This is a genomic window from Pseudomonas sp. P5_152, from assembly GCF_033989915.1.
In the GTDB taxonomy this organism is placed as follows: Bacteria; Pseudomonadota; Gammaproteobacteria; order Pseudomonadales; family Pseudomonadaceae; genus Aquipseudomonas.
The window spans coordinates 4,082,394-4,139,565 of the sequence record NZ_JASFAH010000002.1 but is presented as its reverse complement, the minus strand read 5'-3'; the positions used below and the strand labels follow the sequence as shown (position 1 = coordinate 4,139,565).

Here is a 57,172-nt window from a genome sequence, read left to right as displayed (position 1 = left end):
CAATCCGAAGACGACCGCGACCTGGGCACCGCGCCTGGCGGCGACGTCAACGGCGTGGGCCTGGACCTGCGTCCGTGGGTCTATGGCGAAAGCGGCAACTGGAGCGCCTACGCCATGGGCCAGGCCGTGACCTCCACCGACATCATCGAGACCGACACCCTGCAGCAGTCCGATACCGAAGGCACCCAGGGCAGCAACGACGACGGTCGCAAGAGCAAGAAGAACTACCTGGCCATGCGCGAGTTCTGGGTCGCTTACGGCGGCCTCACCCCTTACCCCGGCGAGGTTCTCAAGTTCGGTCGCCAACGCCTGCGCAACGACGACGGACAATGGCGCGACACCAACATCGAAGCGTTGAACTGGACCTTCGACACCACCCTGTTGAAAGCCAACGTCGGGATCGCCGAACGCTTCAGCGAATACCGCACCGACCTCACCAAACTGGCCCCTCAGGACAAGGACCGCCTGCATGTGTTCGGCGATGTCGCAACGCAATGGACACCGGGGCAATGGGTCGGCCTGCGCGCCCATCACACCCATGACGACGGCAAGCTCGATTACCCGATACCGGGCGAGGCGAGCGACGCCAGCGACAAAAAACAGAATGGCGACCTGAGCTGGGTCGGCCTGGAAGCCAACAGCGACGCTTACAACTGGCGCAATACCAACACGGTCAATTACTGGGCCAGCGTCACCGGCATGTCCGGCGAGCGCGACACGGTCAACCCGCTCAACGCCGATGGCAGCCACCCGGCCGAGGCCAAGCGCAGCGGCGATGTCGATGGCTGGGCCACCGACCTGGGGGTGCGCCTGCGCCTCGATCCGAAGTGGCAGGTCGGTGCCGCCTACGCCCGTTCCAGCGCCGACTACGAGCAGAACGGCCTGCAGAGCAACCGTTCCAACTACACCGGCACCCGCGCCCGAGTCCACCGTTTTGGCGAGGCTTTCCGTGGCGAAATGAACAACATGCAGAGCGCCACCCTGTTCGGTTCCTGGATGCTCCAGGACGACTACGACGCCAGCCTGGTCTACCACAAGTTCTGGCGCGTCGACGGCAACAAGCCGGTCGGCAGCAACGGCATCAATGCCGTGGACAACAACTACGACGACGTCACCGGCGCGCTGCTGTCGAGCACCTCGCTGCCGCTGGAAGACGGTAACAAGGACCTCGGCCAGGAAGTCGACCTGGTGGTCACCAAGTACTTCAAGCAAGGCTTGCTGCCGGCCAGCCTGAGCAAGTCGATCGACGAACCGGCGGCGCTGGTGCGCTTTCGTGGCGGTGTGTTCAAGCCCGGCGATGCCTACGGCAACCAGGTCGACTCGTACATGCACCGCGCATTCGTCGACGTGATCTGGCGCTTCTGATGCGAGCCGCCAAGGGAGTGCCCCGGATGAACAACCCTGCGATCAACCTGTTGGCCGCCGCCCTGCTGCTGGCGGGCAACGCTGCGTTCGCCAGCGTCGAGCCTGGCGCGCCGGTGGGCAAAAGCCAGCCGGTGACCGTGGCCAAGGAGCTGCAACAGGCCAAGACCTACACCGTCAGCAGTGCGCCGACGGCGCCCCTGGAACTGGCGGCACCGACGCTGCCCGACCTGTCCGGCTACACCGCGCAAGCGGTGGAAGCCAAGATCGTGCGCAGCAAGGCCGGCAAGGTCAGCGTGCGGCGGATGATGCAGGAAAACGCATTGAAGGACTTCATCGGCGGCGACAACAAGATGGCCGAATGGGTGGTGCGCCAACACGGCATCCCCCAGGCGATCTTCATTGACGACGGTTACCTCAACCTCAAGGACCTGAGTAAAAAGCTACCCAAACAGTACTTCAGCGAAACCTCGCCCGGGGTGTTCCTGGCCCGCTTGCCGATCGTGGTCGGCGCCAAGGGCATCCTCGATATCGACAAGCAGACCCAAGAGTTGCGTTTGTCCGAGGAGGCCGGTTCGTTCCTGGTCAACGACGGCCAGCTGTTTGTGCGCGACAGCAAAATCACCGGCTGGCGCGAATCAACCAACGGCCCGGCGACCTTCCGCTCGCCCAAGGAATTCCGCCCGTTCCTGCTGGCCTGGGGCGGCACCCAGACCTACATCGTCAACAGCCAGATGGCCAGCTTCGGCTACGCCAACAGCAAGTCCTACGGGGTGAGTATTTCCCAGTACACGCCGAACATGGCCAAGGTGCTCAAGCGTTCGGAACCGAGCGGCTGGATCATCGACTCCGAATTCTCGGACATGTGGTACGGCTTCTACTGCTATGAAACCCGCGACTTCGTGGTCAAGGGCAACACCTACAAAGACAACATCGTCTACGGCATCGACCCCCATGACCGCTCCCACGGGCTGATCATTGCCGACAACACCGTGCATGGCACCAAGAAGAAGCACGGCATCATCATTTCCCGGGAAGTCAACGACAGCTTCATCTTCAACAACCGCAGCTACGACAACAAACTGTCGGGGCTGGTGATCGACCGTAACAGCGTCAACAACCTGGTGGCCTACAACGAGATCTACCGCAACCACACCGACGGCATCACCCTCTACGAGAGTGGCGACAACCTGCTGTGGGGCAACAAGGTGATCAGCAACCGGCGCCACGGCATTCGCATTCGTAACAGCGTGAACATCCGCCTCTACGAAAACATCGCCATGGCCAACGGCCTGACCGGGGTCTACGGCCACATCAAGGACCTTTCCGACACCGACCGCGACATCAAGCTCGACCCGTTCGACGCCCAGGTGTCGCTGATCGTGGTCGGCGGTGAGCTGGCCGCCAACGGCAGCGGACCGCTGTCCATCGACTCGCCGCTGAGCGTCGAGCTGTACCGGGTGTCGATGCTTGCCCCGACCAAATCCAGTGGCATCAGCTTCTCGGGGATCCTCGGCGAACGCCAGGACGAAATCCTCGACCTGCTGGTGCGCCAGCAAAAAGCCGTGCTGATCGACCCCGTCGAACGCCAGACCGAAATGCGCGACTGAGGATGACATTCATGAAACCCCACTTGATCAAACTGCTCAGCCTCACCGGCCTGGCCGCCGCCCTGTTCAGCGTCAGTGACGCGGCCAGCGCCGATGCGGCCAAGGCACCGAACTTCAGTGCCGAGCCGTGCTGCAACCTGTGCCCCGAAGCCCATGACGCGAAAAACTACACCACGCGTTACCAACAGAACTTCACCACCCTGGTGCAAGCCCAGGGCGATTGGCTGTTCCGTACCCAGGAAGACCTGCGCACCGAATTCACTACCACGCCGGCAGGCTTTCGTCGCCTCAAGCAATTGCGCGAAGCCTTCAAGAGCAAGGGCATTGAACTGGTGGTGGTCTACCAGCCGACCCGTGGCCTGGTGAACCGCAACAAGCTCAACCCACAAGAGAAGGCCGCGTTCGATTACGACAAGGCGCTGAAAAACTACCAGGGCATGCTCGCGCGTTTTGCCGAGATGGGCTACGTGGTGCCGGACCTTTCGCCGCTGACCAACGAAGCGCTGCCCGAGACCCTGCCCGCGCATGATTTCTACTTCCGCGGTGACCAGCACTGGACCCCTTATGGCGCCCAGCGCACGGCGAAAATCGTCGCCGAGAAGGTCAAGCACCTGCCCGAGTTCGCCGATATTCCCAAGCGTGAATTCGAGACCAAAAAGTCTGGGCGCATGGGCAAGACCGGCACCCTGCACAACATGGCCGGGCAACTGTGCGGCACCAGCTACGCCATCCAGTACATGGACCAGTTCACCACCGAGCCCAAGGGCGAGGCGGCGGACGGTGACCTGTTCAGCGATGCCGGCAACCCACAGATCACCCTGGTCGGCACCAGCCACAGCGGCAAGAACTACAACTTCGCCGGTTTCCTGGAAGAGGCCATCGGCGCCGACATCCTCAACGTTGCCTTCCCCGGCGGTGGCCTGGAAGGTTCGATGCTGCAGTACCTGGGCAGCGAGGAGTTCCAGAAAACCCCGCCGAAGATCCTCATCTGGGAGTTCTCGCCGCTGTATCGCCTGGACCAGGAAACCATCTACCGCCAGATGATGGCCCTGCTCGATAACGGCTGCGAAGGCAAGGACGCGCTCCTGAGCAGCAACTCGACCCTCAAGCCGGGCAAGAACGAGTTGATGGTCAACAGCAAGAACATGGACCTGCGCAACAGCAGCCATCAGATCGATATCCGCTTCGCCGACCCTTCGGTGAAAACCCTGCAAGCCACCCTCTGGTACATGAACGGTCGCCACGAGGACATCAAGATCGACAAACCGGAAACCTCCGACACCGACGGTCGTTTCGCCTTTGAACTGCGCACCGACGAAGACTGGGCCACGCAGAACCTGCTGGCCGTTGAAGTCCAGGGCCCGCAAGCGGGTGCTGCGCCACAGAAAGTCGAAGCGAAAATCTGCAAACGCAACGTATTCCCGAGCGCTGGGCAACGTACCGCCCAGGTCGGGCAATGAGGTCTGCCATGCACAACCGAAAACTGCACAGCCGTTTGGCGCCCGCCCTGCTCAGCCTGGCGCTGTTCGCCGGCGTCACGCAGGCCGCCGCGCCGCTGCGTCCGCCCCAGGGCTATCTGGCCCCGGTGGAGAAATTCAAGACTGGCGACAGCAAGAGCAATTGCGACGCCACGCCAACGCCCTACACCGGCGCGCTGCAATTTCGCAGCAAATACGAAGGCTCCGACAAGGCTCGCTCGACCCTCAACGTGCAATCGGAAAAAGCCTTTCGCGACGCCACCGCCGACATCACTCGCATCGAACGGGGCACCAGCAAACAGGTGATGCAGTTCATGCGCGACGGTCGTGCGCAACAGCTCGAATGCACGCTCAACCAGTTGAGCGCCTGGGCCAGCGCCGATGCCTTGATGTCCAAGGACTTCAACCATACCGGCAAGTCGATGCGCAAATGGGCGCTGGGCAGCATGGCCTCGGCCTACATCCGCCTGAAGTTCTCCAGCTCCCAGCCGCTGGCGACTCACCAACAGCAAGCGCAACAGATCGAGGCCTGGTTCAGCCGAATGGCCGACCAGGTCGTCAGCGACTGGGACAACCTGCCGCTGGAAAAAACCAACAACCACTCGTACTGGGCCGCCTGGTCGGTGATGGCCACTGCCGTCGCGACCAACCGCCGCGATCTGTTCGACTGGTCCGTCAAGGAATTCAAGGTCGCTGCCAACCAGGTCGACGCCGAAGGTTTCCTGCCCAACGAACTCAAGCGCCAACAGCGGGCACTGGCCTACCACAACTACGCCTTGCCGCCGCTGGCGATGATCGCCAGCTTCGCCCAGGTCAACGGTGTCGACCTGCGCCAGGAAAACCAGGGCGCGCTCAAGCGCCTGGGCGACCGGGTACTCGCCGGGGTCAAGGACCCGGACGAGTTCGAGGACAAGAACGGCCAGGAGCAGGACATGACCGACCTTAAAGTCGACTCGAAATTCGCCTGGCTCGAACCCTACTGCTCGCTCTACACCTGCACGCCGGATGTGCTGGAGAAGAAGCGCGAGATGCAACCGTTCAAGACCTTCCGCCTGGGGGGTGACCTGACCAGGGTCTACGACCCGAGCCATGAGAAGGGCAAAGGCTCTTAAGACCAACACGAAACCTTGTGGGAGCGGGCTTGCCCGCGATAGCGGTGTATCAGTCGACATCTTTGGTGAATGTCAGACCGAATCGCGGGCAAGCCCGCTCCCACAGTGAAGGTGTCGCCCTCCAGATTCTCATGGGGGGTTTGGGGGGGCCGTTGGCCCTTGAATGTGAGTTCAACTAGGAGAGATCGGGATGGTATTTTCATCCAACGTGTTCCTGTTTTTGTTCTTGCCGATCTTCCTCGGCTTGTACTACCTGAGCGGGCAACGCTATCGCAACCTGCTGCTGTTGATCGCCAGCTACGTGTTCTATGCCTGGTGGCGGGTGGACTTCCTCGCGCTGTTCGCCGCCGTCACGCTGTGGAACTACTGGATCGGCCTCAAGGTCGGTGCCGCCGGCGTGCGCACCAAGCCGGCCCAACGCTGGCTGCTGCTGGGCGTGGGCGTGGACCTGTGCATCCTCGGCTACTTCAAGTACGCCAACTTCGGCGTCGACAGCATCAACGCCATGATGACCTCGGTAGGGCTTGAGCCATTCATCCTGACCCACGTGCTGTTGCCGATCGGGATCTCGTTCTACATCTTCGAGTCCATCAGCTACATCATCGACGTCTACCGTGGCGACACTCCGGCGACCCGCAACCTGATCGACTTCGCCGCGTTCGTGGCGATCTTCCCGCACCTGATCGCCGGTCCCGTGCTGCGTTTTCGCGACCTCGCCGACCAGTTCAACCACCGCACCCACACCCTCGATAAGTTCTCCGAGGGCTGCACGCGGTTCATGCAGGGTTTCATCAAGAAAGTGTTCATCGCCGACACCCTGGCGGTGGTCGCCGACCATTGTTTCGCCCTGCAGAACCCAACCACCGGCGACGCCTGGCTCGGGGCCCTGGCGTACACCGCGCAGCTGTACTTCGACTTCTCCGGCTACAGCGACATGGCCATCGGCCTGGGCTTGATGATGGGTTTCCGCTTCATGGAAAACTTCAAGCAGCCGTACATCAGCCAGTCGATCACCGAGTTCTGGCGGCGCTGGCACATCAGCCTGTCGACCTGGCTGCGCGACTACCTGTACATCACCCTGGGCGGCAATCGCAAAGGCACCCTGACCACCTACCGCAACCTGTTCCTGACCATGTTGCTCGGTGGCCTGTGGCATGGCGCCAACATCACCTACATCGTCTGGGGGGCCTGGCACGGCATGTGGCTGGCGATCGAGAAAGCCATCGGTCTCAACACCTCGCCGCACAGCTTCAACCCGATCCGCTGGGCCCTGACTTTCCTGCTGGTGGTGATGGGCTGGGTGATCTTCCGCGCAGAAAACCTGCATGTCGCCGGGCGGATGTACGGCGCCATGTTCAGCTTCAGCGACTGGTCGCTGTCGGAGCTCAACCGCGCCAGCCTCACCGGCCTGCAAGTGGCAACCCTGGTGGTGGCCTACGCGACCCTGGCGTTCTTTGGCCTGCGGGATTTCTACCGCAACCGCCCGGCAGCCCCTCACGGCACAACGGCCAACATGGCACCCGGCGCCGATGCCCTGGTGCTGGCAGGTGGCACGGTGGCGGTATGGCCACGCTACGCCATGCGCGCCCTGGTGCTGCTGCTGTTCCTCGCCTCCATCCTGAAACTCTCGGCGCAAAGCTTTTCGCCGTTCCTTTACTTCCAGTTCTGAGGGATCTGACCATGACCCGCTCATTACGCGTGTTCTACATCGCCCTGTTCCTGGTGACCTTGATGGTCCTGGGCCTGTGGTCGGTACGCAGCTTCTTCGGCTTCAGCACCAACGCCGAGGCGACCGTGCTCAACGGTCGCTGGAGCAAGGCCGTGGAAACCCACTACGACGAGCAGTTCCCGATCAAGCGCCTGGGCACCAACCTGTGGGCCGCGCTGGACTTCAAGCTGTTCAACGAAGGCCGTCCGGGCGTGGTGCTCGGCCGCGATCAGTGGCTGTACAGCGATGAAGAGTTCAACCCGATCGTCAACGAAGAGCTGAACCTGCAAGGTAACTACGCGCTGGTCGAAGGCGTGCGCCAGACCCTCAAGGCGCGCGGCGTGCAACTGGTGATGGCGGTGGTGCCAGCCAAGGTGCGGCTGTACCCGGAACACCTGGGCGAGGTCAAGCCGGCGAGCATCCACGCCAACCTCTACCAGGACTTCCACCAGCGCCTGGCCGCCGACCGAATCCCGGCCCCGGACCTGCTCGGCCCGCTGCAAGCGGCCAAGCAGAAGGGCCAGCAAGTGTTCCTGCGCACCGACACCCACTGGACCCCGGAAGGCGCCGAGATCGCCGCCAACCGTCTGGCTAACACCATTGCCGACAAGTACCCGTTGAGTGGCGAGCCACAGCGCTTCGTCACTGAACCTGCGGAGAAAATCTCCCACAAGGGCGACCTGCGCCTGTTCCTGCCGCTGGACCCGCTGTTCGAAAACCTGATGCCGGCGCAAGAGTCGCTGCAAAAGCGCAACACCGTGGCAGCTGTCGACCAGCCTGCCGGTGACGACGCGCTGTTCGCCAACAACGAAGTGCCGGTGGCCCTGATCGGCACCAGCTACAGCGCCAACCCCAGCTGGAATTTTGTCGGTGCGCTCAAGCAAGCGCTGAACAGCGACGTGGTGAGTTACGCCGAGGACGGCCACGGGCCGATCCTGCCGATGCTCAGCTACCTGAAAAGTGACGACTTCAAGAACAGCCCGCCCCAGGTGCTGATCTGGGAGTTTCCTGAACGTTATCTGCCCGTGAATAACGAAATCGGCGACGCCGACCCGCAGTGGGTCGCAGAACTCAAACAAGCCGGTGCGCGCCAACAGAACGTAGCCGCAAACACTCAATCCGAGACGCCCGACCGGGCGCAAAACTGAAAGAGGTAACTCCCATGACTTGCACTTCCAATCCTCGTCGTCTCGCCAAGACCTTCGCCCTCGTTGCCGGCATGAGCATGCTGTCGATGTCGGCGTTCGCCGGCGATGCCGCCCTCTACGGTCCCGTCGCACCAAAGGGCTCGAGCTTCGTGCGCATCTACAACGCCAGCAACGCCGAAGTCAGCGCGACGGTCGGCAGCACCAACCTGAGCGAAGTCGCGCCGTTGGCCAGCAGTGACTTCAGCTTCATGCCCGGCGGCGACTACAGCGCCAAGGTCGGCAGCCAGACCCTGCCGGTGAAGCTGGCCGCCGATCACTATTACACCCTGGTCAACAACGCCAGTGGCCAGCCGCAACTGATCGAAGAACCGCCGTTCAAGAACAAGCAGAAGTCCCTGGTGCGGGTGCAGAACCTCACCGACAAGCCCCTGACCCTGAAGACTGCCGATGGCAAGACCGAAGTGGTCAAGACCGTCGCCGCCAAGGGTCGTGGCGAGCGCGAGATCAATCCGGTGAAAGTCAGCCTGGCGCTGTACGACGGCGAGAAAAAAGTCGGCGACCTCAAGCCCGTCGCCCTGGAACGCGGTGAAGCCGCGGTGCTGTACGTCACTGGCAACGGCAGCAGCCTGTCGCCCGTCTGGGTGAAACGCCCGGTGTCGACGCGCTGATGAATTCGTCCGATTGACCCATTTCCCTGTGGGAGCGGGCTTGCCCGCGATGCAGGCGACTCGGTGAAGCAGATGCACCGGGTTGATGCCATCGCTGGCAAGCCAGCTCCCACAGGGACCGAGGTGTCAGTTGGGACACGGAACAAGAACAAGAGTGAAACGACACAGCGTTCGTAGCTCTATCCAAACGATTTTCGAGGAGTAACACCATGATTCCAGTGATCTTGTCAGGTGGTAGCGGTTCACGTCTCTGGCCGCTTTCGCGTAAACAGTTCCCCAAGCAGTTCCTCGCCCTGACCGGTGAACACACGCTGTTCCAGCAGACCCTCGAGCGCCTGGTGTTCGATGGCATGGACACACCGATCGTGGTCTGCAACAAGGACCACCGTTTCATCGTCAACGAGCAACTGAGCAACCGCAAGCTGGAGGCCCAGCGCATCCTCATGGAGCCCTTCGGGCGCAACACCGCACCGGCCGTGGCGCTGACCGCGATGATGCTGCTCAACGAAGGTCGCGACGAGTTGATGCTGGTGCTGCCGGCCGACCACGTGCTCGAAGACCAGAAAGCCCTGCAACGCGCCCTGGCCCTGGCCACCGTGGCCGCCGAGCGCGGTGAGATGGTGCTGTTCGGCGTGCCGGCCACTAAACCTGAAACCGGCTATGGCTACATCAAGTCCTGCAACGATGCGCTGCTGCCTGAAGGCGTCAGCCGGGTTTCGCACTTCGTCGAAAAACCCGACGTCAAGCGCGCCACCGAGTTCGTCCAGGCCGGGGGCTACTTCTGGAACAGCGGCATGTTCCTGTTCCGCGCCAGTCGTTTCCTCGAAGAGCTGAAAAAGCACGACCCGGACATCTACGACACCTGCCTGCTGACCCTTGAACGCAGTGAGCAGGATGCCGACACCCTGACCCTCGACGAAGCCACCTTCGCCTGCTGCCCGGACAACTCCATCGACTACGCGGTGATGGAAAAAACCCAGCGCGCCTGCGTGGTGCCGCTGACCGCCGGCTGGAGCGATGTCGGGTGCTGGTCGTCGTTGTGGGACGTGCACGAGAAAGACAGCAACGGCAACGTCAGCAAGGGCGACGTGGTGATCCAGGACAGCCGCAACTGCATGATCCACGGCAACGGCAAACTGGTGTCGGTGATCGGCCTGGACAACATCGTCGTGGTCGAGACCAAGGACGCCATGATGATCGCCCACAAGGACAAGGTCCAAGGCGTCAAGCAGATGGTCAACACCCTCAACGAACAGGGCCGCAGCGAAACCCAGAACCACTGCGAGGTCTACCGCCCATGGGGTTCCTACGACTCGGTGGACATGGGCGGGCGCTTCCAGGTCAAGCACATCTCGGTCAAGCCGGGCGCCTGCCTGTCGCTGCAAATGCACCATCACCGCGCCGAACACTGGATCGTGGTCAGCGGCACCGCCGAGGTGACCTGTGATGAAAACGTGTTCCTGCTGACCGAGAACCAGTCGACCTACATTCCGATCGCCTCGGTGCATCGCCTGCGCAACCCGGGCAAGATCGCGCTGGAGATCATCGAGGTGCAATCGGGCAGCTACCTGGGCGAGGACGATATCGAGCGGTTCGAGGATATCTACGGACGCTCCACCCCGCTTGAGCGTGGGGTGTCGGTGAAAACTATCGCGCAGTAATCACGGGCAACAAACCAGCCTCCGTCCAGCCGACTGCGTCCCCTATCCGCAGTGGGTTGGGCGGGGGCTTTTTTGCATCCCCAGCCAGCCTGGTCGCCAACCTCCCCTACGCTTAGGTAGGATGCTGTTTCCCGCTTGCGAGGTTTGCTCCATGTTCATCGGCGTTTTGTTGGTCATAACCTGGTTGATTCTGTTGTTGCGTTATCCGGCCAAGGCCTTGCCGGTGTCATTGGCGGCGGCGCTTGGATTGGGCTTGGTGGCTATCTGGGTGGTATGGCTGGACAACCGCGAGGTCAAGCAACTGGCACGCCTGGAGTTGCGCATCAGCTACGCCCCCGAGCAGTGCCCGGCGGACCGGCCGTTGCTGCTGAAAATGAACAACGGCAACAACGTGCCGCTGACCGAATTGCGGTGGCGGATCGGCGCCTATGCACCGGGCGATACGGTCAACCTGGCGGACAATCAATACGCCGCACCGCGCTACCGTGGCCCAGGTGAATTGCAGGCCGGGGCCAACTGGCAAGACTGCCTGCCGATGCCGCCGCTGCGCCCTGGCTATCGTCCACAAACGCTGGAGTTTCGTGCCGAGCGTTTACAAGGTAGCTTCTCCGACTGAATCCCCTTCTCTGCTGATTGCACAAGGATCGCGCCATGCCCATCGCGTTAATCACCGGTTGTTCCAGTGGCATCGGCCGCGCCCTGGCCGATGTGTTCAAACAGGCCGGTTACCAAGTCTGGGCCACTGCGCGCAAGGCTGAGGATGTGACGGCACTGACCGCCGCCGGTTTCACCGCCGTGCAGTTGGACGTCAACGATGGCCCGGCACTCGAGCAACTGAGCGAACAGATCAACCAGCAGCATGGCGGCCTGGATGTATTGATCAACAATGCCGGCTATGGCGCCATGGGGCCGTTGCTCGATGGCGGGGTGCCGGCCATGCAGCGCCAGTTCGAAACCAACGTGTTCGCCCTGGTCGGCGTCACCCGTGCGCTGTTCCCGCTGTTGCGCCACAACAAGGGCCTGGTGGTGAATATCGGCAGCGTGTCCGGGGTGCTGGTCACCCCGTTTGCCGGCGCCTACTGCGCCTCCAAGGCCGCGGTACATGCCTTGAGCGACGCGCTGCGCATGGAGCTGGCACCGTTCGGCATTCGGGTGCTGGAAGTGCAGCCGGGGGCGATTGCTTCCAGCTTTGCGAAAAATGCCGGGGCTGAGGCCGAGCAGTTGCTCAACCAACAGTCACCTTGGTGGCCGCTGCGCGAAGGTATTCGGGCGCGGGCCAAGGCGTCCCAGGACAAGCCGACCGCCGCCAGCGAGTTCGCCGCCGACCTGCTCAAGGCCGTGCAGCAAGACCGACCACCGCGCCTGCTGCGCCTGGGCAACGGCAGCCGCGCCCTGCCACTGCTGGCGGGGTTGCTGCCCAAGGGCTTGCTGGAGTCGGTGTTGATGAAGCGGTTTGGCTTGCGCGGGCAGCTCTGAAGCTCGAAAAGCATCGCGGGCAAGCCCGCTCCCACAGGAGAGGTTTAGGGCTTGCCCGCGATGGCGTCCGAACAGGCCCCCGCCAACCTCAGCTCCAATCCTTCATGAAATCAATAAACGCCCGCACTTTCAGCGGCAGGTGCCGGGTGTCCGGGTACAAGGCATACACCCCCTGCAGGGCAAACCGGTGATCGGGCAACAAGCGTTGCAATCGACCCTGCTGCAGATCCTCGGCAACCAGCCATTCAGGCAAAATCGCCACCCCCTGCCCGGTCAGGGCAAATGCCCGCAGGGTGGCCGAGTTGTCGGCGATGATCGCGGTTTTCCCTGGCAGCGGTTGATAGACATGCTCAGTGCCCGCAGGGTCGGTGACCGTCAACTCGGGCACCCGGCCGTGCCCCAGGGTCGGCAGTGCCTCCAGCTCGGCCAGGCGGGTCACTGGCCCGTGGCGTTCGAGCAGCGTGCGCGTCGCCACCGGGTAAATCTCGAAGGTCGACAACTGCACGGCGCGCAGGTTGGAGTCGTGCATACGTCCCAGACGAATCGCCACGTCAAACCGTTCGGAAATCAGGTCGGCATGGGTCGAGGACGTCGACAAGTGAATGTTCAACTGTGGATGCTCCTGGCGAAACACCTCCAGCGCGCCCACCACCTGGGCCAGGGCAAATTCCAGGGTGGTGGTGATTCGCAGCGTGCCCTTGAGCTGGGTGTGCTCGGAGCGCGCCTCCTCGATCGCCAGGCGCGCTTCATCCAGGGTGCGCAGGCAGCGCAGATAAAAACGCTCACCGGCATCGGTCAGCGCCAGTTGCCGGGTGCTGCGGGTCAGTAGAGTTACCCCCAACTTGGCTTCCAGACGCTTGAGATTGAAGCTGACCACCGCCCGGGTCTGCCCCAGCAGATCGGCCGCTGCGGTCAATGAGCCGGCCTCGACGACGGCCTTGAAGGTATCAAAACGGTCCAGGCTGACCATAGTGAGGGCATTCCTTGTCAAAATAATTTTGACAAACTAGCAGGCAAACCAGTGTTTCTCTAGCACTTGCAGCGCACTACCCTGCCCGTCTCTTTGACCGGGAAGTCGTCATGGCCTATCGCTGGAAAGTCGCATTGGTGTATCTGCTGGGGTTTGCCCTCGACCTGATGAACATGTTCGTCGCCAGCATTGCCTACCCCGACATCGCGCAGCAATTGCACGCCTCGGTGACCCAACTGGCGTGGATCAGCAACGCCTACATGCTCGGCCTGACCTTGATCATTCCATTGAGTGTGTGGCTGGCGGCGCGGTTCGGCGAGCGGCGGTTGATCCTCGCTTCACTGCTGCTGTTCGGCGGCGCCTCACTGCTGGTGGCCGGTGCCGACTCGATTGAAGCGCTGATCGGCTGGCGACTGCTGCAAGGGCTCAGCGGAGGCCTGTTGATCCCCCTCGGCCAGGCCTTGGCGTTTCGCCAATTCCCGGCGCAACAACGGGCCCAACTGACCACCTGGGTAATGTCGGTCGCGTTGCTGGTCCCCGCGTTGTCGCCGGCCGCGGGTGGGCTGATCGTGCAAGCGCTGTCGTGGCGCTGGGTGTTCTACCTCAATCTGCCACTGACCCTGCTGGCCCTGGTACTCGCGACTTGCTGGTTGCAGGCCGATCCGCCGCGGGTCGTGCAGCGCGTCCAGGATGGCGCGGGCACACTCTCGGCCTTGCTTGACCTGCAGTTGTTGCACAGCCCGTCCTTGCGGCTGGCCATGTGGGTCTACCTGTTGATCCCCGGCGTGTTCATCGGCACCAGCCTGATTGCCGTGTTGTACCTGCACCAACAGGGTTGGGGTAACGCGCAGATCGGCGCCCTGATGCTGCCTTGGGCGCTGGGCTCGGCACTGGCGATTGCCGTCGGCAAACGGGGTTTCAACCGCTGGGGCCCCAAGCCGTTGCTGGTGGTCGGCGCCCTCCTGCAAAGCCTGGGCATTGGCCTGCTGGTGCTGATCGAGCAACCGCAAGGCTGGCTGCCGGTGCTGGCTTATGCCTTGATGGGCCTGGGTGGCAGCCTGTGCAGCAGTTGCGCGCAGACCCTGGCCTTTATCGACATTCTTCCTGCGCGCATGAACCACGCCAGCGCCCTGTGGAACATCAATCGGCAGCTGAGTTTCTGCCTCGGCGGCGCCGTGCTGAGTGGCTTGCTCAGCGTCCTCGGCCCGCACTCGGCGCATGCCTTCGAACGCTGTTTCCTGGCTGCCGCACTGCTCTCGCTGGTACCGCTGTGGGCCGTATTGCGCTTTGATTCATCGGGCGTGAAAGCGCTCGTCACCGCCCACCCACTCCTGGAAAAAACCTGATGAACGACTATCGCGATTATTTTACTGAAGTCACCCAGACCCTCGCCGACATTGAACAATGGTTCGCCGGCACGCCCGACCGGGGGGTACTGGAGCGCTTGCTGGCGCGCTTCTCCCCGCAGTTCTCGATGATTGCCCCCAATGGCAACAGCCTGGACATTGGCGCCTTGCAGCAACTGTTCGAAACCCTGGGCGGTGCGCGTCCGGGGCTGCGCATCGACTTGAGCGACATGCACGGGCTCGACCAGCATGCCCAAGGCGCGACCCTCAGCTACCGCGAGTTGCAGTCGGATGCCAGCGGCGTCCTCAACGATCGCCGGGCCACGGTGGTGATCGAGAAACTGCCGTCAGGCAAATTGCTGTGGCGGCATTTGCACGAAACCTTCTGCCAATGACGAGGTGCCTGTAGCAGCTGTCGAGCCTGCGATATCCATAGGTATCTACCCAGCTTTGTAGCGGCCTGTGGCGAGGGAGGAGCTTGCTACCGTGGCGGCCTCTGGGCTTCTGGCGTGTTGGATTAGGCGGGGTACATATCCATTTCTGCGGTAACGGCCACCTATGGTTCCGCTCTGACAGCGGCTCACTTTTTGAACAGCCCAAAAGTAAGCAAAAGGCTCTTGCCCCACCACTTGGCACCTCGCTTGGGCTCGGTGTGCCCTCACTCCGGCTTGAATCCGTGGGCCGCCGCCACGCGCCATCCATGGCGCGGGGCGGCTAACCCGGCGTCCTGCCGGGTTACCCACGGCTTCAAGCCTGCGTTCGGCCAGCGTGGTTAACGGGGCGCCCAGGATCAAAAGCCAAGCAGCCAAGCCAGAGCCAGAGCCAGATCAAAAGATTGCTGACTTCGTCAGCGTCTTAGGAAGTAGAAGCTACACCGCGCATGCCCTAGCGATCAGGTCGGCTTTAAGGCCGCCTCGCTTTGTTTTTGATCCTGGGCGCCCGTTAACCACGCTGGCCGGAGTCCGATATTGATTTGGGGGGTAAACCGGCAGGACGCCGGTTTAGCCGCACTGGGCCAGGGAGGGCCCATTGCGGCGGCCCCCAAATCAATGTCGGAGTACGGGCATGCCGAGCCTAAGCGAGGCACCGAGTGGTGGGGCAAGAGCGTTTTGCTTACTTTTGCGCTCTCAAAAGTGAGCCGCTGTCAGAGCGGAACCATAAGTGGCCGTTACCGAAGAAATGGATATGTACTCCGCCTAATCCAACACCCCAGAGGCCCACAGGTGCAACGTCGCACCACAGTTGTGTAGATACCTACGCCGCGATATCGCAAGCCAGCAACCTCACGGCGTCTGCTTGACCACCACGGTGCAGGTAATTCCCGCTGCCAGCAGCACCCCCTCCGGGACCTCGTCGATGTGGATCCGTACCGGCACCCGTTGCGCCAGGCGCACCCAGTTGAAGGTCGGGTTGACGTCGGCGATCAGTTCACGGCTCTCGGGGTTGTCGCGGTCGTAGATGCCGCGGGAAATGCTTTCCACATGGCCCTTGAGGACTTCTCCGCTCATCAACTGCATGTCGGCCTGATCGCCGACGCGCACCCGGGGCAGTTTGGTTTCTTCGAAGAAGCCGTAGACCCAGAACGAGTTCATGTCGACCACCGCCATTTTCGGCTCGCCGATGCGCGCGTAGTCGCCGCGATGTACGTTGAGGTTGGTGACATAGCCGTCCACCGCAGCCAGCACCTTGGTGCGCTTGAGGTTCAGTTGCGCTGCTTCCAGCTGCGCCTGGGCGTGCTGGTAGTCCGCCAGCGCCGAGTCGGCGATGTTGCTGGCGTCGTCACGGTTCTCGCGCGAGATCACCAGGTTGTCGAGGTCGGCGCGCCGGTGGGCGTTGACCTTGCGCATCTCCCAGGTGGCCTTGCGCGAGGCCACCAGCGACTGCGCCTGCTTGACCGCAATCAGGTAGTGCTCGGGGTCGATCTGCATCAGCAGGTCGCCGCGTTTCACCAATTGGTTATCACGCACCGGTACGTCCACCACTTCACCGCTGACGTCGGCGGCGACGTTGATGATGTCGGCACGTACCCGGCCATCGCGGGTCCAGGGGGTGTTCATGTAATGCACCCAGAGGGTCCGGCCGATCCACATCGCAAGGGCCAGCACCAACAGGGTAGCGAGCAGGCTGAAAAGCTTTTTCATCGAAGCGGTCTCACTGGTAGACAGTCAGCGCCAAGGCGCCGAACAAGCAAATGAACAGGCTCAGGCGCAACAGCGCCGGGTGCCAGAAAAAACGGTACAGGTCGAACCCGGACAAGAACCGATCCAGCGCCCAGGCCAGTGCCGCGGCGATGAAAAACATCAGGGTCATGGTCGGCATGTAGACGCCATGGAAAGCGATTTCACGGGGCATGGTCAGGTCCTTGCAGGGCGGCCAGCGGCGATTGCGGGTCGAGCAGCGAAGTGCGGATGAAATGCAGGTAGCTCTTCACCCGGCGCAGCGGCGAGGTGTCGAAGTGCGGGGCGAAGGGTTCGTCGGCGGCCTGGACTCGGCTGATGGCATGATCAACGGCTACCAGTGCGCGCTCCAGGTTGCTCTGCCCCGGTTGCAGGAATAGCCGCACCAAGGCGCGGCCCATGACCCGGATCGCCTGCCGCCAGGGTTGCGATTCGGCATAGGCCGGATGCACCGGCAGGATCGCCTGCTCCTTGCGCAACTCGATGATCGCGTGGCCGACTTCCAGCACCACGAACATCCAGCGCAGCAGATCCCGTTGCACCTGGGGCTGCCCGACCGCGAGGCCATAGGCCTGGTGCAGCAAATCGCGGGTGCTGCTTTCGAAACTCGATGCCAGGCCCTTGAGCTTGCCGCTGATGGCATACACCACCTGCCCGCGCAGGTCCTGCTCCAGGCGGCGCCACAACCAGCGGCTGTTGGGCGGCAGAATGATTGCCCCGGCTGCCGCGCACACCAGCATGCCCATGACCATGGCGATGTAATCGTTGATGAAGGTGTAGGGGTTGTAGATCGTCAGGTTGTCCGGCACCGAACCGGTGCTGAAGAAGATCAGCAAGCCCAGGCCAACCCCGGCATATTGCGGCCGTGACGAGAGGAACGAGCCGAGCACGATCACCGGTGCCAGCATCACGCACAGCAGCGGGAAACCATCGATCCAGGGGAAGATGAAAAACATCTCGACGAAGCCGATCAACGCGCCCAGCAATGTGCCGCAGGCCATCTGGAAGGCCATGCGCTTGGGGTTCGGCGTGGCGGCGGAAAGACCCACCGTGGCCGCCGCGATCAAGGTCATGGTGGCGCCGCTCGGCCAGGCCGTGGCGACCCAGTAGCTGCCCAGCACCAGCAGAATGAACGCGGCCCGAATCCCCGAGGCGGCCGAGGCCAGCCAGTTGGTTTTCGGGGTGTAGGGCTCATCCCACTGCTCGCGTTCGTGGCTGTGCTCGGCCAGCGAGGCGTGGGTCTGGGCATAGCTGTGCAGCTCGTCGACAAACCGATAGAGCAGCTCATAGGCGGTGTGAAAATCCAGTTGGTCGGCGTCGCTTGGCGCGCTCTCCTGGAAGCTCGCGCGCAGGCTGCGCACCCGCGCCCTCAGCCCATCCTTGTAGTCAGCCAGTTGCATCGCCAGGCGCGCCGCATCGGCATGGGTCAGGGCCCGGCCAGAAAAGCCGTCGAGCAATTCGGCGAGGTCCTGCAAGCCTGGCTTGATCGCCGCGATCACCTGGTCGGCGCCGCTGCCGCGCAGGCGCTCAAGCAACTGGTGCAAGGCATTGAAACGGGTGGTGATGCCCATGAACTCGCTGTTCAGGCGATTGAGCCGACCGTTGCGCCGCCGCATGTGCGGGTCTTCGAACACCGTGACGCTGCGCAGCCCTTCCAGGCCCACGGCTTCGGCGATGAAACCGACGTTGCGCCGTTCAAAGCTGTCGGCCTGACTGCGCCCGCGCAGGCCGTCGGTGACGAACAGGGCGAACACCCCGAAGCGTTGGTACAAGGCATTGCGCATCGCGGCGCTGGCGGTTTGCGGCAGGATCGCGGCGCTGACCAGGGTCGCGCAGAGGATCCCCAGGGAGATTTCCAGTACCCGCCATACCGCCGCCATGAACGCCCCTTCCGGGTGCGCCAGGGCCGGCAGGCCGACCATCGCGGCGGTGTAGCCGGCGAGCACAAAACCGTAGGCGCGGAAGTTGCGATAACGCGCCGCACCCGCCGAACAGATCCCGACCCAGATCGCCAGGGCGCCAAGGAACAGCTCGGTGTTCTGCGCGAACAAGGCGATCAACCCGACCATTACCGCCGAACCCGCCAGGGTCCCGAGGAAGCGGTAAAAACTCTTGGCAAACACTTGGCCGCTCTGCGGTTGCATGACAATGAACACCGTGATCATCGCCGTACGCGGTTGCGGCAACTCCAGGCGCATGGCCAGCCACAGGGTCAGGAATGCGGCTATCAGCACTTTGAAGATGTAGACCCAGGTCACGCCGTCGCTGCGTGCCCAGTCGAAAAAACCACGGCGCCAGTCAAGGGCGTACAGCCAGCGCAGTGGTGCAGGCAAGGGAGTCATGGTGTCCTGTCAGTGGTCGAGGGCAGAAAGAATGGCTGGGGTGGGTGGCGCCTGCAGTTGGCCCTCGGCGGGCGCATCGGCACCGGTTCCGAGGCCGCCACCCAGGGCGGTGACGAGTTCGGCGTGGGCACTCAAGCGTGCGGCCTGGACCTGCTGCTGCACCTGCTGCTGGCGCAACAGCAGGGTTTGCGCATTGAGCACATTGAGGTAGTCGGTCAGGCCGCGCTGGTAGGCGATCATCGCGATGTCATAGGTTTTCTGCGCGGCAGCCACCGACTCGGCAGCGAAATCTTGCTGCTTGTCCATCGATTCACGGCGGATCAACTGATCGGAGATGCCCTTGAGGGCATTGACCAGGGTCTGGTTGTACTTGGCCACGGCCAGGTCATAACCGCCCGCGGCCTCACCCAGTTCCGCACGCAGGCGCCCACCGTCGAAGATCGGCAGGGAGATCGCCGGGCCCACGCTGTAGTTGAGTTTCTTGCCGGTCAGGAACTCCAGCGCCCCGCCGCCGGTGGCCATGTAGCCGAGGCTGCCGACCAGGTCGACGTTGGGGTAGAAGCCGGCGTGCGCCACCTCGATACCGCGCGCCTGGGCCGCCACCTGCCAACGGCTGGCAACCACGTCTGGACGTTGCCCGAGCAATTGCGCCGGTAGTGCCGAAGGCAGCTTCAATGGCGCCCCCAGGGCCAGGGTTGGACGCTGCAGACGCGCGCCCTCCCCCGGGCCCTTGCCGGCCAAGGCAGCGAGCTGGTTGCGACTCAGGGCGATGCTTTCGTCCAGCGCGTCCAGTTGGCGATGGGTTTCCGGCAACGGGGTCTGCGCCTGGCTGACTTCAAAATGGGTGCCGATGCCGCCGTCCAGGCGCTTTTGCGCCAGATCGAGTATCTGTTGTTGCTGGGCCAGGGTCGCCGCGATGATGTCGCGCTGGGCGTAATGCAGGGAAAGCTGAATGTAGGCCCGCACCACGTTGTTCTGCAGTTCGAGCTGGGCCATGCGCGCTTCGGCGGCGCTCATGTGGGCCAGGTCGACGGCTCGCTCGCTGGCATTGCTTTCGCGCCCCCAGAGATCCAGCGCGTAGCTGAAACCCAGTGCGGCGTTGTTATCCCAGGTGGTGGAATTGGCCAACTCGCCCGGGCCGTAGAACTGATCGGTGGGCCAGTTGTGGCGCTTGAGGGAGCTGTCGGCGTTGACCTGCAACGACTCGGCGGATTCCACCACCCCGGCCATGGCCCGGGCCTGGCGCACTCGCGCCGCGGCCATGGCCATGCTTGGGCTACCCTGCAAAGCCAGGTCGACCCAGGCATTGAGCTGCGGATCGCCATAGGCCTGCCACCACTGGGCGCTGGGCCAGTGAGCATCCTGGATCGCGCTCTGGATGGCGACATCTGTGGCCAATGTATTGGCATCGAGTGCCTTGCCTTGTGGGGCAATACCTCCGGTTCCGATGCAGCCGCTGATTGCTAACGATAAAGCCCAGACACTGAGAGTCTTCAACTCTCTGTTGATGCGACGCGGCACTGCTGCAAATTCCTGAGGAGGGGGAGATTTCCAATCGACACGATTCTAGGGCTGGGCCTGCGCGGCGATAAGCTGGGAATCTTGTGAATCTTTGTTACCGTTAGCGAGATAATCCCTTGGTTGAATGCCTGAACCTTGTAACTTCGTGTCACAATTTGCCATCTCCCTTGAGAGCTCCCCATGGACACTTTGCAAAACATGCGCGCCTTCAGCTGTGTCGCCGAGGCCGGCAGTTTTACCGCCGCCGCCGTGCAGCTTGATACCACTACAGCCAATGTCTCGCGCGCGGTCTCCAACCTTGAGGCCCATCTGCAAACCCGCCTGCTCAACCGCACCACCCGGCGCATTGCCCTGACCGAAGCCGGCAAACGCTATTTGCTGCGCTGCGAACAGATCCTGGCCTATGTCGAAGAAGCCGAGGCCGAAGCCAGCGACGCCCATGCGCGTCCGGCCGGGCAGTTGAAAGTGCACACCATGACCGGGATCGGCCAGCACTTCGTCATCGACGCGATTGCGCGTTACCGCAAGACCCACCCCGACGTGACCTTCGACCTGACCCTGGCCAACCGCGTGCCGGACCTGCTGGACGAGGGCTACGACGTGTCCATCGTGCTCGCCAGCGAACTGCCGGACTCAGGCTTCGTCTCCCAGCGCCTGGGCATCACCTACAGCATCGTCTGTGCCTCACCGGCCTACGTCAAAGCCAACGGCTGCGCGCATAAGCCCAGCGACCTGCTGAACCACGCCTGCCTGCGCCTGGTAAGCCCGGTGATCCCCCTGGAAAAATGGCTGTTCGACGGCCCCGAAGGCCAGGAAATGGTCACCATCAACAGCTCGCCGTTCCTGGTGAACTCCGCCGATGCGATGAAAACCGCGATCACCAGCGGCATGGGGGTAGGCGTGCTACCGGTGTACGCGGCGATTGAAGGATTGCGCAACGGCACGCTGGTGCGGGTGATGCCCAACTACCGCTCCCAGGAGCTGAACCTGTACGCCATCTACCCGTCGCGCCAGTACCTGGATGCCAAGATCAAGACCTGGGTGGAATACCTGCGGGGCTCGCTTCCGGAAATCCTCGCAGCCCATCAGGCGGAACTGACGGCGTATGAGCTCAGTGGCAGTTTGAGTGGGGCGCGGCTCAGCAACTGATTGCGCGAGCAGGCGCAGCGCTGCTCGGGACTCGCGCAAACCCCAGCAAGAATGATAGCTTGCTTGGCATTCTCCCCCGCATGACGAGCCTTCCTGCGATGAAAAAGACTGTCCTTGCCTTCAGCCGTGTCTCGCCTGCCATGGTCGAGTCCCTGCAACAAGACTTCAACGTGATCGTGCCCAACCCCAAGCAGGGTGATATCAACGCCCAGTTCAACGAAGCCCTGCCCCACGTCCACGGCCTGATCGGCGTCGGACGCAAGCTGGGCCGGGCGCAACTGGAAACTGCCGGGCAACTGCAAGTGGTCTCCAGTGTGTCGGTGGGCTACGACAACTATGACCTGGACTACTTCAACGAACGCGGGATCATGCTCACCAACACCCCGGACGTGCTGACCGAAAGCACCGCCGACCTGGCCTTCGCCCTGCTGATGAGCAGCGCGCGGCGAGTCGCCGAACTGGACGCCTGGACCAAGGCCGGGCAATGGCAAGCCAGTGTCGGCGCGCCGCTGTTCGGTTGTGATGTGCACGGCAAGACCCTGGGCATTGTCGGCATGGGCAATATCGGCGCGGCCATTGCCCGACGTGGCCGCCTGGGCTTCAACATGCCGATCCTGTACAGCGGCAACAGCCGCAAGAGCGCACTGGAACAGGAACTGGGCGCGCAATTTCGTAGCCTCGAGCAATTGCTGGCCGAAGCCGACTTCGTCTGCCTGGTGGTGCCGCTCAGCGACAAGACTCGCCATTTGATCAGCCATCGTGAACTGGGCCTGATGAAATCCAGCGCAATTCTGGTGAACATTTCCCGTGGCCCGGTGGTCGATGAAGCGGCATTGATCCAGGCCCTGCAAGACAACCGGATCCGCGGTGCGGGGCTGGACGTCTATGAAAAGGAACCGCTGGCACAGTCGCCGCTGTTTGCCCTGAAAAACGCCGTGACCTTGCCGCACATCGGCTCCGCCACTCACGAAACCCGCGACGCCATGGCGAACCGCGCCCTGGCCAATTTGCGCAGCGCCTTACTGGGCGAACGGCCGCAAGACCTGGTCAACCCGCAGGTGTGGCAAGGATGAGGGGCCGGCGGCACGTTGTTGCATACGTGCCGCCAACTTCATGGGCCAATACGCGGAGCACTTAGGCTTGCCGCGACTAACTAACTGACTACCGCACAACATCAAGCGACAAAAGTCGCTACTCGCCTCGCGACAAACTTTCGTGCGCGCGTTATAACTTCGACTAGCACAAAAAAGCTCATTAAATGCGGCTAACATCCGGAGATAACGCGCATGATAAAATTCACCACCGCTTGCGCGATACGGCGCAGCAAGACACTCATTGTATTAATGGCCGCAGTGTTCGGAATGTTTACTCTTATCAATAACTACACCGACTATACGGCCTACTACGTATATGTCGGTGACATCCTCAGCATGACGAACACCGAAGGCAACGAATCACGACGCTACAGGGCCGTAACATCGAAGTTGTTCCATCATCGTTTCTATTGGACGATCATCACCCTGGAAACCATCTTTACGTTATGTTGCCTGGTTGGCACCTATCAGCTTTATCGAAACATCAATGCCACCCATAAGGAGTTTCGCAGCGCAAAAAAAATGGCAATCGTCGGTTTGACCACTGCCATCACTATTTACTACGTCATGTACATCATCATTCTCAACGAATGGTTTGACATGGAATACTCGACCAACCGCAACGCCTTCGATTGGGCCCGCAGTAATCTCGAATATATGTTTCCCGCGTTAATCTATCTGTCGCTGGATAACGACAACTAACACACGGCCCTGCTCATGCCAGACCGGCTTTGACCGGGTTGATCCGCACAGCGGGTTTGCGAAACACCAGCAGGTTGCCCAGCATCACCAGCACCAGGCCGGCCAGTGCCGGCGCAGTCCATTGATAACCCTCGACGAACGCCGAGACATTCAACGCCACCACCGGAAACAGCACCGTGCAATAGGCCGCACGCTCCGGGCCCATGCGCCCAACTAGCGTCAGGTAAGCGGTAAAACCGATTACCGACCCCGGAATCACCAGGTACAACAGCGAACCGATGTAACGGCTGTTCCATTCCATGTCGAAGGGAATGCCCTTGACCAGGCAGTACAGCGACAGCATCGCCGCCCCATAGGCCATGCCCCAGGCGTTGGTGGTCAGGGGCTTGAGGCCGGCTTTCTGTTGCAGGCTGGAGAGCATGTTTCCCGCCGAGAAACATAGCGTACCGAGCAACGCCAGACCCAAGCCCAACAGCGTCTGCGGGCTGGCAGTGTGCCCCGCCAGCTCCGGCCAGAACAACAACCCCAACCCGCCCAGGCCCAGTGCCCCGCCCATCAGCACGTTACGGGCGATTTTCTGGCCGAAGAACACCCGCGCATTCAACGCATTCCATAGCGTCGCGGTGGAGAACACCACGGCGACCAGGCCGCTGGGGATCCACTGGCTGGCATAGAGGAAACACATGAAATTGATGCAGAACAGGCACAGCCCCTGGGCCACGCAGATCAGGTGCCCACGACGGTTCATTACCTGTAGCTTGCGGCTGAGCAGCAGAATCACGAACAACACCAGGGCGGCCAGGCCAAAGCGATAGACAATCGACACCGGTATGGCCACGACCCCCAATTGCAGTTTCAAGGCGATCCAGGTGGTGCCCCAGATCAGCACAGTCAGCAGGTATAACGAGAGGTTCATGGCGGCAACTCCTGAAGATGGCCTTCAGTCTGTGCCGCAGCCGTGTGGCGCGCTTGCATAAACTTGCGCTTTTATCCGTTGCCGGGCTGGCACCGAAAGGCCGACGGAGTAGGATGCAAGACGTTGGAGAAACGATCATGCCCGCACTGGAAACCCTGCAAGTGTTTCAAGCCCTCAACCGCTCGCCCCATGCTCGTCTCGAGCACAGCGCCGAGCTCGGTGACGGCATGGCTGCAGCCCTGTGGAGCAACTATCACGACGCCCAGGATTACCAAGCCCCGGGGCATCACACCCTGTCCTGCTACCTGGCCGGTGGCACCGGGACCTTCCGCCGCGAACAGCCTGGTACCACGGGCGGCCCGAACAAGCTCTGCGTGTTGCCCGCCGAACATCAGTCGGCCTGGGTGATCAACGGTGAAATCCGCCTGGCCCACCTGTACTTCAGCCAGGAACAGTTCGCCCTCGGCTGCGTCACCCTGCTCGATCGCGAACCCCGTGCGCTGCACCTGCGCGAAGGCACCTTTCTCGACGACCCGTTGCAGGCCCGACGCTTTCACCAACTGATCGCCCTGGACTGGGATGAACCCGGCGAGCGCCTGCTGACCAGCAGCCTGGCCCACGAAATGCTCAGCCACACCCTGCTCAACCAGGTTGGCCTGCGTCAGGGGCTGCGACTCAAGGGTGGCCTGGCCGCCCATCAACGACGGCTGCTGGTGGAGTACATCGACAGTCATCTGGAGCAGTCCATCAGCCTTGGCCAACTGGCGGCCCTGTGCGCGCTGTCGGAGTACCACTTTGCGCGGATGTTCCGTGAAAGCTTCGGCCTGCCGCCCCATCAATACCTGCTGGCCCGCCGCCTGGCCCAGGCCCGGTATCTGCTGCGCAGCACCCGGCAACCCTTGGGCGAGATTGCCCTGGCCTGCGGTTTTGCCAGCGCCAGCCACTTCACCAACCGCTTCCGCCAGGCCATGCTGGGAACGCCCGGCGACTACCGCCAGGCATTCGAGGCTTAGGCCATCGTTCAGAACTCGAGGGTACTGGACAACGACACCTGCCGCGAATCGCCCATCGAGACAAAAAAGCGGCTGGCGGCCGAGGTGTAGTAGGTGCGGTCGAAGAGGTTCTTCACGTTGAGCTGGAACTTGACCTTCTGCCCGTCGAGCCGAGTGTCATAGGTGGCGAAGGCATCCGCCACGGTGTAGCCCGGCAGGTCAAAGTCGTTGACTGCGTTACCGGCCCGTTCGCCGACATAGCGCGCGCCAGCCCCTACGCGCAACTGATCGCCACCGATCAGGCTGCCGAAGTCGTAGACCGCCGACAGTGACCCACTGTTGCGGGCGACGTTTTGCAATTTCTTGCCCTGGTAGGTCGGGTCTTCAGTGACCTCGGCGTCGGTGTAGGCGTAGCTGCCGATCATGCTCCAGCGCTCGCTCAACTGCCCGCTCAGGTCGATTTCCAACCCCCGCGAGCGGACCTCGCCCGCCGCACTGTAGATCGTCACCGGCCCCTCGGAGTTGGCCACCAGCACGTTGCGCTTCTTGATGTCGAACAGCGCGATATTGCCCGTGATGCGCCCCGGCAGATCGAGCTTGGCTCCCAGTTCCCAGGACTTGGCCTGTTCCGGCGCGACGCTGCCATCGAGCACCGTGCTGCTGCCGCTCAGCGGGGCAATGGTGGAGTTGGGCTTGAAGGATTCGGTGTAGCTGCCGTAGAACGACAGCGCATCGCTGTAGCGATACACCAGGCCGGCGCGGGGCACCCACTTCTGGCCGTTGGTGTCGGTGTTGGCCTTGAACGGACGGCCCTTGCCGGCGTACTGGTCGTACTCCTGGAAACGCCCCCCGGCGACGAGGATCCACTGCTCGCTCAGGTGAATAGAGTCCTGCAGGAACACCGAGTCGCTGCGCAGCAGGTCGGTCTGTGCGCTGTCCGCGGCGCTGACAGTGGTGCCCGCCACCTCTCGGTCATAGACCGGGTCAAGGTAGCTGAACGACGGCGCCCGGCTTTTCTGGCGGATCAGGTCGGCACGGTAGATCTTGCGGTACTCGTCATCCACACCCAGCACCAGGTCGTGTTGGATGCCGGCCGTCTCGACCTGGCCCTGCAAGCTGGCGGTGGTGAAGCGGTCGGTGCTGAGGGCGCCCTGGGTGCCGTCCATGTTGCGGGTCAGCGTGCCCTTCGCCGGGTCGATCGCGGTGATGCGGACCTGGCTGGCGTCGTAGGTTTCGCGGTTCCAGCTGTAGCCGAAGTGCGCGCTCCAGTTGTCGTTGAGTTCGTGATCGGCCTCGAAGTGGTAGAGGTCCGAGCGACCTTGCATGTTATTGAACGGCTCGTCGAGACGTCGCTCCGCCGGAATGTCCAACGGGTGATTGGTCAGCGGATCGATGGCGGTGCCACGGTCGAATGGCGAGAGGAATTCGCGATGTTCGTAGGCAAATTGCAGCGTGGTGCGGTCGCCGTACCAGGCCAGCGACGGTGCGACCAGGCTCTCGCGGTGGGTGCCGAAATTGCGCCAGTAATCTTCGTCTTCGTGGTCCAGCACCAACCGATAGGCCAGTCCGGATTCCCCCAGTGCGCCGGTGCTGTCCAGGCTGCCGCCGCTGCCGTTCTTGCCGTCGCCGTAGCTCGAGCCGCGTGCGGTCAGGGCGTTGTAAGCCTGCATCTGGGGTTTCTTGCTGACCATGTTCACCACCCCGCCCGGGTCCTGGATCCCGTAGAGCAGGGAGGCCGGCCCCTTCAGCACCTCGACCCGATCCACCGAGGCATTCAGACCACGGCCCTGCACGATCGGCATGCCGTCGCGCATGATCGAACCGTTGCGGTTGTCACCAAAACCGCGAGTCATCACCGAGTCCTGGGTGCTGCCCAGCGTATTGCCCTGGGTGATGCCGCTGACGTTGGCCAGGGCATCGTCGAGGTTACGCGGCGCCTGATCACGCAAGACCTGGGCCGCGACCACGTTGATGGTCTGGGGGATTTCCTGCAGCGTGGCCGAGGAGCGCGCAATCGAGGTGGTTGCCGGCGGCTGGTAGCTCAGCGACGCGTCCTGCACTGAGGTGATGGTGGTCGCCCCCAGGTTCAGGACGCCGGCGCTGGGCACTGGTTCCAGGACCAGGGTATGGCCGTCGCTCTGGCGGAACGTCATTGCCGACCCGCTCAACAGCCGCTGCATGGCTTGCTCGGCACTCATCTGCCCACTAATAGCTGGCGCTGTCACGCCATACGGGGCTTCATCGGTGTAGACCACGCTGATCCCGGTCACCCGACTGAAATCGCTCAGGGCCTGGGGCAAGGGTTTGGCGGCGATATCGAAGCGAAATTGGGCGCTGTGCTGCTCACTGGGCTGCGCGGCCTGGGCCATGTTCAGCGCTGACAACGCCACCACCAGGACCGAGCCCCCGAACCATTGTTTGACCGAACCGCCTGCCACCGAACTTGCCCTGGACTTCATTGCTTGGACCCATGTGTAGTAACGCAACCGATGCGAACAATTCGCACTTTCACCACTACACGGATGACGCTCGGCTTTACCTCACCTGATCCGCAAAAATAACTGCATACCCGCGATCTGTAGCAGCTGCTACGCGGGTATTGCTGGGGCCTTTAGCGCAGGATGATCAGGCTGCCCAGGTGGTTCTGCTCGAAGCCCAGCAGCCCTTGCAACGATGCCAGGACTGCTTGCGGGTCGTGGCTGGGGAAGCTGCCGCTGATACGGCGCGTGCCCAGTTCATCGTTGAGCAGGACAATTCTCCCCGGGTAATAACGCTGCAGGTCCTGCACCACGTCGGCCAGGGGTGCCTTGTAGTAATTCAGCCAGCCCTGGCGCCAGGCCAGTTGCGCCTGCGCATCGATAGCTTGCAGGACACGGGCATGGCCGGCGCTGTAGGCCACTTGCTGGTCAGCGCCCAGCACCTGCTGCTCGGCACCTTTGCCCGGGGTGACGCCGACCCGTCCCGAGAGCACGCTGACCTGCGCGCCCATGGGTTGCAGGCGCACTTCGAACTGGGTGCCGAGGACTCGCGCCTCGCCTTGGTTGGCATCGACCACAAAGGGTTCACCCGTGTGGCTGACGCTGAAAAACGCAGCCCCCCGTCGCACCTCGACGTGCCGTTCACCGCGGCTGAAATCCACGGCGATGGCGCTGTCGGCATCCAGGGTGATCACTGACTGATCGGCCAGGGTCACGCTGCGCACCTGCCCCGGCGCCGAGACATAGTCGGCGCCCAGGTCATCGAACCAGCGCGACGGCTGCCAGCCCGCCCCCATCGACACCATCAGCAGCAGGCTGGCGGCCAACGCCAGCCCACCCGACCAGCGCCGCACACTGGAACGCCGCGAGCGGTTCATCGCATTCAAGTAGCCCTGCAAGGCCAAGGCATCTTCATCGGCCAGGGTCCGGGCGGGCACTTCGCTGAGCTCCCAGATCACCTGGGCCTGGGCATACGCCTCGGCGTGGGCAGGATCGGCCTGCAGCCAATGACTGAAGGTCGCTTGATCGCCACTGCTTGGCTGATCGTGCAACAGGCTCAGCCAGGCCAGTGCGGCCTGTTCCTGCGCGGGCGTCGGCAGGACGCGAGTGTCGTGGTTCACGGGGCTTTCCCTGGCGTACGTGATTCGGGGTCCCGCAGACTGGCCTTGCAGGCTTCGAGCGCGCGCATCATATGTTTTTCCACGGCACTCTGGGACACGCCCATGACCTTGGCAATCTGCGCGTACTTGCGGCCGTGGATGCGGTTGAGCAAAAAAATCTGTCGGGTGCGCTCGGGCAAACTGCGCAGCGCAGCTTCGACATGGCGCAAGTCATTGCCGGCTTCGAGGGCCGCTTGCGGCTCCACCCCAAGATTGTCCTGCTGCTCCGGCAGCCAGCCTTCGCTCAGCCGGCCGCGGGCGCCTTCGCTGCGCAGGTGATCGATGGCGATGTTGCCGGCGCAACGCAGCAAATACGTGCTGAGTTCCTCGACTTGCACCAACGGCCGCCGCCAGAACCGCAGGAACAGGTCTTGCACCAGGTCGGCCGCCGTCGCCCGACACCCCACCCGCCGACTGACCAAGGCCTCCATCTGCGAGCGCTGGGACAAAAACACCTGGAGAAAATGCGCACGGCCGCTCGGGCTGTCGCTACCGTCGGCCTTCTGCGGTTCAGGGGGCATGCTGATCATTCGCCTCGCCTCGCCTACCCCAGCGCCAGCGCGACCAGTGGGCTGAATAGCAGCCCGAGGGCCGCTATGAGCATCACCAGGCGCGGCCGATATGGCAGCAACCACACCAGCAGCATGGCGCTGGCCATCAGGGCCGCGCACCACTCGACCAGGCCCAGGCTCCAGCCGGTGGCCAGAACGGCCGCCGCCAAAGACAGGCCCAACAGCGACCAGCCACACAACTGCAGCAGCCGCCGCACACGCGTCGTCGGCGTACGGGCGAGCAGGTCGCGATGATGGCGGTCCATCGATAGGCACAACGCGGTAAATCCGCTGTAGCTCAGCAACACGGGCAGCAGCATTCAGTTCACCTCGACTTTGGATCTGACACTCGGCGCACGCACCGCTCGCGCCGGGGCTTTGCCGCCGAGCTGCGCGGCACGCCTCATCTTCCATGCCGCCCAGGCGAGAAACACACCACTGCCCAGGCACGTCAGGTCAAAGCCCAGGCGGGCCCAGTCGCCTTGCGCCAACAACATGCGTAACGACTGCTCGCTGCTCAAGGCGTCCAACAGCGGCACCGCACAGAACAACCCGGCGGCCAGTGCCAGTTGCTCGACCCAGGCCACGCGACCACGACGCACCAAGGCATGCAGCAGGCTCAAGCCCCAGGCGATGAAAAAGCTGTTGACCTCCCACTCGCCACGCTCGGCCAGGTTCACCGGCAACAGGCGGTTGGCGCAGAAGAACACCGCCACTGCGATCAGCAGCCCCGACATGCTGGCGATATTGAGCACCTCCACCAGCCGCAACTCGAACGGCATCACGCCGCTCTTGGCATGTTTCAACTGGCGCTTGCCGAGCCAGATCACCAGCCCGGTACCGATCATCGCGGTGCCGGCCAAGCCACAGATAAAGTACAGCCAACGCAGGGTCGGACCGGCAAAATGCCCCAGGTGCAAACCGTAGAAACTGCCCGCAATGGCCATGGGCGCCGGACGTGCCGGATCAGCCGTGAGAAATGCGCCGCTGACCCCGTCGAACGCCACGGCACTGCCGAACTCATACATCACCCGGTCGGCGCTGCTGCGCATGACATTCACCGTGGCCTTGACGTCGCCCGGATGACTGACCGTCACCAGGCGCACCTGACCGCCGCCCCACTGTTCACGCGCCCGCTCGACAAAGGGTGCCAGCGCCAGCAACTGCCCGGGCTGACCCTCGGCCTTGGGTGACTCGGACGCCGGGAACAGCTCACTGAAGAAGCTATCGGTATCGCCCTGATAAGCCACCAGGATGCTCGCCGGCATCACCATGTACATGAAGATCACCAGGCTGCTGTAGGTGATCATCAGGTGAAACGGCAGCACCAGCACCCCCACCGCGTTGTGCCCGTCGAGCCAGGAGCGCTGGCCCTTGCGCGGGCGGAAGGTAAAGAAATCCTTGAAGATTTTCTTGTGGGTGATGATCCCGGTGATCAACGCCACCAACATCAGCATTGCCGCGCTGGTGGATAACCAGCGGCCCCACGGATGGGGCATCTGCAACTGGTAGTGGAAGCGATAGAAGAAGTCGCCGCCGTGGGTATCGCGCACCTGCAGCACCTCACCGCTGAGTGGGTCGAGCTGGCGTTGCTCGCGAGGGCCGCGTCGGCCCTCATTGCCCGGCATCTGCCAGGACACCGACAGGCCCGGGTCGCGCGCACTCGGCAGGCTGATCACCCAACGCCCGGCACCGCCAGCGTGCTGCTGCAGGTAGTGCTGCGCCAGCGTCAGGCTGGCTTCGCTGCTGACCTGGCGCACCGGGATTTCCGGCTGCATCCAGTGGCTGATCTCGTCGTTGAAGTACGACAAGGTACCGGTGAGGAAGATCGCGAACAGAATCCAGCCGAAGATCAATCCGGTCCAGGTGTGCAACCAGGCCATGGCCTGACGAAAGCCCTCTTTCATGATTGCCCCAACCAGTAACCCAGGCCACCGAACGCCGCCAGCACTACGCCGGGCAGTAACAGACCGAACCACGCCTGCCAGGCGCTGCGACTGGCAAAACACCAGAGCACGGCCACCAGGTACACCAGGAAGGAGGTCATCATGCCGCTGACCACGGCTTCGGCGCGGGCCATGGGCAGCCACAGGCTCATGCAGATACTGGCCAGTGCCGCGAGGAGGTAACCGCCAAACAGCGCGGCCAGCACCCGCGAGGTGACGGCCAGGCGATAGGAAACGGGGAGGCTTTTCATGTTTCGACCTTGAAACGAAAGGAAATCTGCGCGCGGTCCATGCCAGCGCAGGGTCAACGGAGGCCAATAGTAATGATAAATATTCTCATGCGCAAAAGACTCCGATGAAAAAGCCTGGCTCCGCTGGTCAGCGCTGCGTTCTGATCAACTGCCCGCCAGGCACGACGGCGTGCCGGCCACCAACGCGTCGATGGCACAGCGCGTCTTGGCCGGCATATGAACCGCCGTGGGCCAGATCACATGGATCGGTGAAGGCTGCTCACGGTAGCTGGGCAATACGGCTTCCAGCTGTCCGCGCAGCACATAGTGCGCCACCAGCCAACTCGGCAACCAGGCCAGGCCCACGCCCGCGATAGCGGCGTCGGCCACGGCCTGGAGGTCGTCCATCAGCAGCGGCGAAACCACCCGGGAACGGTGTGGGGTATTGCAGCGATAGGCGATGCCGCGGTGGCCGGCGAGGTCGTCGATCGATTCAATTGGCCCCACACGTTGCAAATACGCCGGTGCCGCCGCCAGGCACACGGACTGTTCACCCAGGCGACGCGCGCTGAGGCGGTCGGTGTCGGGCAGCGGGCCGATTCGCACGGCCACGTCGAAGCCTTCCTGGGCCAGATCCACCAGCCGGTCGGCGAAGCAAATCTCGATTTCCAGTTCTGCATAACGCGCCATCAAGCCCCACAGTGCGGGCGCCGCGTAGTGATGTCCGAACGCCAGCGGCAAACTCACCCTCAAGCGTCCGCGAGGCTGTTGGCGGCCACTTTCCAACACCGATTCGGCTGCCTCCAGTTCCGTCAGTGCGCGCAGGCAATGTTCGTAATAGGCCTGGCCGTCTTCGGTGAGCCGTTGACGACGGGTCGAACGCTGCAACAGGCACGTGCCAAGCCGCGCCTCCAGCCGCGCCAACCCCTTGCCCACCGCCGAACGCGTGAGATTGAGCCGTTCGGCGGCCTCGGTCAGGTTGCCGCTTTCGACGATCTGCAGAAAGAGTTCAACGCCATCAAAACGTGGTGTGGCCATGGTGCAATTGTCGCCCTTGAGTCCCCTATTCAAGGAAAATTTATCACGAATAAAGAACCAGGTTCCCGCGAGAATAACTCCCATCGTTTATCCACAGGAGAATCCCATGCCACCCGCCGCCAGCTTATCGGCCGCCAGCACACCCAGCACCGCCAGAAACAACCTGGCCCTCACCGCCGTGTGCCTGGTGGCACTGATGTTCGGCCTGGAAATTTCCAGCGTGCCGATCATCCTGCCCACCTTGGAACAGCAACTGGGCACCGGTTTCCAGGACGCCCAATGGATCATGAACGCCTACACCCTGGCCTGCACCAGCGTGCTGATGGCGGCAGGCACATTGGCTGACCGGTTTGGCCGTCGACGTATGCTGGTGCTGTGCCTTTGGGTATTTGCCGTGGCTTCGCTGGTGTGTGGGCTGGCCGGCAGCGCCTCCACACTGATTGTCGCGCGGTTTGTCCAGGGCATTGGCGGTGGGGCGATGATGATTTGTCAGTTCGCCATCCTCTCGCACCTGTTCCGCGACCCGGCAGCGCGGGCGCGGGCATTTGCCATATGGGGCGTGATTGCCGGCGTGGGCCTCGGCTTCGGGCCGATGGTCGGCGCATTGATCCTGGCCGTGGCTGATTGGCGCTGGGTGTTCCTGGTGCATGTGCCACTGACATTGTTCACCTTGGTACTGCTGCGCGTCAGCGTGGAAGAATCCCGCGACCCGAGCGCTCATCGCCTCGATATCGCCGGCATGCTGACGTTGACGCTGTCGGTGTTTGCCCTGGTCTACTTCATCACCCAAGGCAGCGAAAATGGCTTTGTACCGGGCTGGGCGGGCCTGGCGCTGGCTGCGTTGCTGTTGTTTATCGTGATTGAGCGCCGCAGCGCGCACCCGATGTTCGACTTCGCGGTATTTCGCATCCACCGTTTCAACGGTGCGCTGATGGGCTCGATCGGCATGAACTTCAGCTTCTGGCCTTTCATGATCTACCTGCCGTTGTACTTCCAGGCCGGCCTGGGTTACGACACCCTGACCACTGGTGCGGCCCTGCTCGCCTACACCTTGCCGACCCTGCTGGTTCCGCCGCTGGCCGAGCGCCTCGCCCTGCGCTACGGCGCCGAAGGCGTCATCCCCTTGGGCCTGGGACTGATGGCTATAGGGTTTCTGGCCATGGCCGCCATCAACATGGCCGAACACCCGGATATCGGGCTGATACTGGCTAGCTGCGTGCTGACGGGCGTGGGCCTGGCGCTGACCAACTCGCCCACTACCAACACCACCACGGGCTCGGTGTCCGCCGACCGCGCGGGCATGGCGTCGGGCATCGACCTGAGCGCACGATTAATTACCTTGGCAATCAACATCGCGCTGATGGGCCTGGTGCTGTTGCTGGGCATCAGCCATCAACTGGCTGAGGTGTTGCCTGCGAGCACTGCACTGGACTGGCCGGCCATCAGCCAAAACATTGCAGCGGGCAAGTTGGATTCGCCAGGGCTGGCACTCGACGATGCCCAGGCAGCACTGCGCCATGGCGCCGGTTGGGCCATGTTGTTTGCAGGGTTGGGGGCGTGTGGGCTGGCGCTGCTGAGTCGGTATTTTTTCCGACGCAGCTAAATGAAATCGGGCCTGCAAATGCAGGCCCGCTTGTAGAGGATGAAGAACCGGTCAGCCGTTGATCACAGCATTTTCGTTTTCCAGGAATTCCTGTTCCAGTGCGTCTTCATTCACTTTGTTGATTGGCTGGTTTTTCCCGGCAGCGCGTGGCTTGCCTTGCAGTCGACCAAACAGATGTTCCAGCGCGTGTTCCAGTTTGGTGGCTGCGCTGTCGATCGCCTGTTCCAGGGTATCGCCCTTGGCGGACACCGACAGTGGTTGATGGCCTTTTGGCCGTGCTTCCAGGCGGCAACTTAAATCGTGGGGACCGGGCTTGTCGCCGTTCTCATCCCGCAGGTAGACCTCAACGCGGGTCAGGTCTTCTTCATAACGTTCGAGCGTGCTCTCAATGGTAGTACGTACCCACTCCTCCAGTCGGATGCTGCTTTCAATATGGTTATCGCTGTTGACTTGGATTTGCATAGTTCATCCCTTATTTCAGCTAGCTCGCGAGAGGTCCGGTGTAGCGTTGAATCTTCAGTGACCGTGACCTCTTACTTACAGAGTTGGGCAGACGGTGAAACAATTCAACCCCTAAAAAAAGATAAATTTTCATTGCTGAAAAAGTCGGACAACGGACAAAAGCGCTGTTAAGGTCGGGAGTTGGGTCGCCTGGTAACACTGCAACAATTACTCACATCTGCCCCTCACCCAAAGGGTGCATTCCGCGAAAGATCTGCGCCTCTTCCACCAGCCAGTCGTGCACCGCGCGTACGCCCGGATGGCTCAGCGCACCCGGTGCATACAGCAGCACGTAACGCTTGTAGTTGGGCACCGCGACGCCGAAGGGCACGATCAGGGTGCCGCGCTCCAGCTCATCATTGAGCAGCGTGCGCCGGGCAATGGCCACGCCCATGCCAGCAATCGCCGCCTCGATGGTCAGGTGGTTGCGATTGAACGTATGCCCACGCCGCACATCGGCACCGTCGAAGCCGATGGCGTTGAGATAGAACTCCCATTCCGCGTATTCGTAGCTGCCCCGCCAGGCGGTGATGTCGTGCAACAACGGAAAATGCACCAGGTCCGCCGGGCCGTGCAGCGGGGGGCGCCCACGCAGCAGGCTGGGGGCGCAGACCGGAAAAATCTGTTCATCGAGCAAGGCTGTGGATAACAGCCCCGGGTAGCTGCCATCGTTCAGGTCGATCGCCAGGTCGAAGTCGCCCTCGTGCAGGGCCACGCTGCTGTCCTCGGCCACCAGGCGCAACTGGATATCCGGGTAGCGCTGTTGCAAGCGTGGCAGGCGCGGGGTCAGCCATTTGCCGAGGAAGGATGGGATCGAACGCAGGCGCAGGATGCCGCTGATCATGCCGGCGTCCAGTCGGCGCAACTCTGCGTCGATACTGCCATAGGCTTCGCCGACGGTGATCGCCAGGCGCTGGCCTTCGGCACTCAACTCGACGCCACGGGCGCGCCGATGGAACAGGCGGAAACCCAGGCGCTCTTCCAACTGACGGATCTGTTGGCTGACCGCCCCGGGGGTGATGTGCAGCTCTTCGGCACAACGGGTGAACGACAGGTGCCGCGCCGCACAGGAAAACACATGCAGCCAGACGTAGGTCTGGGCGTGAAATTGACGACTCATCGTTTAGTCCTGCTAAAGCCTGTCTTAGGAAGTTTCGTTGGTCACCGTGGACCGAGGTAGGCAGTATCGCCGACATTGCGCTCGTCCTACAAAAAATGGCAGCGATTCCTACTCCATTGCTTGTAAGGCTTTAGCATGGCTATCAGTGTTTTTGATCTCTTCAAGGTCGGCATCGGCCCGTCCAGTTCCCACACCGTCGGCCCGATGCGCGCCGCCGCCACCTTCGCCCAGGCGCTGTTCGACCAAGGCCTGCTGAGCCAGGTCTGGCGCGTCGAAGTCCGCCTGTATGGCTCGCTGTCTGCCACCGGCGTCGGCCACGCCACCGACCGCGCCTGCGTCATGGGCCTGATGGGCGAATGGCCGGACAGCATCGACCCCAACAGCATCGGCCCACGTATCCAACAGCTACGCGACAGTGGCGAATTGCAACTTGGCGGCCGCCTGAACATTGCCTTCGACTGGCAACGCGACCTGCTGCTGCTCGATGAGAGCCTGCCCTACCATCCCAACGCCATGGCGCTGAGCGCCTTTAGCGAAAATGGCCTGCTGTTCGAGCAGACCTACTACTCGGTGGGCGGTGGTTTTATCGTCGAGGCGGCCGAGGTCGAGTCCGGCACAGCAGCAGGCGATGACGTGCAGTTGCCGTACGACTTTTCCAGTGCCGCCGAACTGTTGTCGTTGTGCAACCAGCACGGCCTGCGGGTTTCCGAGCTGATGATGGCCAATGAACGGGCCTGGCGCAGCGACGCGGAAATCCGCCAGGGCCTGCTGCATATCTGGTCGGTGATGCGTGAGTGTGTCGAGCAGGGTTTGCGCCACGAAGGCATCCTGCCCGGTGGCCTGGATGTGCCACGACGCGCGGCGAAATTGCACCGCAGCCTGTTGGAAATCGGCAAGCCGAACGTCATCAGTTCGACCCTTTCGGCGATGGAATGGGTGAACCTGTTTGCCCTCGCCGTCAACGAAGAGAACGCCGCCGGCGGGCGCATGGTCACGGCACCAACCAACGGCGCGGCCGGGATCATTCCGGCGGTGCTGCATTACTACATGAAGTTCAACCCCGAGGCGTCGGATGACGATGTGGTGGCGTTTTTCCTCGCCGCCGCGTCCGTAGGCATCCTGTGCAAGAAGAACGCCTCGATCTCCGGTGCCGAAGTCGGCTGCCAGGGTGAAGTTGGCTCCGCCTGCGCCATGGCCGCGGCCGGCCTGGCCGATGTGCTGGGCGCCACGCCCGAGCAACTGGAGAACGCTGCCGAGATCGGCCTGGAACACAACCTCGGCCTGACCTGCGACCCAGTCGGCGGCCTGGTCCAGGTGCCGTGCATCGAGCGCAACGCCATTGCTGCGGTGAAGGCGATCAACGCCACCCAGATGGCCCTGCGCGGCGACGGCAAGCATTTCATCTCCCTCGACCGGGTGATCCGCACCATGCGCGATACCGGCGCCGACATGCACGACAAATACAAAGAGACTTCACGGGGCGGCCTGGCTGTCAGCTGGGTGGAATGCTGAGGAGCATTCCCTGCCGCCCGTAACACGTGAGCCCGAGCAAAAATAATAACGAGGCCAAAACGATGACCGATGTACGTACACCTGCTGCCGAAAACCCCGCTGTAGATCTGACCCACGCTACGCAAACAGCCCACAAGGGCTGGAGCAAACACGACAGCACCTGGATGCTCGGCCTTTACGGCACGGCCATCGGTGCGGGCACCCTGTTCCTGCCGATCAATGCCGGCGTCGGCGGCTTCTGGCCGTTGCTGGTACTGGCGGTGCTGGCCTTCCCGATGACCTTCTTCGCTCACCGCGGCCTGACCCGTTTTGTCCTGTCCGGGCGCTCCGGCGATATCACCGAGGTGGTGGAAGAGCACTTCGGCGTGGGTGCCGGCAAGCTGATCACCTTGCTGTACTTCTTCGCTATCTTCCCGATCCTGCTGGTCTACAGCGTGGCGTTGACCAACACCCTGGGCAGCTTCATGGAACACCAGCTGCACATCACCCCGCCGCCGCGGGCGGTGCTGTCGCTGGTGCTGATCCTCGGCCTGATGGCGATCGTACGTTGCGGCCAGGGCGTGATCGTCAAGGCCATGAGCGTGCTGGTGTACCCATTTGTCGCGGCCTTGCTGTTGCTGGCCCTGAGCCTGATCCCGAACTGGAACGGCGCATTCTTCGCTTCCGCCAGTGAGGGCATGCCGCTGCCCGTATTCTTCAAGACCCTGTGGCTGGCGATCCCGGTGATGGTGTTCTCGTTCAACCACTCGCCGATCATCTCGGCTTTCGCCGTCGACCAGAAGCGCCGCTACGGTGCCCAGGCCGAAGCGAAAAGCAGCGGCATCCTCGCCGTCGCCCACAGCATGATGGTGCTGACGGTGATGTTCTTCTGCTTCAGTTGCGTGCTGGCCCTGTCCCCCGCTGACCTGGCGGCTGCCAAGGCGCAGAACATCTCGATCCTGTCGTACCTGGCCAACCACTTCCAGACCCCGGTCATCGCCTACGCCGCGCCGTTGATTGCGCTGGTGGCGATCACTAAATCCTTCCTGGGCCACTACATCGGCGCCAGTGAAGGTTTCCAGGGCCTGATCGTCAAGAGCCTGCGCGGCCGTGGCCGGGTGATGTCGGCCAACTGGCTGAACCGTGCCACCGCACTGTTCATGATTCTCAGCTGCTGGGCCGTGGCGACTTTCAACCCAAGCATCCTGGGCATGATCGAAACCCTCGGCGGGCCGGTCATCGCGTGCTTGCTGTTCCTGATGCCAATGTATGCGATTCGTCGCGTGCCATCTCTGCGCAAGTATTCGGGCCAAGTGTCGAACGTGTTCGTGGTTGTGATCGGCCTGATTGCACTGTCTGCGATCATCTACTCCGTTCTGCCCTGAAACGGACCGTTGGAGGCTGAGCGGCTGATGCCGCTCATCTGCTCCATGTGGGAGCTGGCTCCCGCTTGCGGCGCCCGCTTGCGGCGTCCGCTTGCGGCTTGCCAGCGATAGCGCAGTGTCAGGCGCCGCCGATGCTGGCTGTGCCGGCCCTATCGCGGGCGAGCCCGCTCCCACAGGATGGGGTCAGGCTCGCTGATCTTCAGGTGATCACCCCCGCGGGCATGCCCCTTGCTACGTCACTGCTATCTGCCGACGGTCCGGAACTGCGAACAATTGCGGGCGCAGTCGGTCAATGACTGCACGATCCAATCAAGCGGTGACGCATTATGGACAACCCCTTCCAACTGATTACCGACACCTTTGCCGCCGATTATCAGATCAACCTGAGCATTCAGGGGCTGGACGGCGGCATCATGCTGACCCTGTCCAACGCCGGGCGCATCGTCGCCAAGCGGATGATCAGCGTCGCCCAGCGCAACGATCCGCAGCGTTTGAAACGGCTGGTGCAAAGCATTCAGTTCGGCATCGCCATCGAGCAAGGGCATAGCGCCATGGCTATTCTCGAAGCCATGACCGACAGCGACAACCTCAAGTTGCCGCCGCCGCTGGCCAAGGCCGCCCTGCCCCTGTCAGCCCGCCCTTAAAGCTCGCCCTTCTCGACTTCCGGGTGCTCACTGGAGCCGGCACCCACCTTGCGTTGCGGGTGCTCGATCTTCACCGAGGGGAACTGCGAAGAGGCATAACGCACCACCAGGATGGCAAACGCCAACAGCAGAATCCCGCCGCACAGGTAGATGATGCCCACGTCCGGCGGGTTGTGGTGCGACACGTTGGAGATCAGCAGGCGGGTCAAGGCGGTGATCGCGACGTAGATCAGAAACCGCACGGGCATGTGGTTGGTCTTGAAATAAATCCCGACCATCGCCCCCAGTTCCAGGTAGATGAACAACAGCAAGATGTCGTCGATCTTGATGTGTCCCTCTTCGATCATGCCAAGAAATTCCATGACCGCCGCCCAGGCCGTGACCGCGCCAATGGCGAACAGGGCCAGGTAATGGAAGGTTTCGACGAACAGGTTGCCCAGGGTTTCCGCCAGCTCATGCACGTTCTGGCGAATTCGCTCCGCCCAATGGATTTTCACGGTAATTATTCCTTAGGTCGGTTCGACCGGATGATGCGGGTTCGATATGACTGTTGTTCTGCATGCAGAAAAAAGGCCAGCGGCTGTGATGTGAGATGACGGTGGACCGGGATTGGACACTTTGTGTGCCTGAGCACTGCGCGGAGCATGGCATAGCGCCACCTGACAAACCGTGAAACCGGTCTAGATTAAAAAGCGACTACCCAAAGGACCGGGATTGGCTTATCCTTTCGCTGTATATAAATACAGTAGTCGTAATAGACAACTAATGTGAAGGCATGTGAGGTGGTAAATGGCCGTCGAAGTGGTATACCGCAGCAGCCGAGATCTGGAGCGCTTGTTCATGGATAAAGCCGAAGCTGACCGTCATGACAAAATGCTCGAACTCGCCGAGTTTCTGGCACAAGTGCTGCAAAAAGCCGTTCCGTCCCTGACCGAACAGCAAGTGGAAGAAGCCGGTATCTACATGGCGAAGAATCGCGATGTGTTCGCCAAGGCGTTCAAGAGCCAGCCGGACGCCCTGACCGAACTGCTCAGCGCCCCTGCCCCGGCTGTACCAGCGGTCGAGCCTGCTGAACCCGCCGCAGAGGTCGAGCCAGGCGAACCCGCCAAGGCTGCCAAACCGGCCAAGGCGGTCAAAGCCGCGAAGTAATTACCGGCAGAATTGAACAGGCCCTGAATCAATGATCCAGGGCCTTTTTCATGCCTGTAGCGATTAGAAGGCGAAGCTGGTTTCGGGCATCGCCATCAGCGACTCCGCTCCCGCCAGGACTGCCTCGCGATGGGCACTGGCCCGAGGCAAAATCCGGTCGCTGTAGAACCGCGCACTGTTCAACTTGGCCCGGTAGAACTCGACTTCCTCGGTGCCGGCGGCCATGGCCGCTTCGGCACGGGCTGCCGCCTGCAACCAGAAGCCGGCCAACAGCACATAGGCCGAGTACTGCAGGAAGTCCACGGAGCAGGCACCAATCTCCTGCACATTGACCGCACTGATGGCGATCACGTGAGTCGTCAGCGTTCGCCATTCCAGCACCCGCGTCTCAAGCGCCAGGACCAGCGTGCTCAACTCGCTCGACAAGGCGTGACGGGCGCACCATTGATCCAGTTCGTCCTGCAGCGCAGTGAGCTGTTGGCCGCCATCGGCGAGCAGCTTTCGACGGATGAAATCCAGCGCCTGGATGCCGTTGGTGCCTTCGTAGATCTGGGTGATGCGACTGTCGCGCATCAGCTGCTCCATGCCCCACTCGCGGATAAAACCGTGGCCACCGTAAATCTGCACTCCGAGGCTGGCGACTTCCTGGCCCATGTCGGTGAAAAACGCTTTGACGATGGGTATCAGCAACGCCGCGCGCTGACTCGCCTGCTTGCGCGCCTGGGCATCCGGGTGGGCATGTTCCAGGTCCAGTTGCTGCGCGGTGTAGGCCGCCACCATGCGGCAGCCTTCGAGCAGGGTTTTCTGGGTCAGCAACATCCGCCGCACATCGGGGTGGACGATGATCGGGTCGGCGGCTTTGTCCGGCGCGGCAGAGCCTTCCAGCGCTCGCGACTGCAAGCGTTCGCGGGCGTAGCTCAAGGATCCCTGGAACGCCCGCTCGGCAATCCCCAGGCCTTGCAGGCCAACCTGGAAACGCGCGTCGTTCATCATGGTGAACATACAGGCCAGTCCCTGGTTGGCCGCGCCGATAATCCAGCCGCTGGCACCGTCAAAGTTCATCACGCAGGTCGAGGTGCCCTTGATCCCCATCTTGTGCTCGATGGCCCCACAACTCAGGTTGTTGCGCCGCCCCAGGCCGCCGTCGGCACCGGCGATGAACTTGGGCACCAGCAGCAGGCTGATACCCTTGACCCCGGCCGGGGCATCCGGCAATCGGGCCAGCACCAGGTGCACGATGTTCTCGGAAAGATCCTGCTCGCCACCACTGATGAAGATCTTGCTGCCGCTCACCGCATAACTGCCGTCCGCCTGGGGTACGGCGCGGGTGCGCAGCAGTGACAAGTCAGTCCCGGCCTGGGGTTCGGTCAGGCACATGGTGCCGGTCCAGGTGCCGCTGACCATTTTTTCCAGGTAGAGGTTTTTCAGCGCCTGGTCACCGTGTTTGTACAGGGCCAGCACCGCGCCTTCGGTCAACCCGGAATACACCCGAAACGACAGGCTGGCGGCCATCAGCATTTCATGAAAACTCGCCGCCACCATCTGTGGAAAACCCTGTCCGCCGTATTCGCTCGGCCCGGTCATGCTGGCCCAGCCGTTGTCGACGTACTGTCGATAGGCCTGGGGGAAACCGTCGGGGGTGCTGACCTCACCGTTGGTCAGGATGGCGCCTTGTTCGTCGCTGTTGCGGTTGAGCGGCGCCACCACCTGCGCGGTGTAACGCGCTGCTTCGTCCAACACGCCATCGATCAGTTGCCGATCAAGGCCGTTACCCAGCAACTCACAATGGGCACTGACATCGAATAGTTCATGCAGGACAAAGCGCATGTCCCGCAAAGGTGCTTGAAAGCTCATCTACGACCCTCCCGTCCATCGGCAAAATTTAGCCAGCCTCTACCTTGCCGAAAAAACCGCGGACGGCCGCAAGCCCGGCGTGACAAAAAATGCTCACCGAGCGGCTCTTGCTGAAAATAGCGCGAACAATACGGGCAGGCCTGGGGAATGGGAGCTCAGCGATAAAGCAGGCGTTCCGCCAGTTCGTCCGCCACCCGCGCTGGCGAGCGTTTTTCCGCCTGGGCATGGGCGAAGACTTCAGTCAGGCGCGATCTGATTTGCGACAGATGCCCGGTGATGCTCGACAACTCATCGCCGCGGTGCTTGAGCACCACGTAGATCAGCCCACCGGAGTTGATCACATAGTCCGGCGCATAGAGGATGCCACGCCCCTCCAGTTGGTCGGCGACGCTGAGGTTGGTCAACTGGTTGTTGGCCGAACCGGCGACCGCCGCACAGCGTAACTGCGCCACGCTGTGGCTGTTGAGTACCCCGCCCAGGCCGCAGGGCGCAAGGATGTCGCAGGGGGTGCTGAGCAGTGCCTCGTTGGCAATCGGATGGGCGCCCAACTGCTCCATCGCCAGTTGCACCTTGCCCGGGTCGATATCGCTGACCAGCAACTCGGCCCCCGCGGCATGCAGTTGCTCAGCCAGGGCAAAACCGACATTGCCCAGGCCCTGGATCGCAACGCGCAAGCCTTCCAGGTTATCGCTGCCCAGGCGCGCCATGGCGGTCGCTCGAATTCCGGTGAACACGCCCATCGCTGCATGTGGCGATGGGTCGCCCGAGGCGGTGGTGCTGGTGACATGCTGGGTTTGCTGGGCGATGCAGTCCATGTCAGCCACCGAGGTGCCGCTGTCGATGGCGGTGATGTAGCGGCCATCGAGTTGCTCGACACAGCGCCCGAAAGCCTCGAACAGCGCCGCGCGGTTTTCCACATGCGGCGGGCGGATGATCACCGCCACTCCGCCACCCTGGGGCAAGCCCGCCAGGGCCGCTTTATAGCTCATGCCCTGGGCCAGGCGCACAGCATCCGTCACGGCGCTTTCATCGTCGGGGTAGGCAAGGTAACGGCACCCACCCAGGGCAGGTCCCAGGCGGCTGCAATGAATGGCAATCACGGCCTTCAACCCGGTGGCTGGGTCGACGCTCAGGTGTAGAGATTCAAGGCGAGTGCTTTGCATGAGAGCGAACATCGTGGGGCTCCCGAATCACTTCCAGTAGTCGCCAGTATAGGCGCGCGGGCAAAAATTGCTGGAGCGCACCGGAATAAGCAAAGCCCCACGCCAAGGCTTTCCGGCATAACTTGCACGCCCTCGCGCGCGGCACTGGACGAATGCTTGCGACGGGGCTAAAACGGGGCATTCGCCGGAGATTTCAATGAACCCGCGCCACGCTTTTTTCGCCTGCCTGCAACGCTCGCCCCCGGCGCTTTTTGAAGCAGCGCTGTGGATCGCGGCCGAACACGATGCGCAGGTGCAACCGCAGGTTTTGCTGGAGCAGTTCAAGGATCTGCTGCAGCGGGTCAGCAGTGGCCTGCCGATGTTGCCGGTCAGCGAATTGGCGCAACCGCTGCTGCGCCTGCTCAACGACCTGGGTTACCAGCAGGACGAAGCCACCCCGTTGCGGCCCCAGGCGGCCTTGCTCAACAAGGTCCTGGAGCGGCGCCGCGGGCAGCCGCTGGCGCTGGGCCTGATCGCCCTGGAACTGGCTCGCCGCCTGGAGATCCCCATGGTCGGGGTCAACTTCCCCGGACACTTCCTGCTACGGGTACCCGGCGCCGATCATCTGCTCGACCCCTGCGGCGGTCGACGCTTGTATCCCAACGATTGCCGGGAGCTGCTGCAACGCCAATATGGCCCGAACATGCCCCTCAACGCCGAGCACCTGCTGACCAGCGAGCCGCTGCAGATGCTCCAGCGCCTGTCACGCAACCTGCGCCAGTTGTACCTGGCCAACGACGACTGCATCGGCGCGCTGATCGATGCCGAGCGGGTGCTGGAACTGGGCAACGCCAACGCCAGCGACTACCTGGCCCGCGCCAGCCTCTACCAGCGCCTGGACTGCCCCAACGCCGAACGTTTCGACCTGGAGCACGCCCTGCTGCTCAGCGACGACCCGATCCAGCGCCTGCGCCTGACTGAACGCCTGGGGCATCTGCCACCCAACTCGATTGTGCATTGAAGCGATGGATGGTCCACTGGCGCCCTGGATTTTTTGCGCCACCACGGACGAGGCTGTCATGCACTTACCTTCACCTGCGGAACGTTTCCTGGAAGATTTCCACCAGCGCCGACCTGGCACCACCAGCGTCGCGTTTGCCCACTTGTGCAGCGAACAGCATGCATCGTCCTACGCCGCGCTGGCAGCCACCCTACCGAGCTCGTCCGCCAGCCTGAGCGTACTGGACCTGGCGTGCGGCAACGGCTATCTGCTGGAACTGCTCGAGCAACTTTATCCGCAACGACTGCAGTTGACCGGCGTCGACCTCAGCCAGGCTGAATTGGACGAAGCCCGCGCGCGTTTGCCCGCCAGTGTCAGCCTGATCAAGGAGCGGGCACAGGCGCTGTCGCTCGGCACGGCGAGTGTCGACGTGGTGGTGTCGCATCTGGCACTGATGTTGATGGACGACATTGAGCAAGTGCTCAGCGAAATACGCCGCGTGCTGCGCAAGGATGGCAAGGTTGCGACGATCGTTGGCCGGGGGTTTCTGTTGGGTGCGGTGGGCGAGGCGTATCTGCAGGTATTTCGCCAGGTGGCGCAGCAGGACGCCTTGGCGCATTTACCGATGGGTGATCCGCGCATGCGTACCGAGGAGGGTTGGCGAGCGCTGTTCAGCGCCGACTTCGAGCAGGTGACGGTGCAAGACATCGATGTGGCTTGGCAGCCCGACTTCGCCGAGCTCTGGCAATCACTCAGCGCCACCTACGACGTCGACCGGCTGACACCCGCCGCCCGCGTGCAATTGCAGGAACGATTCAAAACCGCAATCGATCACCTGCCACACACCGACGGCACCTTCGCGACCGGCTGGGGATTGCGCCTGATCCAGGCACACCCCCGCCAGTGTTGAATGCTTGGAGCCGCCGTTACGGAGTATCCGGCTGATTGGCCGGATGGGCCTGGATGAACGCCGGGTGTAGGGCTGCCAGCGCGGCAACCCGGCGAATCCGTGGATAGGCTTCAAGGCTTAAGTTGAAACGCTCGGCTGCATACAGCTGAGGGATCAGGTACACATCCGCCAGCCCCGGTGCGCTGCCAAAGCAGTAGCCCGCGTCGCCGATCAACTGCTCGACGGCCGCCAGCCCCTGGCTGATCCAGTGGCCGATCCACTCCACCACCTGTGGCTCGTCGTGGCCCAGCTGACGCAGCTTGTTGAGCACGCTGACGTTGTGCAGTGGATGAATGTCGCAGCCAATCAACGCCGCCACCGCACGCTCGTGCGCACGCTGGGCGAGGTCGCCGGACAGTAGTGGCACCTGTGGATAAGCTTCTTCCAGGTACTCGATGATCGCCGGTGACTGGATCAGCAGCTCGCCTTGATCGGTGCGCAAGGCCGGCACCCGGCCTTGCGGGTTGATCTGCAAGTAGGCCGGCTGACGGTGTTCACCACCTTGTGGGCCGATCAGGTTGACCGCCAGCGCCTGGTAATCCAGACCCTTGAGGGCCAGGGCAATGCGCACCCGGAACGACGAGGTCGAGCGGTAGTAGGTAAAGAGCTCCATTGGCCGATCCTCTCAGCGCGCTGGCAGGATCTTGCCCCGGCATTCGCCGAAGCCGATGGACGCAAAACCGTCACGGCTGCAACGCGCGCGCAGGATGATTTCGTCGCCGTCCTCGAGGAACTTGCGCACTTCGCCGGATGCCAGCTCGATCGGCTTTTTACCGCCCTCGGTGATTTCCAGCAGGCTGCCGAACTGACCGCTCTCAGGCCCCGACAAGGTGCCCGAACCGAACAGGTCGCCGGCCTGCAACTGGCAGCCGTTGACGCTGTGGTGCGCGACCATCTGCGCCACGGTCCAGTACATGTGCTGGGTGTTGCTCAGGGTCAGGCGGTGCGCCGGCAGATTCTGCTCGCGCATGGCTTCGGTCAGCAACAACACTTCCAGTTCGATATCAAAGGCCCCCGCGGCCTGGTCGCGGTTGTCGAGCAGATACGGCAGCGGTTGCGGATCGCCCTGCGGACGCGCCGGCTGGGCAAGACGGAAAGGCTCCAGGGCCTCGGCGGTGACGACCCAGGGCGAGATGCTGGTGATGAAGCTTTTCGACAGGAACGGCCCCAGTGGCTGGTACTCCCAGGCCTGGATATCGCGTGCCGACCAGTCGTTGAGCAGGCAGAAACCGGCGATGTGCTCAGCGGCGTCGCCGATGGCAATCGAGTCGCCCATGGCATTGCCCTGGCCGATCCAGATCCCCAGTTCCAGCTCATAGTCCAGGCGCGCGCACGGACCGAAAGTCGGCTCGCTCTGACCGGCTGGCAGGGTCTGGCCTTTCGGGCGACGGACCTCGGTGCCGGACGGGCGAATGGTCGACGCGCGGCCATGGTAGCCAATCGGCACGTACTTGTAGTTCGGCAGCAGCGGGTTATCTGGACGGAACAGTTTGCCGACGTTCTGCGCGTGCTCGATGCCCACGTAGAAGTCGGTGTAGTCGTTGATTCGGGCCGGCAGGTGCATCTGGCAGTCGGCGGCCAGGTGCAGCAGTTTGGCGCCCTGGGCTTCGATCTTGCCGCGCAGGGTGCTGCCTTCGGCCAACAGTTCGAGCAAGCGCTCGCGCAGGGCAACACGGGGGCCCCGACCGAGCTCGAAGAAGGCGTTCAACTGACCGCCACGGGTGGCTTGCACCGCCGTGCGGGCCGCGCCGTCAAACAGGCCGGCGTCGAGCGCTGCCTCGAGGTCGAAAATCTGCTCGCCGATCGCCACACCGCTGCGCGGCGCCGAACCCTGGGTGCTGAACACGCCCAGCGGCAGGTTCTGCAATGGGAAATCCGCGTGGCCGTTGGCACAGGCAACCCAGCTACGAGTGGGGGTGGTCTGGGTCATGGGTTATCTCCGGTTCGGGTTGAAAGTGGCGGGCAGCGAGGCCCAGCAAGCATCGTAAGTGTTTTGCAGTTGCGGGCAATCGAGGGCGAAGCGGCTTGGGCGCAGCACCTGGCTGGTCTCGAACATAAAGGCCATGGTGTTGTCGATCTTGCTCGGCGCCAGCTCGGCGTTGATCGCCTTGGTACAGGTTTCGCCGTCCGGGCCATGGGCGCTCATGCAGCTGTGCAAGGACGCACCGCCGGGCAGGAAGCCTTCGGCCTTGGCGTCGTATTCACCCTGGATCAGGCCCATGAACTCGTTCATCAGGTTGCGGTGGAACCAAGGTGGACGGAAGGTGTTCTCGGCCACCATCCAGCGCGGAGGGAAGATCACAAAGTCGAGGTTGGCCAGGCCGTGGACACTGGTCGGCGAGGTCAACACGGTGAAGATCGACGGGTCCGGGTGATCGAAGCTCACCGTGCCGATGGTGTTGAACCGTCGCAGGTCGTATTTGTACGGCACGTTATTGCCGTGCCAGGCCACCACGTTCAATGGCGAATGATCGAGCTCGCAGGCCCACAACTCACCGAGGAATTTCTGCACCAGGGTGGTCGGTTGCTGAAGGTCTTCGTAGTGCGCGACCGGGGTCAGGAAGTCTCGCGGGTTGGCCAGGCCATTGCTGCCAATCGGCCCCAGGTCCGGCAGGCGCAGAGGCGCGCCATGGTTCTCCGCCAGGTAGCCACGAGCCTGCGGATCGAGCAGCTCGATACGAAATTTCAGGCCACGTGGCAGCACGGCGATTTCCAGCGGCGCAAGCTCCAGCACACCGAGCTCGGTGGCGATGCGCAAACGCCCCGCCTGCGGTACCAGCAACCACTCGCCATCGGCGTTGAAGAACACCCGCTCCATCGAGCGATTGGCACCGTAGTGATAGATGCTGATGCCCGCCGGTTTCTCCGACCCGGAGTTGGCCGCCATGCTCACCAGGCCGTCAATGAAGTCGGTCGGTTCGGTTGGAATAGCCAAGGGGTTCCAGCGCAGGCGGTTGGGCGTGACCTCGCCCAGCGGGCCACCGGCCAACTGCCGCTCCAGCTTGACGAATGCCGGGTGATTGGCCGAGGGCTGGATGCGGTACATCCAGGTCCGTCGCGCTTCGCTGCGCACCATGGTGAACGCGGTGCCGGAGAACAGTTCGGTGTAGAGGCCGTAAGGGGCTTTTTGTGGCGAGTTCTGGCCGACGGGCAAGGCGCCGGGCAGGGCCTCGCTGGAAAATTCGTTGCCAAAGCCTGACTGGTAAGCCAGCGCTGGCGCCGTTGAATCGAGGTTCATGGAGCCTCCTGAACAGGGAGTAGGCCGTGGCCATGGCTCCGCTTCAGAGTTTTGGCACGTCCAGGTTATTTTTATCGTAATTCGATTACGCATAACGTAATTTGATTGGTATTGACCGTCAAGCTATAAAGACGCCCATTCATCTATAGATACGACCCCACCATGGAAAAGCCGCGCGCCACCAGCGACAGCAACGGTAAACAGAAAGTCCGCTCGGCTGAGGTGGGCACCGACATCCTCAAGGCCCTCGCCGAGCTGTCGCCCTCGACCTCGTTGTCGCGCCTGGCCGAACATGTGCAGATGCCAGCGAGCAAGGTGCACCGCTACCTGCAGGCGCTGATTGCCAGCGGTTTTGCCGAGCAGAATGCCGCCACCAATCACTACGGCCTGGGACGCGAGGCCCTGCGTGTCGGCCTGGCCGCACTGAACAGTATGGACGTGCTGAAAGTCGCCGCCCTGCCCCTCTCGGAGCTGCGCGACGAACTGAACGAGACCTGCTTCCTCGCGGTCTGGGGCAACCAGGGCGCGACCGTGGTGCATATCGAGCCGGCGGTGCGGGCAGTCACGGTGGTGACCCAACTCGGCTCGGTCCTGCCGCTGCTGAGTTCGTCCACAGGACTGGTATTCAGCGCCTACCTGCCCCACCGCGAAACCGCCGAGTTGCGTGAGCAGGAAGTCGGCGCAGCCCAGTCCCATCCACTGGCCAGTGAACTGGCCTACGCCAGTTTGTGCGAACAGATTCGCGGACGCGGCCTGCACCATGTGCACGGTTTGCTGATGCCGGGGGTGGATGCGCTTTCGGCACCGGTGTTCAACGCCGTCGGGCAGGTCGCCGCAGTGCTGACCATCGTCGGTCCGACCTCATTGTTCCATGCCGACGAAAACGGCCCGGCCGCCCAGCGCCTGCTGGCCGCGACTCGGGCCGTAAGCTGGCGCATGGGGCATGACGGCGGCACCCACCCGGCCTGAGCTCAGGCGAAAAAGCCCAGCGCCTTGGCCTTTGCCACGGCCTGGGTGCGCCGCTCGACCGCCAGCTTGCCGTTGATCCGCCGGGCGTGGGTCTTGACCGTGTGCAGGGAAATGAACAACTGCTCGGCGATTTGCAGGTTGGAGTTGCCTTGGGCGATCAGGCTCAGCACTTCTATTTCGCGCTGACTCAGGGGATTGTCGCGAACGCACGCCGGCGCCGGCTCCGGTGTTGTCGCCTGGGTCTGCGGCGCAACAAACAAGCACGGCAGGCTGCGTTGCAACTCTGCCAGTGCCTGATGCAGGTTGCAGCGTTCGACCAGCACCTGCGCAGCCTGCAGCGCCGCCCTGGCCTCGACGGGCTGGCCCAACAGCCACGCCACCTGCGCCACGCTCAGTTGCAGCACGGTTTCCAGCCCCAGCATCCCGCATTGACGCGCCTGCAGCAGTTGGGCATTGAGCTGCGCCAACGGCTGTGAGGCCTGGTGCAGATACACCTGGGCGACGACCAACAGGTATTCCAGGCGCGGAATCAGTTCCAGGCTCGCCGGCGGGGCCTGTCGGGCCTGCGGGCCGTGGTAATGGCGCAGCACCCGGGTCAGGGCTTCGTGAGCCAGTTCCGGGCGTCCCTGTTGCAACCAGAAGTGACTGCTGACTTGCAGCAGTACCCCGCGATACACCGTGTCGGGAATATGCCGGCGCTGCATCATGCGTTCGGCGTCGCGCAAATGGATAAAAGCCTGGGCGAAATCCCCCTGGTTGGCGGCCACCTGCGCCAGGCCCAGGTAGCCATACAGCACGCGTTTGTCGTGATTGCGCAAACAGGCCTCGAGCCCGCTTTCGAAAAACTCGATGGCCCGAGCCTCCTGCCCCTGGCACAACGCCAACCGACCGCGCCGCAGGGCAATTCGCCCCAGCAACGGGGTGGCGGACCTGGCGTGCTGGCACAGCAGTTGGTGAATGCCGCTCAACAGGCTTTCGGCGCGATGGGGCGCACCGCGCTGCTCGAGCAACTGCGCGTGATCGAGCTCCAGCAGGCCCTCGAACAGCAACGCGCCCTGGGCTCGCGCCAGGCACAGCGCCTCGCGATTGAGCGCCTGTGCGACATCCAGCTCGCCACGCAGCAAGGCCTGTTGGGTCAGGCCGGATAAACACAGCAAGCGAGCGGGCCAGGCGCTGACCGGCAGGTCCTCCAGGGCTTCGAGAAAATGCCCGCGGGCCGGCGCCATCCGCCCCTGCAGGTGCAGCAGCCAACCCTGTTGCGCCTGCCACCGCGCCACCAGTTCGCGCTGCTGGGCGGCGGACGGCTGCGGCGCAAAACGCGCCATGTGCTCGATGCACAGGCCAGCCTCTTCGAAGCGCCCGGCAAACAGCAAGGCAGCCGTGATCAACCCGACCAGTTGCGCACTGCACAGCAGCAAGTCGGCGCCTTGCTGCTCATACAGACGCAACAACAACACCACATTGTGCTGCTGGAACAAGTGTTCGAAGCCAAAGTGCTGCAACAGGCTGATAGCCATTTCGTATTCGTCGGCCAACAACGCCTGTTCGAACGCCGCCTGCCAGTCTTGCCCAGCGACGAACCACTGGCAGGCCCGTCGATGCCATGAGCGACCGGCCTCCCAGGCCTCATCGCGCACCAGTTGCGCCACCGGTGCAAAGACCTGCAGCCACTCGGCGGAGTCTTCCCAGGGTTCGATGAAACACCCCAACTCCTGCAGGGTTCGCATCAAGTGCCCACCCTCGCCCGCGCCGAACAAATGCTCGCACAACCCCAGGTTAAATCGCGGCAGGTGGGCCAGCACTCGCCAGGCTTCGACCCACTCCGGTGCCAAGCCGCTGAACAGCTCATGCTGCAGGTAATCAAGCATGATCGCCGAGCGCCCCTCCTTGAGCTCGCTGGCACTGCGGCCGTTACCATCTTGCAAAGCCACGCGCACGCTGGCGCACCAGCCACCGCTGCGCTGGAAGATCCGTTCGCTGGCATTGGCGCACAACGAATGGGGAAGCTGGACGATCAATTGCTGGATTTCGCCACGACTGAACGCCAGCTCGGGGCCGGCGCCCTCGTACAGGTCATCGTTGAGCAATAAGCGTGGCCAGTTGCAGTGCGGCCGCCTACGCCCACCCAGCCACCAGGTCAGGGCCGGGCTGCTATGGGTCAACAGGCGATCGAGCAGGGCATCGAGCTGCGGGGCGGGCACACGGCAGTAGTCATCCAGAAACAACCAGGTGGGTGTCTGCCAACGAGCCAGGCAGGCCAGCAACTGCGCCTCGTTGTCGACCACCAACCCGAGTGCCTGGGCCACCGCCCGAGAAAACTCCTCAGGACTCGAGGCGACCCCATTCAACGCCAGCCAGTGCACCGTACAAGTCGCCGGGGCCTGCAACAGGCACTCGGCGAACAACGCGCTCTTGCCGCTGCCTGCCGGCGCGCAGAGCAACCTCACCCGGGCGGGCGAGGTCAGCAACGGCTGCGCCAGACGCTCGCGGCGTACGTGCAGGGAAGACAGGCGGGGCAGGAATCCCGGGCGGTCCAGACAGTGCGTCATGGCGGTCATTGCAGCGGACCTTTTTATATTTGTGAACCCACCCTAGCCCTCTCTCGCGGCCTTGTTGAGAAACATTCAGAAGGCTGATTGCTAGCCATAAAAAAACGACCCAGAGGTTAACGCCGATCAATCAGGGCGACAGCTCGCACCAGGTGCCTAGCTCGCTTGAATGACTGGCATCAACCCGTGGGTCGTCCTCGCCACAGTGGCCTTAACGCACGCCTTCAGCGCGCAATGCCGCTGGTGTGTAGTCCGCCGCCTTGGCATCGAAGCCGAAGACGAAGCTGTGCTTCTCTTCGTTTTTCATGCCCAGGGCGATGTAGCGGCCGGCGATGATGTCGTACAGCGCTTCCAGGGTGTACGCCTGGGCCTGGTGATCGTAGTAGTACTGGGAATGTCCTTCTGCCACACGCCACAGTTGGCCGCGACCGTCGTAATGGTCGACCAGCGCCACCTGCCAGCTGTCTTCATCGATGTACATGTGGCGCTTGGCGTAGATATGCCGTTCGTTGGGTTTGACCGTACCGACCACTTCCCAGACCCGGTGCAGTTCATAACGCGTCAGGTCCTGATTGATGTGCCCGGCCTTGATCACGTCGTCGTATTTCAGGCTCGGCGAATCGAGCTTGTAGCTGTTGTAGGGGATATAGACTTCTTTCTTGCCGATCAGCTTCCAGTCATAACGATCCGGCGCACCGGAGAACATGTCGAAGTTGTCCGAGGTACGCAGGCCATCAGCGGCCGTGCCCGGTCCGTCGTAGGCCACTTGCGGCGCACGACGCACGCGACGCTGGCCGGCGTTGTAGATCCAGGCCAGGCGCGGTTCCTTGACCTGGTCGAGGGTCTCATGGACCAGCAGCACGTTCCCCGCCAGGCGCGCCGGCGCGGTCACCGACTGCTTGAAGAAGGTCAACACGTTGGCGGCTTTTTCCGGGTCCAGGTCCTTCATCAACTGGGGTACGGCGATTTCTTCTTCAAAGCGAATCGGCGTGTAGGCACCGTTGGTCTGCGGTGTCACCTGGGTGATGATGCGCTTGAGGTTGCCGCCGTGGTAACGGGTGATGTGGTTCCACAGCACCTCGACCCCGTTCTTCGGAATCGGGAAAGCGTAGTAGCGATTACCGGTGAAGTTGGCCAAGCCATTGCCGTCGTTGATGCTGTTCACGTTCAGCGCGCTGCGCTTGGCCGACTCGTAGATCTCGGGCGGCACGGCCACGGTACGGTGGGTCGGGTAGACGGGAATCCGGTAGGTCTCGGGGTAGCGCTTGAACATTGCCACCTGGCCGTCGGAGAGCTTGGCCTTGTATTTGTCGACGTTGGCCGCGGTGATGGTGAACAGCGGTTTTTCACTGGCGAACGGGTCGGCCAGGAAGCCCTTGCTGTCGACCGCACCGGCATTTTTGGGAATGCCGCCGGTCCAGGCCGGGATCGAGCCGTCGGCATTGCCGGCCTTCTCCGCGCCCAGCGGGGTCAGGGTGGTGCCGAGTTTGTTGGCTTCTTCCGGCGACACTGCCGCCATCACGTTGGCCGCCAGCAGGCTCAGGGCCAGGGCACCGCATTGCAGAATCATCTTGCGCATAAGGTCATCCTTTTCAGCCAGATCAGAAGTTCACGCCGAAGCTCAGGGCCAGGAAGTCGCGGTCTTCGAGGGTGTTGTAGTCGCCCCCGAAAAAGTCGGTGTAGCTCAGGCTCGCGGTGTAGGTGTTGCGATAGTCGGCATCAACCCCGACGCTGACCGCCTTGGCGCCCTCGTTGAACAATCCGTTGGGGCCATAACCGGCAACGTCGTGGGACCAGGACAGGTTGGGCTTGAGGTTGATCCCGCCGATGACGTTGGCGTAATCGAGGATGGCCCGTGTGCGGTATCCCCAGGAGGTGGAGGTGACAAAACCTCCGGTATCGCCGCCAAACCCGTACTGGCCGTAGACCGAGTCCCGGCCATAACGCAAGGTGCTGCGCGACTCCAGGCCACCGACCCGCACGACCGCCGCCTCACCGACCAGGGTCAGGCGTTGGGCGCCGAGGACCTGGTCAAAGAAGTGGGTCAGGGTGCTTTGCACCTGGGTCACTTCCTTGCGCCGATAGCCTTTGTTGTCGGCCCCCGGGGTGGTGCTGATCGGCGACGCAGCGCCGCCGGCAATCGGGTTGAGCAAGGCCAGGGTCAGGTCATTGGTACTGACCTGGAGCGGTGCGTTGGGCCGATAGCTGATTTCCCCGGTCCAGGCCGTGCCGGTGGGCAAGGTGGTGGAGAAGCTGGCGCCGTACAGGCGAATGTCTTCCGGATAATCGAGATAGTACTGGCCGCGGCCGAGCATCACGCTTTGCGCCAATCCCGAACCGGTGCCGGGCGCGATGGCATTGGCGGTGCCGACGATGCCCGGCAATGCCGACAGGGTCGAAAGGCCCGCCGTGACAGTGCCGACCGTGGGCGTGCGGCTGTGGTAGTTCATGAAATACAGGCCGTACTCGGTGTCGTCGCCGAGCCAGCGCAATGCGGTGCCCCATTGCCCGGAATCACGCGCATCACGGTCGCCACCCCGTGGCACCACCACCCCTTCGCGAGTCACTTCGAAGCCTTGGCCAAATGCCGCGGCAACCGGTTGCAACGGAGCGATCGCCGGGTTGGCCACCGTGTAGTTGTTCACGCAACCATCGGCTACCACATCGTTGCCGAAGAAGGTCCCGCAGTTATCCACAACCGTCTGGTCCCACTCCAGTTGATAAAAACCTTCGACGGTCAATTGGTCGGTCAGGCCCTGGCTGGCGAACAGCATGTTGACCGGGATCAGGCCCTCCTTGATTTCGGCACCCGGGCGCCGAAATGCCGAGACGTCGACCGGGTTGATGCTGTTGATCGAGTTGCCAATGAAGGTACTTTCGCCCCAACTGACCACCTGTTTACCGGCGCGCACGGTGCCTGGCAGATCGGCGATGGAGTAGTTGTGGTAGACGAAGGCATCGAGGATCTGCCCACCGGAGGATTTGGCGCCTTCCTTGCGATTGGTGTCGCTGATGTCCTTGAACGGCCGGCTTTCGTCCTTGAGCTCGAAGTCGTACCAGTATTTGCCGCGGACAAATACCCCGGTGTCGCCATACTTCAGTTCCAGGTCGTGGATGCCCTTGAAGATCTTCGAAAAGGTCTCACCCTTGCTGAAGTTCAAGCGACCATCGTCACCGGTGGAGGACTGTCCGGAGCCTCCGTTGACCGTACCCACCAACGCATCATCGGCATCGCGCATGCCCCAGCTCGCACCAATCGACAGCGACGAATCGAATGTCCCCTCGATTTCGCCAATGTTGAATTCAACCGCTTGCGCCTGGGCACAGCAGCCCAAGGCAACCGCGACGGCCAGCGTCTGCGGCGTGAAGATGGCGCGCATTGTTGTTTTTGTCATGCGTCTTCCCCGGTGAGTGACTTGAAGGCCCCACCCTACTGCTGCCCGCCGGGAGCGATAAGCGCACCAAGGAGGTATTCGTGATGTAGCTCCAAAGGATGAATGCCCGCACGGGGCAAGGCTTTGCGCCGGGCATGGGCCGGCTGGATGAGGGGTTATCAATCAAACCGATGATCCGGGCAACTGTTGCCGATGGCGTAACAGTGCATGTCTTGAAACGCTATTTTTCCTTTGCCAAGAAGGACTTATTCTAATCGGGCTTCCACGGCAACAAGCCTCGAAGCCCCGCCAGCCGAGTGTGAATTGCCCACTTGAGCGGCGAACTGTTCAGATGCACCGAATGCCCATCATTCAGTTCATCACCCTGGGTTCACTGACGTTGATTTGTAGCTCCTTGATCTAACGTCTTACTTTGGCCGCTGCGTTTGCAGCGGCCTTTTTTATTGGAAAAACTTAGCGGATTGATAGTTGATCCTTCCCACAAAACAACCAGAAAACCACTACAAAATCCCCCGAAAGACACTGCTACCTTGCTGTGAATGGACGATTACGATTCACACAACAGGGTAGTTAAATCATGTTCCCAACCAACAGCAACTATCGCGCAAAGGCTTATAACAGCCGCATTCGCTTCTTGGTCCTGCATTACACCGCCGCCAACTTTGCCAGTTCGATTGGCGCACTGACCGGGCCCAATGTCAGTGCCCACTACCTCGTTCCGGATATCAGCGACGTTAGCTATATCAAGGCCGGCTTCAGCGACCAGCAGATCTTCGGCCTGGTCGATGAAAACCAACGGGCCTGGCATGCCGGGGTCAGCCAGTGGGCTGATCGCAGTAACCTGAACGACACCGCCATCGGCATCGAAGTGGTCAACCAGGCCACCGACAACAAGGGCAAGTTCACCTTCCCGCCGTATCAACCCCAGCAAATAGCCGCCATTGAGCAACTGGCAAAAGACATCCTCAAGCGCTACCCGGACATCACTCCGCGTAACGTCGTGGGCCACTCCGACATTTCCATCGGCCGCAAAAGCGACCCCGGCGCGGCATTCCCCTGGCATGCGTTGTACTTGAAAGGTGTGGGGGCCTGGTTCGATGAGCGACAGCGCGACGCCTTCCTGCGCCAATACAAGGATTCAGGAGTGCCGAACCGTGCGACGTTGCTGGACCAGTTCAAGAAGTATGGCTACAACACTTCGCAAGCCACTAACGAGTCGGGCTTCCAGCAACTGGTGCGGGCGTTTCAGTTGCACTTTCGTGCCGAGAAGTATGACGGCGTGATGGATGTGCAGACCGCAGCGAACCTGGCGGCACTGGTGCGTAAATACGCGCCCTGAGCAATCCCTC

General features: G+C 62.5%; 49 protein-coding genes and 1 pseudogene (1 of these 50 running past the window's edge). 26 read left to right on the top strand and 24 right to left on the bottom strand.

All coding sequences use genetic code 11. From position 1 onward, the window contains the following. The 10 genes from QMK50_RS18645 to QMK50_RS18600 form a co-directional block, all read left to right on the top strand. Positions 1 to 1,365, top strand: partial view of an alginate export family protein gene (locus QMK50_RS18645; RefSeq protein ID WP_320333699.1) — the 3' portion only. The gene continues 123 nt to the left of window position 1, outside the view; the window shows 1,365 of its 1,488 coding nt (coding positions 124-1,488); its start codon lies beyond the left edge, outside the window; the stop codon is at positions 1,363 to 1,365. A gap of 26 nt (positions 1,366 to 1,391) precedes the next feature. Next, a complete protein-coding gene (gene algG / locus QMK50_RS18640; RefSeq protein ID WP_320333698.1) occupies positions 1,392 to 2,972 on the top strand; it encodes a mannuronan 5-epimerase AlgG in 1,581 nt (526 codons plus the stop codon). A gap of 11 nt (positions 2,973 to 2,983) precedes the next feature. Next, complete coding sequence (locus QMK50_RS18635; protein WP_095171929.1) at positions 2,984 to 4,432, top strand: alginate O-acetyltransferase; 1,449 nt, start codon at positions 2,984 to 2,986, stop codon at positions 4,430 to 4,432. A gap of 8 nt (positions 4,433 to 4,440) precedes the next feature. Beyond that, positions 4,441 to 5,562, top strand: coding sequence for a mannuronate-specific alginate lyase (locus tag QMK50_RS18630; RefSeq protein ID WP_320333697.1), 1,122 nt, complete (start codon positions 4,441 to 4,443; stop codon positions 5,560 to 5,562). A gap of 190 nt (positions 5,563 to 5,752) precedes the next feature. Next, the gene (locus tag QMK50_RS18625; RefSeq protein ID WP_159993889.1) at positions 5,753 to 7,231 is read left to right on the top strand and encodes an MBOAT family O-acyltransferase; all 1,479 of its coding nucleotides are present in this window, start codon (positions 5,753 to 5,755) and stop codon (positions 7,229 to 7,231) included. Positions 7,232 to 7,242: 11 nt separating this feature from the next. Continuing rightward, positions 7,243 to 8,418 carry an alginate O-acetyltransferase gene (locus tag QMK50_RS18620; protein WP_159993887.1) on the top strand — a complete coding sequence of 392 codons (1,176 nt, stop codon included), beginning with the start codon at positions 7,243 to 7,245 and terminating at the stop codon, positions 8,416 to 8,418. Between the two features lie 14 nt (positions 8,419 to 8,432). Beyond that, the gene (locus QMK50_RS18615; RefSeq protein ID WP_095171922.1) at positions 8,433 to 9,086 is read left to right on the top strand and encodes an alginate O-acetyltransferase AlgF; all 654 of its coding nucleotides are present in this window, start codon (positions 8,433 to 8,435) and stop codon (positions 9,084 to 9,086) included. A gap of 209 nt (positions 9,087 to 9,295) precedes the next feature. After that, on the top strand, positions 9,296 to 10,747 hold the full coding sequence (locus QMK50_RS18610; protein ID WP_095171920.1) for a mannose-1-phosphate guanylyltransferase/mannose-6-phosphate isomerase: 1,452 nt from the start codon (positions 9,296 to 9,298) through the stop codon (positions 10,745 to 10,747). Between the two features lie 151 nt (positions 10,748 to 10,898). Further along, positions 10,899 to 11,363: a multidrug transporter gene (locus QMK50_RS18605; protein ID WP_095171918.1), complete on the top strand. Its 465-nt coding sequence runs from the start codon at positions 10,899 to 10,901 to the stop codon at positions 11,361 to 11,363. Between the two features lie 35 nt (positions 11,364 to 11,398). Then, positions 11,399 to 12,223 (top strand): SDR family oxidoreductase, encoded by an 825-nt coding sequence (locus QMK50_RS18600; RefSeq protein WP_320333696.1) that lies wholly within the window; start codon positions 11,399 to 11,401, stop codon positions 12,221 to 12,223. Between the two features lie 88 nt (positions 12,224 to 12,311). Here the strand turns inward: QMK50_RS18600 and QMK50_RS18595 are convergent, their stop codons facing one another. Beyond that, positions 12,312 to 13,193 carry a LysR family transcriptional regulator gene (locus QMK50_RS18595; RefSeq protein ID WP_320333695.1) on the bottom strand — a complete coding sequence of 294 codons (882 nt, stop codon included), beginning with the start codon at positions 13,191 to 13,193 and terminating at the stop codon, positions 12,312 to 12,314. A gap of 110 nt (positions 13,194 to 13,303) precedes the next feature. On the opposite strand from QMK50_RS18595, the gene QMK50_RS18590 reads away from it, so the two are divergent. Both QMK50_RS18590 and QMK50_RS18585 read left to right on the top strand, forming a co-directional pair. Then, positions 13,304 to 14,539 (top strand): MFS transporter, encoded by a 1,236-nt coding sequence (locus QMK50_RS18590; protein ID WP_320333694.1) that lies wholly within the window; start codon positions 13,304 to 13,306, stop codon positions 14,537 to 14,539. Then, on the top strand, positions 14,539 to 14,934 hold the full coding sequence (locus tag QMK50_RS18585; RefSeq protein ID WP_320333693.1) for a DUF4440 domain-containing protein: 396 nt from the start codon (positions 14,539 to 14,541) through the stop codon (positions 14,932 to 14,934). The genes QMK50_RS18590 and QMK50_RS18585 overlap by 1 nt, the downstream gene beginning before the upstream one ends. 888 nt (positions 14,935 to 15,822) lie before the next feature. On the opposite strand, the gene QMK50_RS18580 is transcribed toward QMK50_RS18585, so the two are convergent. From QMK50_RS18580 to QMK50_RS18565, 4 genes are read right to left on the bottom strand one after another with little or no spacing between them, the layout of a single operon-like run. Beyond that, positions 15,823 to 16,680 (bottom strand): HlyD family secretion protein, encoded by an 858-nt coding sequence (locus QMK50_RS18580; RefSeq protein WP_320333692.1) that lies wholly within the window; start codon positions 16,678 to 16,680, stop codon positions 15,823 to 15,825. Positions 16,681 to 16,690: 10 nt separating this feature from the next. Then, positions 16,691 to 16,891, bottom strand: a complete 201-nt coding sequence (locus QMK50_RS18575) for a DUF1656 domain-containing protein (RefSeq protein WP_095077709.1) — start codon at positions 16,889 to 16,891, stop codon at positions 16,691 to 16,693. Then, positions 16,881 to 19,058, bottom strand: a complete 2,178-nt coding sequence (locus QMK50_RS18570) for an FUSC family protein (protein ID WP_320333691.1) — start codon at positions 19,056 to 19,058, stop codon at positions 16,881 to 16,883. The genes QMK50_RS18575 and QMK50_RS18570 overlap by 11 nt, the downstream gene beginning before the upstream one ends. A 9-nt stretch (positions 19,059 to 19,067) precedes the next feature. Next, positions 19,068 to 20,579 carry an efflux transporter outer membrane subunit gene (locus QMK50_RS18565; RefSeq protein WP_320333690.1) on the bottom strand — a complete coding sequence of 504 codons (1,512 nt, stop codon included), beginning with the start codon at positions 20,577 to 20,579 and terminating at the stop codon, positions 19,068 to 19,070. Between the two features lie 180 nt (positions 20,580 to 20,759). On the opposite strand from QMK50_RS18565, the gene QMK50_RS18560 reads away from it, so the two are divergent. The 3 genes from QMK50_RS18560 to QMK50_RS18550 all read left to right on the top strand — a co-directional run bounded on the left by QMK50_RS18560 (position 20,760) and on the right by QMK50_RS18550 (position 23,524). Then, the gene (locus tag QMK50_RS18560) at positions 20,760 to 21,728 is read left to right on the top strand and encodes a LysR family transcriptional regulator (protein WP_095169423.1); all 969 of its coding nucleotides are present in this window, start codon (positions 20,760 to 20,762) and stop codon (positions 21,726 to 21,728) included. Positions 21,729 to 21,826: 98 nt separating this feature from the next. After that, positions 21,827 to 22,801: a D-glycerate dehydrogenase gene (locus QMK50_RS18555; RefSeq protein ID WP_320333689.1), complete on the top strand. Its 975-nt coding sequence runs from the start codon at positions 21,827 to 21,829 to the stop codon at positions 22,799 to 22,801. 213 nt (positions 22,802 to 23,014) lie between these two features. Next, entirely contained in the window at positions 23,015 to 23,524 is a 510-nt protein-coding gene (locus tag QMK50_RS18550) for a DUF2165 domain-containing protein (protein WP_320333688.1), read from the top strand. Between the two features lie 13 nt (positions 23,525 to 23,537). Here the strand turns inward: QMK50_RS18550 and QMK50_RS18545 are convergent, their stop codons facing one another. After that, complete coding sequence (locus QMK50_RS18545; protein ID WP_095169420.1) at positions 23,538 to 24,440, bottom strand: DMT family transporter; 903 nt, start codon at positions 24,438 to 24,440, stop codon at positions 23,538 to 23,540. Positions 24,441 to 24,577: 137 nt separating this feature from the next. Between QMK50_RS18545 and QMK50_RS18540 the strand changes: the two genes are divergently transcribed. Further along, positions 24,578 to 25,453 (top strand): AraC family transcriptional regulator, encoded by an 876-nt coding sequence (locus QMK50_RS18540; RefSeq protein ID WP_320333687.1) that lies wholly within the window; start codon positions 24,578 to 24,580, stop codon positions 25,451 to 25,453. 8 nt (positions 25,454 to 25,461) lie between these two features. On the opposite strand, the gene QMK50_RS18535 is transcribed toward QMK50_RS18540, so the two are convergent. The 7 genes from QMK50_RS18535 to QMK50_RS18505 form a co-directional block, all read right to left on the bottom strand. Beyond that, positions 25,462 to 27,891 carry a TonB-dependent receptor gene (locus QMK50_RS18535; RefSeq protein ID WP_320333686.1) on the bottom strand — a complete coding sequence of 810 codons (2,430 nt, stop codon included), beginning with the start codon at positions 27,889 to 27,891 and terminating at the stop codon, positions 25,462 to 25,464. 152 nt (positions 27,892 to 28,043) lie between these two features. Further along, a complete protein-coding gene (locus tag QMK50_RS18530; RefSeq protein WP_320333685.1) occupies positions 28,044 to 29,030 on the bottom strand; it encodes a FecR family protein in 987 nt (328 codons plus the stop codon). Continuing rightward, positions 29,027 to 29,599, bottom strand: a complete 573-nt coding sequence (locus QMK50_RS18525) for an RNA polymerase sigma factor (protein WP_095169415.1) — start codon at positions 29,597 to 29,599, stop codon at positions 29,027 to 29,029. The genes QMK50_RS18530 and QMK50_RS18525 overlap by 4 nt, the downstream gene beginning before the upstream one ends. A 14-nt stretch (positions 29,600 to 29,613) precedes the next feature. Then, the gene (locus QMK50_RS18520; protein WP_320333684.1) at positions 29,614 to 29,940 is read right to left on the bottom strand and encodes a DUF3325 domain-containing protein; all 327 of its coding nucleotides are present in this window, start codon (positions 29,938 to 29,940) and stop codon (positions 29,614 to 29,616) included. Next, positions 29,941 to 31,527 carry a PepSY-associated TM helix domain-containing protein gene (locus QMK50_RS18515; protein ID WP_320333683.1) on the bottom strand — a complete coding sequence of 529 codons (1,587 nt, stop codon included), beginning with the start codon at positions 31,525 to 31,527 and terminating at the stop codon, positions 29,941 to 29,943. Next, a complete protein-coding gene (locus QMK50_RS18510; RefSeq protein ID WP_095169412.1) occupies positions 31,524 to 31,817 on the bottom strand; it encodes a DUF3649 domain-containing protein in 294 nt (97 codons plus the stop codon). Before QMK50_RS18510 ends, QMK50_RS18515 begins: the two co-directional genes overlap by 4 nt. A 144-nt stretch (positions 31,818 to 31,961) precedes the next feature. Beyond that, a complete protein-coding gene (locus QMK50_RS18505) occupies positions 31,962 to 32,834 on the bottom strand; it encodes a LysR family transcriptional regulator (protein WP_320333682.1) in 873 nt (290 codons plus the stop codon). Between the two features lie 106 nt (positions 32,835 to 32,940). Between QMK50_RS18505 and QMK50_RS18500 the strand changes: the two genes are divergently transcribed. Beyond that, the gene (locus tag QMK50_RS18500) at positions 32,941 to 34,437 is read left to right on the top strand and encodes an MFS transporter (RefSeq protein ID WP_095169408.1); all 1,497 of its coding nucleotides are present in this window, start codon (positions 32,941 to 32,943) and stop codon (positions 34,435 to 34,437) included. A 51-nt stretch (positions 34,438 to 34,488) separates the two neighbouring features. Here QMK50_RS18500 and QMK50_RS18495 read toward each other — a convergent pair whose 3' ends face one another. Both QMK50_RS18495 and QMK50_RS18490 read right to left on the bottom strand, forming a co-directional pair. Further along, a complete protein-coding gene (locus tag QMK50_RS18495) occupies positions 34,489 to 34,899 on the bottom strand; it encodes an HPF/RaiA family ribosome-associated protein (protein ID WP_027618585.1) in 411 nt (136 codons plus the stop codon). Positions 34,900 to 35,110: 211 nt separating this feature from the next. Next, positions 35,111 to 36,058, bottom strand: a complete 948-nt coding sequence (locus tag QMK50_RS18490) for a LysR substrate-binding domain-containing protein (protein WP_095169407.1) — start codon at positions 36,056 to 36,058, stop codon at positions 35,111 to 35,113. A 135-nt stretch (positions 36,059 to 36,193) separates the two neighbouring features. Between QMK50_RS18490 and QMK50_RS18485 the strand changes: the two genes are divergently transcribed. The 3 genes from QMK50_RS18485 (at position 36,194) to QMK50_RS18475 (ending at position 39,578) form a co-directional block, all read left to right on the top strand. After that, entirely contained in the window at positions 36,194 to 37,570 is a 1,377-nt protein-coding gene (locus QMK50_RS18485; RefSeq protein ID WP_320333681.1) for an L-serine ammonia-lyase, read from the top strand. A 62-nt stretch (positions 37,571 to 37,632) separates the two neighbouring features. Beyond that, positions 37,633 to 38,934 (top strand): serine/threonine transporter, encoded by a 1,302-nt coding sequence (locus QMK50_RS18480; protein ID WP_320333680.1) that lies wholly within the window; start codon positions 37,633 to 37,635, stop codon positions 38,932 to 38,934. A gap of 326 nt (positions 38,935 to 39,260) precedes the next feature. Further along, positions 39,261 to 39,578 (top strand): DUF3509 domain-containing protein, encoded by a 318-nt coding sequence (locus QMK50_RS18475; protein ID WP_095169404.1) that lies wholly within the window; start codon positions 39,261 to 39,263, stop codon positions 39,576 to 39,578. On the opposite strand, the gene QMK50_RS18470 is transcribed toward QMK50_RS18475, so the two are convergent. Continuing rightward, complete coding sequence (locus QMK50_RS18470) at positions 39,575 to 40,075, bottom strand: phosphate-starvation-inducible protein PsiE (protein WP_095169403.1); 501 nt, start codon at positions 40,073 to 40,075, stop codon at positions 39,575 to 39,577. The genes QMK50_RS18475 and QMK50_RS18470 overlap by 4 nt on opposite strands. Before the next feature lie 292 nt (positions 40,076 to 40,367). Between QMK50_RS18470 and QMK50_RS18465 the strand changes: the two are divergent. Further along, positions 40,368 to 40,622 (top strand): annotated as a pseudogene (locus tag QMK50_RS18465) (YebG family protein); the annotation flags it as partial. Between the two features lie 168 nt (positions 40,623 to 40,790). On the opposite strand, the gene QMK50_RS18460 reads toward QMK50_RS18465, so the two are convergent. Beyond that, entirely contained in the window at positions 40,791 to 42,581 is a 1,791-nt protein-coding gene (locus QMK50_RS18460; RefSeq protein WP_320333679.1) for an acyl-CoA dehydrogenase C-terminal domain-containing protein, read from the bottom strand. Between the two features lie 155 nt (positions 42,582 to 42,736). After that, a complete protein-coding gene (locus QMK50_RS18455) occupies positions 42,737 to 43,756 on the bottom strand; it encodes a Leu/Phe/Val dehydrogenase (protein ID WP_095169400.1) in 1,020 nt (339 codons plus the stop codon). Between the two features lie 184 nt (positions 43,757 to 43,940). Between QMK50_RS18455 and QMK50_RS18450 the strand changes: the two genes are divergently transcribed. Next, positions 43,941 to 44,744: a SirB1 family protein gene (locus QMK50_RS18450; RefSeq protein WP_320333678.1), complete on the top strand. Its 804-nt coding sequence runs from the start codon at positions 43,941 to 43,943 to the stop codon at positions 44,742 to 44,744. Positions 44,745 to 44,802: 58 nt separating this feature from the next. Next, positions 44,803 to 45,633 carry a class I SAM-dependent methyltransferase gene (locus QMK50_RS18445; RefSeq protein ID WP_320333677.1) on the top strand — a complete coding sequence of 277 codons (831 nt, stop codon included), beginning with the start codon at positions 44,803 to 44,805 and terminating at the stop codon, positions 45,631 to 45,633. A gap of 16 nt (positions 45,634 to 45,649) precedes the next feature. On the opposite strand, the gene maiA is transcribed toward QMK50_RS18445, so the two are convergent. From maiA to hmgA, 3 genes are read right to left on the bottom strand one after another with little or no spacing between them, the layout of a single operon-like run. Further along, the gene (maiA, locus tag QMK50_RS18440; RefSeq protein ID WP_095169398.1) at positions 45,650 to 46,285 is read right to left on the bottom strand and encodes a maleylacetoacetate isomerase; all 636 of its coding nucleotides are present in this window, start codon (positions 46,283 to 46,285) and stop codon (positions 45,650 to 45,652) included. Between the two features lie 12 nt (positions 46,286 to 46,297). Beyond that, entirely contained in the window at positions 46,298 to 47,602 is a 1,305-nt protein-coding gene (fahA, locus tag QMK50_RS18435; RefSeq protein WP_095169397.1) for a fumarylacetoacetase, read from the bottom strand. A 3-nt stretch (positions 47,603 to 47,605) separates the two neighbouring features. Then, positions 47,606 to 48,910: a homogentisate 1,2-dioxygenase gene (gene hmgA / locus QMK50_RS18430; RefSeq protein WP_320333676.1), complete on the bottom strand. Its 1,305-nt coding sequence runs from the start codon at positions 48,908 to 48,910 to the stop codon at positions 47,606 to 47,608. 162 nt (positions 48,911 to 49,072) lie between these two features. On the opposite strand from hmgA, the gene QMK50_RS18425 reads away from it, so the two are divergent. Next, positions 49,073 to 49,879 carry an IclR family transcriptional regulator gene (locus QMK50_RS18425; protein WP_095169395.1) on the top strand — a complete coding sequence of 269 codons (807 nt, stop codon included), beginning with the start codon at positions 49,073 to 49,075 and terminating at the stop codon, positions 49,877 to 49,879. A 2-nt stretch (positions 49,880 to 49,881) separates the two neighbouring features. On the opposite strand, the gene QMK50_RS18420 is transcribed toward QMK50_RS18425, so the two are convergent. The 3 genes from QMK50_RS18420 to QMK50_RS18410 form a co-directional block, all read right to left on the bottom strand. Continuing rightward, positions 49,882 to 52,437, bottom strand: coding sequence for a LuxR C-terminal-related transcriptional regulator (locus tag QMK50_RS18420; protein WP_320333675.1), 2,556 nt, complete (start codon positions 52,435 to 52,437; stop codon positions 49,882 to 49,884). Between the two features lie 202 nt (positions 52,438 to 52,639). Next, a complete protein-coding gene (locus QMK50_RS18415) occupies positions 52,640 to 54,007 on the bottom strand; it encodes a DUF1329 domain-containing protein (RefSeq protein WP_095169393.1) in 1,368 nt (455 codons plus the stop codon). A 22-nt stretch (positions 54,008 to 54,029) separates the two neighbouring features. Then, positions 54,030 to 55,823 carry a DUF1302 domain-containing protein gene (locus QMK50_RS18410; RefSeq protein ID WP_320333674.1) on the bottom strand — a complete coding sequence of 598 codons (1,794 nt, stop codon included), beginning with the start codon at positions 55,821 to 55,823 and terminating at the stop codon, positions 54,030 to 54,032. A gap of 98 nt (positions 55,824 to 55,921) precedes the next feature. Here QMK50_RS18410 and QMK50_RS18405 point away from each other — a divergent pair, with 98 nt between their 5' ends. Then, entirely contained in the window at positions 55,922 to 56,077 is a 156-nt protein-coding gene (locus QMK50_RS18405) for a hypothetical protein (protein WP_320333673.1), read from the top strand. 323 nt (positions 56,078 to 56,400) lie between these two features. Further along, positions 56,401 to 57,162: an N-acetylmuramoyl-L-alanine amidase gene (locus QMK50_RS18400; protein WP_320333672.1), complete on the top strand. Its 762-nt coding sequence runs from the start codon at positions 56,401 to 56,403 to the stop codon at positions 57,160 to 57,162. Positions 57,163 to 57,172 lie beyond the last annotated feature (10 nt).

Bases quoted from the DNA above. Each gene is read 5' to 3' on its own strand.
- QMK50_RS18525 (WP_095169415.1), bottom strand. From the start codon at position 29,599: ATGATCAGCATGCCCCCTGAACCGCAGAAGGCCGACGGTAGCGACAGC.
- QMK50_RS18635 (WP_095171929.1), top strand. From the start codon at position 2,984: ATGAAACCCCACTTGATCAAACTGCTCAGCCTCACCGGCCTGGCCGCC.
- QMK50_RS18480 (WP_320333680.1), top strand. From the start codon at position 37,633: ATGACCGATGTACGTACACCTGCTGCCGAAAACCCCGCTGTAGATCTG.
- QMK50_RS18600 (WP_320333696.1), top strand. From the start codon at position 11,399: ATGCCCATCGCGTTAATCACCGGTTGTTCCAGTGGCATCGGCCGCGCC.
- QMK50_RS18580 (WP_320333692.1), bottom strand. From the start codon at position 16,680: ATGAAAAAGCTTTTCAGCCTGCTCGCTACCCTGTTGGTGCTGGCCCTT.
- QMK50_RS18420 (WP_320333675.1), bottom strand. From the start codon at position 52,437: ATGACCGCCATGACGCACTGTCTGGACCGCCCGGGATTCCTGCCCCGC.
- QMK50_RS18515 (WP_320333683.1), bottom strand. From the start codon at position 31,527: ATGAAAGAGGGCTTTCGTCAGGCCATGGCCTGGTTGCACACCTGGACC.
- QMK50_RS18585 (WP_320333693.1), top strand. From the start codon at position 14,539: ATGAACGACTATCGCGATTATTTTACTGAAGTCACCCAGACCCTCGCC.
- QMK50_RS18550 (WP_320333688.1), top strand. From the start codon at position 23,015: ATGATAAAATTCACCACCGCTTGCGCGATACGGCGCAGCAAGACACTC.
- QMK50_RS18535 (WP_320333686.1), bottom strand. From the start codon at position 27,891: ATGAAGTCCAGGGCAAGTTCGGTGGCAGGCGGTTCGGTCAAACAATGG.
- QMK50_RS18595 (WP_320333695.1), bottom strand. From the start codon at position 13,193: ATGGTCAGCCTGGACCGTTTTGATACCTTCAAGGCCGTCGTCGAGGCC.
- QMK50_RS18460 (WP_320333679.1), bottom strand. From the start codon at position 42,581: ATGAGCTTTCAAGCACCTTTGCGGGACATGCGCTTTGTCCTGCATGAA.
- maiA (WP_095169398.1), bottom strand. From the start codon at position 46,285: ATGGAGCTCTTTACCTACTACCGCTCGACCTCGTCGTTCCGGGTGCGC.
- algG (WP_320333698.1), top strand. From the start codon at position 1,392: ATGAACAACCCTGCGATCAACCTGTTGGCCGCCGCCCTGCTGCTGGCG.
- QMK50_RS18510 (WP_095169412.1), bottom strand. From the start codon at position 31,817: ATGAAAAGCCTCCCCGTTTCCTATCGCCTGGCCGTCACCTCGCGGGTG.
- QMK50_RS18610 (WP_095171920.1), top strand. From the start codon at position 9,296: ATGATTCCAGTGATCTTGTCAGGTGGTAGCGGTTCACGTCTCTGGCCG.
- QMK50_RS18500 (WP_095169408.1), top strand. From the start codon at position 32,941: ATGCCACCCGCCGCCAGCTTATCGGCCGCCAGCACACCCAGCACCGCC.
- QMK50_RS18625 (WP_159993889.1), top strand. From the start codon at position 5,753: ATGGTATTTTCATCCAACGTGTTCCTGTTTTTGTTCTTGCCGATCTTC.
- QMK50_RS18505 (WP_320333682.1), bottom strand. From the start codon at position 32,834: ATGGCCACACCACGTTTTGATGGCGTTGAACTCTTTCTGCAGATCGTC.
- QMK50_RS18630 (WP_320333697.1), top strand. From the start codon at position 4,441: ATGCACAACCGAAAACTGCACAGCCGTTTGGCGCCCGCCCTGCTCAGC.
- QMK50_RS18405 (WP_320333673.1), top strand. From the start codon at position 55,922: ATGAATGCCCGCACGGGGCAAGGCTTTGCGCCGGGCATGGGCCGGCTG.
- QMK50_RS18540 (WP_320333687.1), top strand. From the start codon at position 24,578: ATGCCCGCACTGGAAACCCTGCAAGTGTTTCAAGCCCTCAACCGCTCG.
- QMK50_RS18425 (WP_095169395.1), top strand. From the start codon at position 49,073: ATGGAAAAGCCGCGCGCCACCAGCGACAGCAACGGTAAACAGAAAGTC.
- QMK50_RS18570 (WP_320333691.1), bottom strand. From the start codon at position 19,058: ATGACTCCCTTGCCTGCACCACTGCGCTGGCTGTACGCCCTTGACTGG.
- QMK50_RS18605 (WP_095171918.1), top strand. From the start codon at position 10,899: ATGTTCATCGGCGTTTTGTTGGTCATAACCTGGTTGATTCTGTTGTTG.
- fahA (WP_095169397.1), bottom strand. From the start codon at position 47,602: ATGACCCAGACCACCCCCACTCGTAGCTGGGTTGCCTGTGCCAACGGC.
- QMK50_RS18560 (WP_095169423.1), top strand. From the start codon at position 20,760: ATGGACACTTTGCAAAACATGCGCGCCTTCAGCTGTGTCGCCGAGGCC.
- QMK50_RS18445 (WP_320333677.1), top strand. From the start codon at position 44,803: ATGCACTTACCTTCACCTGCGGAACGTTTCCTGGAAGATTTCCACCAG.
- QMK50_RS18575 (WP_095077709.1), bottom strand. From the start codon at position 16,891: ATGCCCCGTGAAATCGCTTTCCATGGCGTCTACATGCCGACCATGACC.
- QMK50_RS18485 (WP_320333681.1), top strand. From the start codon at position 36,194: ATGGCTATCAGTGTTTTTGATCTCTTCAAGGTCGGCATCGGCCCGTCC.
- QMK50_RS18450 (WP_320333678.1), top strand. From the start codon at position 43,941: ATGAACCCGCGCCACGCTTTTTTCGCCTGCCTGCAACGCTCGCCCCCG.
- QMK50_RS18545 (WP_095169420.1), bottom strand. From the start codon at position 24,440: ATGAACCTCTCGTTATACCTGCTGACTGTGCTGATCTGGGGCACCACC.
- QMK50_RS18620 (WP_159993887.1), top strand. From the start codon at position 7,243: ATGACCCGCTCATTACGCGTGTTCTACATCGCCCTGTTCCTGGTGACC.
- QMK50_RS18415 (WP_095169393.1), bottom strand. From the start codon at position 54,007: ATGCGCAAGATGATTCTGCAATGCGGTGCCCTGGCCCTGAGCCTGCTG.
- QMK50_RS18520 (WP_320333684.1), bottom strand. From the start codon at position 29,940: ATGCTGCTGCCCGTGTTGCTGAGCTACAGCGGATTTACCGCGTTGTGC.
- QMK50_RS18475 (WP_095169404.1), top strand. From the start codon at position 39,261: ATGGACAACCCCTTCCAACTGATTACCGACACCTTTGCCGCCGATTAT.
- hmgA (WP_320333676.1), bottom strand. From the start codon at position 48,910: ATGAACCTCGATTCAACGGCGCCAGCGCTGGCTTACCAGTCAGGCTTT.
- QMK50_RS18400 (WP_320333672.1), top strand. From the start codon at position 56,401: ATGTTCCCAACCAACAGCAACTATCGCGCAAAGGCTTATAACAGCCGC.
- QMK50_RS18590 (WP_320333694.1), top strand. From the start codon at position 13,304: ATGGCCTATCGCTGGAAAGTCGCATTGGTGTATCTGCTGGGGTTTGCC.
- QMK50_RS18455 (WP_095169400.1), bottom strand. From the start codon at position 43,756: ATGTTCGCTCTCATGCAAAGCACTCGCCTTGAATCTCTACACCTGAGC.
- QMK50_RS18490 (WP_095169407.1), bottom strand. From the start codon at position 36,058: ATGAGTCGTCAATTTCACGCCCAGACCTACGTCTGGCTGCATGTGTTT.
- QMK50_RS18410 (WP_320333674.1), bottom strand. From the start codon at position 55,823: ATGACAAAAACAACAATGCGCGCCATCTTCACGCCGCAGACGCTGGCC.
- QMK50_RS18615 (WP_095171922.1), top strand. From the start codon at position 8,433: ATGACTTGCACTTCCAATCCTCGTCGTCTCGCCAAGACCTTCGCCCTC.
- QMK50_RS18495 (WP_027618585.1), bottom strand. From the start codon at position 34,899: ATGCAAATCCAAGTCAACAGCGATAACCATATTGAAAGCAGCATCCGA.
- QMK50_RS18555 (WP_320333689.1), top strand. From the start codon at position 21,827: ATGAAAAAGACTGTCCTTGCCTTCAGCCGTGTCTCGCCTGCCATGGTC.